The sequence below is a fragment of the Serratia sp. CY29653 genome, from assembly GCF_052169255.1.
GTDB classification, from domain to species: domain Bacteria; phylum Pseudomonadota; class Gammaproteobacteria; order Enterobacterales; family Enterobacteriaceae; genus Serratia; species Serratia sarumanii.
This window is the reverse complement of the sequence record NZ_JBJNLC010000001.1, coordinates 2358852-2414438: the sequence shown is the minus strand read 5'-3', so window position 1 is coordinate 2414438 and position 55587 is coordinate 2358852. Positions and strand designations below refer to the sequence as shown.

Annotated in this window: 53 protein-coding genes and 1 riboswitch (2 of these 54 running past the window's edge); of the genes, 29 read left to right on the top strand and 24 right to left on the bottom strand. The window is 62.9% G+C overall.

Going from position 1 to position 55587, the window contains the following annotated elements:
- The 3 genes in view from zitB to ACJ8HN_RS11625 are tightly spaced (each overlapping or abutting the next) and all read right to left on the bottom strand, a layout consistent with a single transcriptional unit that may run on beyond the window.
- A protein-coding gene (gene zitB / locus ACJ8HN_RS11635; protein WP_033637476.1) for a CDF family zinc transporter ZitB crosses the window boundary here: on the bottom strand, positions 1-854 show its 5' portion. It extends 109 nt beyond the left edge of the window; only the first 854 of its 963 coding nucleotides appear in the window; its start codon is at positions 852-854; the stop codon falls past the left edge of the window.
- Positions 854-4054 carry an ATP-binding protein gene (locus tag ACJ8HN_RS11630; protein ID WP_442523442.1) on the bottom strand — a complete coding sequence of 1067 codons (3201 nt, stop codon included), beginning with the start codon at positions 4052-4054 and terminating at the stop codon, positions 854-856. Before ACJ8HN_RS11630 ends, zitB begins: the two co-directional genes overlap by 1 nt.
- Positions 4051-4656, bottom strand: a complete 606-nt coding sequence (locus tag ACJ8HN_RS11625; protein WP_033638694.1) for a response regulator — start codon at positions 4654-4656, stop codon at positions 4051-4053. Before ACJ8HN_RS11625 ends, ACJ8HN_RS11630 begins: the two co-directional genes overlap by 4 nt.
- Positions 4657-4868: 212 nt before the next feature.
- Between ACJ8HN_RS11625 and aroG the strand changes: the two genes are divergently transcribed.
- The 3 genes from aroG (at position 4869) to ACJ8HN_RS11610 (ending at position 8418) form a co-directional block, all read left to right on the top strand.
- Entirely contained in the window at positions 4869-5921 is a 1053-nt protein-coding gene (gene aroG, locus ACJ8HN_RS11620; RefSeq protein WP_033647150.1) for a 3-deoxy-7-phosphoheptulonate synthase AroG, read from the top strand.
- Positions 5922-6185: 264 nt separating this feature from the next.
- A complete protein-coding gene (locus ACJ8HN_RS11615; RefSeq protein WP_033647495.1) occupies positions 6186-7376 on the top strand; it encodes a YjgN family protein in 1191 nt (396 codons plus the stop codon).
- A 7-nt stretch (positions 7377-7383) separates the two neighbouring features.
- On the top strand, positions 7384-8418 hold the full coding sequence (locus ACJ8HN_RS11610; protein WP_033647148.1) for a M48 family metallopeptidase: 1035 nt from the start codon (positions 7384-7386) through the stop codon (positions 8416-8418).
- A gap of 49 nt (positions 8419-8467) precedes the next feature.
- On the opposite strand, the gene gpmA is transcribed toward ACJ8HN_RS11610, so the two are convergent.
- The 9 genes from gpmA to modE all read right to left on the bottom strand — a co-directional run bounded on the left by gpmA (position 8468) and on the right by modE (position 17527).
- Positions 8468-9220 (bottom strand): 2,3-diphosphoglycerate-dependent phosphoglycerate mutase, encoded by a 753-nt coding sequence (gene gpmA, locus ACJ8HN_RS11605; RefSeq protein WP_004939834.1) that lies wholly within the window; start codon positions 9218-9220, stop codon positions 8468-8470.
- 216 nt (positions 9221-9436) lie between these two features.
- Complete coding sequence (locus ACJ8HN_RS11600) at positions 9437-9784, bottom strand: PsiF family protein (RefSeq protein ID WP_033637480.1); 348 nt, start codon at positions 9782-9784, stop codon at positions 9437-9439.
- Between the two features lie 197 nt (positions 9785-9981).
- Complete coding sequence (gene galM, locus ACJ8HN_RS11595; RefSeq protein WP_308414876.1) at positions 9982-11025, bottom strand: galactose-1-epimerase; 1044 nt, start codon at positions 11023-11025, stop codon at positions 9982-9984.
- Positions 11019-12170 carry a galactokinase gene (galK, locus tag ACJ8HN_RS11590; RefSeq protein WP_074026677.1) on the bottom strand — a complete coding sequence of 384 codons (1152 nt, stop codon included), beginning with the start codon at positions 12168-12170 and terminating at the stop codon, positions 11019-11021. Before galK ends, galM begins: the two co-directional genes overlap by 7 nt.
- Positions 12167-13219, bottom strand: coding sequence for a galactose-1-phosphate uridylyltransferase (gene galT, locus ACJ8HN_RS11585; RefSeq protein WP_033647144.1), 1053 nt, complete (start codon positions 13217-13219; stop codon positions 12167-12169). Before galT ends, galK begins: the two co-directional genes overlap by 4 nt.
- Before the next feature lie 285 nt (positions 13220-13504).
- Positions 13505-14323 (bottom strand): CPBP family intramembrane glutamic endopeptidase, encoded by an 819-nt coding sequence (locus tag ACJ8HN_RS11580; protein WP_049235012.1) that lies wholly within the window; start codon positions 14321-14323, stop codon positions 13505-13507.
- Positions 14324-14489: 166 nt separating this feature from the next.
- Positions 14490-15062 carry a cysteine hydrolase family protein gene (locus ACJ8HN_RS11575; protein ID WP_103798845.1) on the bottom strand — a complete coding sequence of 191 codons (573 nt, stop codon included), beginning with the start codon at positions 15060-15062 and terminating at the stop codon, positions 14490-14492.
- Positions 15063-15157: 95 nt separating this feature from the next.
- Positions 15158-16645 (bottom strand): molybdate ABC transporter ATP-binding protein ModF, encoded by a 1488-nt coding sequence (gene modF / locus ACJ8HN_RS11570; RefSeq protein WP_442523440.1) that lies wholly within the window; start codon positions 16643-16645, stop codon positions 15158-15160.
- Positions 16646-16735: 90 nt separating this feature from the next.
- On the bottom strand, positions 16736-17527 hold the full coding sequence (gene modE / locus ACJ8HN_RS11565) for a molybdenum-dependent transcriptional regulator (RefSeq protein ID WP_049195922.1): 792 nt from the start codon (positions 17525-17527) through the stop codon (positions 16736-16738).
- 188 nt (positions 17528-17715) lie between these two features.
- On the opposite strand from modE, the gene ACJ8HN_RS11560 reads away from it, so the two are divergent.
- From ACJ8HN_RS11560 to modC, 9 genes are all read left to right on the top strand, one after another.
- Complete coding sequence (locus ACJ8HN_RS11560; protein ID WP_308414874.1) at positions 17716-19875, top strand: TonB-dependent siderophore receptor; 2160 nt, start codon at positions 17716-17718, stop codon at positions 19873-19875.
- A 4-nt stretch (positions 19876-19879) separates the two neighbouring features.
- Positions 19880-20869 carry an ABC transporter substrate-binding protein gene (locus ACJ8HN_RS11555; protein ID WP_308414873.1) on the top strand — a complete coding sequence of 330 codons (990 nt, stop codon included), beginning with the start codon at positions 19880-19882 and terminating at the stop codon, positions 20867-20869.
- A gap of 1 nt (position 20870) precedes the next feature.
- Positions 20871-21626 carry a class I SAM-dependent methyltransferase gene (locus ACJ8HN_RS11550; protein WP_432503285.1) on the top strand — a complete coding sequence of 252 codons (756 nt, stop codon included), beginning with the start codon at positions 20871-20873 and terminating at the stop codon, positions 21624-21626.
- A gap of 1 nt (position 21627) precedes the next feature.
- Positions 21628-22653 (top strand): FecCD family ABC transporter permease, encoded by a 1026-nt coding sequence (locus tag ACJ8HN_RS11545; RefSeq protein ID WP_043146846.1) that lies wholly within the window; start codon positions 21628-21630, stop codon positions 22651-22653.
- The gene (locus ACJ8HN_RS11540) at positions 22650-23438 is read left to right on the top strand and encodes an ABC transporter ATP-binding protein (RefSeq protein ID WP_432503289.1); all 789 of its coding nucleotides are present in this window, start codon (positions 22650-22652) and stop codon (positions 23436-23438) included. The genes ACJ8HN_RS11545 and ACJ8HN_RS11540 overlap by 4 nt, the downstream gene beginning before the upstream one ends.
- A 144-nt stretch (positions 23439-23582) precedes the next feature.
- Positions 23583-23732, top strand: a complete 150-nt coding sequence (locus tag ACJ8HN_RS11535; protein WP_004939813.1) for an AcrZ family multidrug efflux pump-associated protein — start codon at positions 23583-23585, stop codon at positions 23730-23732.
- 158 nt (positions 23733-23890) lie between these two features.
- A complete protein-coding gene (gene modA / locus ACJ8HN_RS11530; RefSeq protein ID WP_041033943.1) occupies positions 23891-24664 on the top strand; it encodes a molybdate ABC transporter substrate-binding protein in 774 nt (257 codons plus the stop codon).
- Positions 24661-25350, top strand: coding sequence for a molybdate ABC transporter permease subunit (modB, locus tag ACJ8HN_RS11525; RefSeq protein WP_019454005.1), 690 nt, complete (start codon positions 24661-24663; stop codon positions 25348-25350). The genes modA and modB overlap by 4 nt, the downstream gene beginning before the upstream one ends.
- Positions 25351-26418 carry a molybdenum ABC transporter ATP-binding protein ModC gene (modC, locus tag ACJ8HN_RS11520; RefSeq protein ID WP_161726953.1) on the top strand — a complete coding sequence of 356 codons (1068 nt, stop codon included), beginning with the start codon at positions 25351-25353 and terminating at the stop codon, positions 26416-26418.
- Positions 26419-26449: 31 nt separating this feature from the next.
- Here the strand turns inward: modC and ACJ8HN_RS11515 are convergent, their stop codons facing one another.
- Positions 26450-27268 (bottom strand): pyridoxal phosphatase, encoded by an 819-nt coding sequence (locus ACJ8HN_RS11515; RefSeq protein WP_033647130.1) that lies wholly within the window; start codon positions 27266-27268, stop codon positions 26450-26452.
- Positions 27269-27446: 178 nt separating this feature from the next.
- Here ACJ8HN_RS11515 and pgl point away from each other — a divergent pair, with 178 nt between their 5' ends.
- A complete protein-coding gene (gene pgl / locus ACJ8HN_RS11510; protein WP_033637496.1) occupies positions 27447-28442 on the top strand; it encodes a 6-phosphogluconolactonase in 996 nt (331 codons plus the stop codon).
- Positions 28443-28509: 67 nt separating this feature from the next.
- Here pgl and ACJ8HN_RS11505 read toward each other — a convergent pair whose 3' ends face one another.
- A complete protein-coding gene (locus ACJ8HN_RS11505) occupies positions 28510-28992 on the bottom strand; it encodes a kinase inhibitor (protein WP_308414667.1) in 483 nt (160 codons plus the stop codon).
- A gap of 156 nt (positions 28993-29148) precedes the next feature.
- Here ACJ8HN_RS11505 and ACJ8HN_RS11500 point away from each other — a divergent pair, with 156 nt between their 5' ends.
- Entirely contained in the window at positions 29149-29550 is a 402-nt protein-coding gene (locus ACJ8HN_RS11500; protein WP_016928691.1) for a YkvA family protein, read from the top strand.
- A gap of 4 nt (positions 29551-29554) precedes the next feature.
- Here the strand turns inward: ACJ8HN_RS11500 and bioA are convergent, their stop codons facing one another.
- The gene (gene bioA, locus ACJ8HN_RS11495) at positions 29555-30829 is read right to left on the bottom strand and encodes an adenosylmethionine--8-amino-7-oxononanoate transaminase (protein ID WP_049212786.1); all 1275 of its coding nucleotides are present in this window, start codon (positions 30827-30829) and stop codon (positions 29555-29557) included.
- A gap of 88 nt (positions 30830-30917) precedes the next feature.
- Between bioA and bioB the strand changes: the two genes are divergently transcribed.
- The 4 genes from bioB to bioD are packed head-to-tail and all read left to right on the top strand — an operon-like array spanning position 30918 to position 34530.
- Positions 30918-31955 carry a biotin synthase BioB gene (bioB, locus tag ACJ8HN_RS11490; protein ID WP_033653544.1) on the top strand — a complete coding sequence of 346 codons (1038 nt, stop codon included), beginning with the start codon at positions 30918-30920 and terminating at the stop codon, positions 31953-31955.
- Complete coding sequence (gene bioF, locus ACJ8HN_RS11485; protein WP_047568829.1) at positions 31955-33106, top strand: 8-amino-7-oxononanoate synthase; 1152 nt, start codon at positions 31955-31957, stop codon at positions 33104-33106. The genes bioB and bioF overlap by 1 nt, the downstream gene beginning before the upstream one ends.
- Positions 33090-33857 carry a malonyl-ACP O-methyltransferase BioC gene (gene bioC, locus ACJ8HN_RS11480; RefSeq protein ID WP_033647122.1) on the top strand — a complete coding sequence of 256 codons (768 nt, stop codon included), beginning with the start codon at positions 33090-33092 and terminating at the stop codon, positions 33855-33857. Before bioF ends, bioC begins: the two co-directional genes overlap by 17 nt.
- Positions 33850-34530: a dethiobiotin synthase gene (bioD, locus tag ACJ8HN_RS11475; RefSeq protein WP_442523439.1), complete on the top strand. Its 681-nt coding sequence runs from the start codon at positions 33850-33852 to the stop codon at positions 34528-34530. Before bioC ends, bioD begins: the two co-directional genes overlap by 8 nt.
- A 65-nt stretch (positions 34531-34595) precedes the next feature.
- On the opposite strand, the gene ACJ8HN_RS11470 is transcribed toward bioD, so the two are convergent.
- The gene (locus tag ACJ8HN_RS11470) at positions 34596-36269 is read right to left on the bottom strand and encodes a hypothetical protein (RefSeq protein WP_442523438.1); all 1674 of its coding nucleotides are present in this window, start codon (positions 36267-36269) and stop codon (positions 34596-34598) included.
- 90 nt (positions 36270-36359) lie between these two features.
- Positions 36360-37070, bottom strand: a complete 711-nt coding sequence (locus tag ACJ8HN_RS11465) for an ATP-binding cassette domain-containing protein (RefSeq protein ID WP_041033958.1) — start codon at positions 37068-37070, stop codon at positions 36360-36362.
- Positions 37071-38178: 1108 nt separating this feature from the next.
- Here ACJ8HN_RS11465 and uvrB point away from each other — a divergent pair.
- Entirely contained in the window at positions 38179-40191 is a 2013-nt protein-coding gene (gene uvrB / locus ACJ8HN_RS11460; RefSeq protein WP_033647115.1) for an excinuclease ABC subunit UvrB, read from the top strand.
- A gap of 100 nt (positions 40192-40291) precedes the next feature.
- Complete coding sequence (locus ACJ8HN_RS11455) at positions 40292-40558, top strand: VF530 family DNA-binding protein (protein WP_004939783.1); 267 nt, start codon at positions 40292-40294, stop codon at positions 40556-40558.
- A 6-nt stretch (positions 40559-40564) separates the two neighbouring features.
- Here the strand turns inward: ACJ8HN_RS11455 and yvcK are convergent, their stop codons facing one another.
- The gene (yvcK, locus tag ACJ8HN_RS11450; protein WP_033637504.1) at positions 40565-41482 is read right to left on the bottom strand and encodes a uridine diphosphate-N-acetylglucosamine-binding protein YvcK; all 918 of its coding nucleotides are present in this window, start codon (positions 41480-41482) and stop codon (positions 40565-40567) included.
- A 534-nt stretch (positions 41483-42016) separates the two neighbouring features.
- Positions 42017-42161, top strand: a riboswitch (molybdenum cofactor riboswitch).
- Between yvcK and moaA the strand changes: the two genes are divergently transcribed.
- The 6 genes from moaA to ACJ8HN_RS11420 all read left to right on the top strand — a co-directional run bounded on the left by moaA (position 42148) and on the right by ACJ8HN_RS11420 (position 45833).
- A complete protein-coding gene (moaA, locus tag ACJ8HN_RS11445; RefSeq protein WP_442523437.1) occupies positions 42148-43134 on the top strand; it encodes a GTP 3',8-cyclase MoaA in 987 nt (328 codons plus the stop codon). (Overlaps the previous riboswitch by 14 nt.)
- Positions 43135-43281: 147 nt before the next feature.
- Positions 43282-43797 carry a molybdenum cofactor biosynthesis protein B gene (gene moaB / locus ACJ8HN_RS11440; protein WP_442523436.1) on the top strand — a complete coding sequence of 172 codons (516 nt, stop codon included), beginning with the start codon at positions 43282-43284 and terminating at the stop codon, positions 43795-43797.
- Between the two features lie 3 nt (positions 43798-43800).
- Positions 43801-44280, top strand: a complete 480-nt coding sequence (gene moaC / locus ACJ8HN_RS11435) for a cyclic pyranopterin monophosphate synthase MoaC (RefSeq protein WP_033637506.1) — start codon at positions 43801-43803, stop codon at positions 44278-44280.
- Complete coding sequence (gene moaD, locus ACJ8HN_RS11430; protein WP_019453985.1) at positions 44277-44522, top strand: molybdopterin synthase sulfur carrier subunit; 246 nt, start codon at positions 44277-44279, stop codon at positions 44520-44522. Before moaC ends, moaD begins: the two co-directional genes overlap by 4 nt.
- A 2-nt stretch (positions 44523-44524) precedes the next feature.
- Positions 44525-44992 carry a molybdopterin synthase catalytic subunit MoaE gene (gene moaE / locus ACJ8HN_RS11425; protein WP_442523435.1) on the top strand — a complete coding sequence of 156 codons (468 nt, stop codon included), beginning with the start codon at positions 44525-44527 and terminating at the stop codon, positions 44990-44992.
- Between the two features lie 130 nt (positions 44993-45122).
- Entirely contained in the window at positions 45123-45833 is a 711-nt protein-coding gene (locus tag ACJ8HN_RS11420) for a Bax inhibitor-1/YccA family protein (protein ID WP_033637508.1), read from the top strand.
- A 75-nt stretch (positions 45834-45908) separates the two neighbouring features.
- Here the strand turns inward: ACJ8HN_RS11420 and ACJ8HN_RS11415 are convergent, their stop codons facing one another.
- The 5 genes from ACJ8HN_RS11415 to cecR are packed head-to-tail and all read right to left on the bottom strand — an operon-like array spanning position 45909 to position 51627.
- Positions 45909-47015 (bottom strand): ABC transporter permease, encoded by a 1107-nt coding sequence (locus ACJ8HN_RS11415; protein ID WP_033637509.1) that lies wholly within the window; start codon positions 47013-47015, stop codon positions 45909-45911.
- Between the two features lie 12 nt (positions 47016-47027).
- Complete coding sequence (locus ACJ8HN_RS11410; RefSeq protein WP_033637510.1) at positions 47028-48182, bottom strand: ABC transporter permease; 1155 nt, start codon at positions 48180-48182, stop codon at positions 47028-47030.
- Positions 48179-49915, bottom strand: a complete 1737-nt coding sequence (locus ACJ8HN_RS11405) for an ATP-binding cassette domain-containing protein (RefSeq protein WP_033637511.1) — start codon at positions 49913-49915, stop codon at positions 48179-48181. Before ACJ8HN_RS11405 ends, ACJ8HN_RS11410 begins: the two co-directional genes overlap by 4 nt.
- An 8-nt stretch (positions 49916-49923) precedes the next feature.
- Positions 49924-50910 (bottom strand): secretion protein HlyD, encoded by a 987-nt coding sequence (gene hlyD / locus ACJ8HN_RS11400; RefSeq protein WP_033647110.1) that lies wholly within the window; start codon positions 50908-50910, stop codon positions 49924-49926.
- A gap of 18 nt (positions 50911-50928) precedes the next feature.
- A complete protein-coding gene (gene cecR, locus ACJ8HN_RS11395; protein WP_442523434.1) occupies positions 50929-51627 on the bottom strand; it encodes a transcriptional regulator CecR in 699 nt (232 codons plus the stop codon).
- A gap of 297 nt (positions 51628-51924) precedes the next feature.
- Here cecR and rhlE point away from each other — a divergent pair, with 297 nt between their 5' ends.
- From rhlE to dusC, 3 genes are all read left to right on the top strand, one after another.
- Positions 51925-53301: an ATP-dependent RNA helicase RhlE gene (gene rhlE, locus ACJ8HN_RS11390; protein ID WP_033637514.1), complete on the top strand. Its 1377-nt coding sequence runs from the start codon at positions 51925-51927 to the stop codon at positions 53299-53301.
- 113 nt (positions 53302-53414) lie between these two features.
- The gene (locus ACJ8HN_RS11385; protein ID WP_048321350.1) at positions 53415-54374 is read left to right on the top strand and encodes a D-2-hydroxyacid dehydrogenase family protein; all 960 of its coding nucleotides are present in this window, start codon (positions 53415-53417) and stop codon (positions 54372-54374) included.
- A gap of 84 nt (positions 54375-54458) precedes the next feature.
- Positions 54459-55391, top strand: coding sequence for a tRNA dihydrouridine(16) synthase DusC (gene dusC, locus ACJ8HN_RS11380; RefSeq protein WP_412088939.1), 933 nt, complete (start codon positions 54459-54461; stop codon positions 55389-55391).
- A gap of 41 nt (positions 55392-55432) precedes the next feature.
- Here dusC and ACJ8HN_RS11375 read toward each other — a convergent pair whose 3' ends face one another.
- A protein-coding gene (locus tag ACJ8HN_RS11375; RefSeq protein ID WP_033637517.1) for a hypothetical protein crosses the window boundary here: on the bottom strand, positions 55433-55587 show its 3' portion. It continues 112 nt past the right edge of the window; the window shows 155 of its 267 coding nt (coding positions 113-267); the start codon falls outside the window, past its right edge; it ends in the stop codon at positions 55433-55435.

Sequence of the window (55587 nt, the reverse complement as noted above, 5' to 3'; positions counted from 1 at the left end):
TGAATGGTCACGTGGCCAATCTTGTAGTGTTCCAACAGATAAGCCTGAATGCGTTGCAACAGCCCATCGTGGTCATGCGGCGGGATCACCTGCGCATGCAGCGTCATCAGCTTCTGTTCGCCGATCTGCCAGACGTGCACGTGATGGATGTTGCGCACTTCCGGGATATTCAGGCACAGGTCTTTTTGCAGCTTGGCGATATCGACCTCCTGCGGCGTGCCTTCCAGCAGCTCGTGGAAACTCTCCTTCAGCAGCCGCCAGGCGCTGCGCAGCACCAGACAGGAGACGAGCACCGACAGGATCGGGTCAATCGGCGTCCAGCCGGTGGCAAGAATGACGATGGCGGCGACGATGGCGCCCACCGAGCCGAGCAGATCGCCCAGCACATGCAGCGCGGCGGCGCGCACGTTGATATTTTTCTCTTCGCTGCCGCGATGCAGCAGCCAGAAGGCGAACAGGTTCGCCAGCAGCCCCGCTACGGCGATGATCAGCATCGGGGTACCCATCACCGGCTGCGGCTCGAAGAAACGCCGTATCGCCTCCCACAGGATGAATACCACGATCACCAGCAGCGCCGCGGCGTTGAGGAAGGCCGCCAGGGTGGTCAGGCGCAGGTAGCCGAAGGTGTGGCGCGCGTTGGGCTTGCGCTGAGAGAAATGCACCGCCATCAGCGCCACCAGCAGCGCGGCGGCATCGGTCAGCATGTGGCCGGCGTCGGCCAATAGCGCCAACGAGCCGGACAACAGGCCGCCGACCACCTCGGCCACCATAAAGACGGCGGTGACTAAAAAAGCGGTCAGTAGGCGTTTACTATTACTGTCTTTCGGCAGGTGTACGTGTGGAGTGTCCGACATTATTCATCCTTATGCATAGCCAAAGTGGGGGCGGCGGCGAGCAGAGCGTCCAGCTCCGGCACTATCTGCGCCACTAACGCCTTTAATTTAGTATAAGCTGCGGCGGCAAGCGCGCCCCGACGTGCGGTTTCCACCAGCTGCTGGCACAGCTGCGCGGCTTCCGGCAGCTGCAGCATCAGCAGGCTGCCCTTGATGCGGTGCGCCGCCTGCTCCAGGCGCGGCCAGTCGTTCGCGGCGACGGCGTCCGCGAGCCGCTGCCGGTCTTGCCGCAGCGTATCGCCGAGCGTCTGCGCCAGCCGCTGCAGCATGGAGCGATCGCCACCCGCCATTTCGACCAGCGTTTGCCGCAGGTCAGTAAGGACTGACTTTGCTTCCTGCACCTGCGGTTGCTGAGCCAACACCTGGCCGATCGCCGCCAGTGAAATCGGTTTGGTCAGGAAGTGGTCGATTGCCACCAGCCCCGGAGGAATGCGGGTAAACTCCTGCACGTCTGCCGAACAGAGCACGATGCGGCAAGGCGGGCGTTGCAGCCGCTGTTCGTCGCGGCGGATCAGCCTGGCCAGCGTCAGGCCGTCCGGGCGCGGCATGTTATAGTCGATAAACAGCAGATCGAACGGTTGCCGGCGTTGGGCCTTCAACAGCGCATAGCCTTGTTCGAAGCGGGCGGGTTGCAGCCCGAAGTGGCGCAGCTGGCGTTCCATCAGCAACAGATTGGTGGGGTGATCGTCGATCAGCGCGGTACGCAAGGCGGAAGATGGCAGAGCAAAGGGGCTTTCCTCCGGGGCGGCAACCGGCGCCGCGCCGCTCAGCTCGACCGGTATCGCGACCTCGACGCGGGTGCCGACGCCCGGCTGCGAGCGCAGCTCGATGCGGCCGCCCATCTGTTCGACGATCTCTTTGCAGATCGACAGCCCCAAACCGGTACCCTGCACCGAGATGCGTTGCGCGCCGCGCGCGCGGTAAAACGGTTGGAACAGTTTGTCTATTTCATCGGCGGCGATACCGCAGCCGCTGTCGTTCACCGTCAGATGCAATTCCCCCTGCCGCTCATCCTGCGCGCGCCAGCCGATCTCGACCTGAATGGCGCCGCGCGGCGTAAATTTTATCGCGTTGTTTATCAGGTTGTTAGCCACCTGAAGTAAACGCTCACCATCAATCACTACCGCCTCCGGCAATGCCGGATCCGCCACCACGCTCAGCGTCAACGGCCGCTCGCCGATCAGCGGCCGGTAGAGGGCGTCGATGCGCGCTACCCAAGGGCGCAGCACCACTGGTTTCGGTGCCAGCGTCAGCGAGCCGGTTTCCAACCGCGCGTGATCCTGCAGGTCGTTGAGCAGGTTGAGCAGCGATGAGGCCGAGCTGTATATCACCGGCAGGCCTTCCGGCGCGGGTTGGCGTTTGAGCTCCAGCTCCAGCAGGCCGAGGATGGCGTGCATCGGCGTGCGCAGCTCATGGCTGACGGTGGCGAGGAATTTGCTCTTCATGCGGTTTTCCGCTTCGGCGCGGCGGCGCGCGTGCTCGAGTTCTTCGCGTTCGCGTTTTTCACGGCGCTGCAGCATGAAACGGCGCAGCGTCAGCGCCAGCAGCAGCACGGTGGCGGCGGCCAGCAGCGCCAGCAGCCAGGTGGTCTGCGGCGGCATGCGGTTGTCGTTCACCGCGTCGATCAGGTTGCTGCGATCGACGATCCACTCGTCGCGCAGCGATTGCAGGGTGTCCGCCGGGATCTGCATCAGGTTCTTATCAAGGATCGCCAACAGAAGAGGTTGATCGCGGCGCACGCCGAAGGCCACCGGATAGGGAATGTTGTTGGCGGCGAAGGCCAGCTTGATGGCACCGGAATAGCGCGACAGCGCCAAAAAGTTGGCGGAGATGACGTTATCCACCAGCGCATCCAGTTGGCCGTTGGCCAGCGCGTCGTACATCGACTTGCTGTCGGCGAAGCTGATGGTTTGCTCCTGTTCCGGCACCAGCCCCTGCGCCAAATCGCCCTGCAGCACGCCGATGCGCTTGCCGGCCAAATCGCTCCAGGTGGAAATGCCGTCGGCGTGCTGGCCGACGTAAACCCCCCACAGCGAACGGTGGATCGGCATGCTGGCGCCGTAGCGCGCCTTGACGCCGCGCGCCAGCGGCAGGGCGGCGCGGAAGCTGGCCTGGCCGGACTGCACCAGCAGATCGGCCTGCTCGGCGTTGCGCGCCCACAGCGGCGCGAAACGCAGCCCGGTGTTTTGCGCGATGATGTTGAGAATGTCGATGGCGTAGCCGCGCGGCTGGCCGTCGGAGCCGCGGTAGGCGAACGGGAAGTTGTTCTCGATGGCGGCGTAGTAAACCACGCGGTGGCTCGCCACCCAATTCTTCTCCATCGTCGTCAGATCGGCATTGCCGGTGTCGAGGTAGCTGGGGATCTTCTTGCTCCAGCGGCCCTGCAGGGCGTTCATCAGCTCCATCGGCGCGTCGGCGATGGCGGTGTCCAGCGTGTCTATCAGCCGCGAGTCGTCGGCGGCGAACACGAAGGACAGGTTGCCCAGGTTCTCGTTGCTTTCAATCTGATAGAGCTGGCCGAGCTGCAGCTGATCGATGATAAAGCTGGCGCTGGCCTCGTCGGCGATAAAGTAGTCGCTGCTGCCGTTGAGCAGCGAGTAGACCGCCTGCAGATTGTTGTCGTAGCGCTGGATCTGCGACGCGACCGCCTGCAGAGCGCCGCCGGACTGCATGTCGGTCAGCGCGCCGATCGCGACGCGGGCGTTGGCGGAGTTGAGCATCACCGGCCGATCGTTGCTGCGATCGCGCAATACGCGCAGGTTGCTGACGTAATAGGGCTGAGAGATCGCCAGGCCGTGCAGCGCCTCACTCTGCGGGATGCCGTACAGCAGATCGATCTTGCCGTCGTGCAGCGCCTGCTCCAGCTGCGTCAGATCGGCAAAGCCGTAAATGGCGAAGCGAATGCCGGTCACCTGCTGGATATAGCCGAGGTAGTCGGCATTCAGCCCATACAGATCGTCATCCACGATGATGTTGTACGGGCTGGTGTTCTCACTGACGATGCCGACGCGCAGCGTACGGTCGCGCCAGGGGTTTTTCTCGCCGACGATCAGCATATTCTCGGGGGTATTCAGATTGCTGACCAGCTGATAGCGCACCGGCTCCGCCGCCTGCGCCAGACCGCACCACAGCAGCAGCAGCAGCAGGGCGCGGCGCATCATGGCGCCAGCTCTTTAAACACCGCCACCAGCTCCAGCAGGTTGCCGGCGCCGGTTTTGCGCTGGATGTTCTTCTTGTGGGTGCTGACGGTCTTGTTGCTGATGTGCAGCCGATCGGCGATCTGCAGGTTGGACAGCCCCTGGCTCAGCAAGCCCAGCACCTCGAGCTCTTTGGGGGTGAGCAGCCCGCCGTCCGCCGTCGGCGCTTCTTCGGCCAGCGCGGCGGCGGGGAAATGGGTTTCACCGTCCAGCACCTGCTCGATCGCCTGCAACAACTCTGCCAACGAGCTGCCTTTGTTGACGAAACCGTTGGCGCCGGCGGCATGCGCCATGCGCGCATAGACCTCGGCCTCCTGCGCGGTATAGATCAGGATCGGCTGCTGCGGGTAGCGGCGGCGGATTTTTTTCAACAGCTGCAGCCCGTCGACCTGCGGCAGGCCGATATCCAGGATCACCAGGCCGAAAGCGGCCTCGGCCAGCAGGGCCAGCGCCTGGACGTCGTCCTGCGCCGCCTGCAGGCGGTAGGGGCGGGATGATTTCATTAGCGCCGCTTCCAGTGCGACATGAACCACCGGGTGGTCATCAACTAATAACAGAGAGGGCATGTTCAACTCGGGTCGCTTTATATTCCGATCGCTAGCATAGCGAAAAAGGAGGCTCTGCGCTCCCCTGATGAAACAGCACAATCTGCTGTTAATTTGGCGGTTCCAGCGGCGGGGGGCAAAGGTGATTTACAGCGCCATTCCCACAGGCTAGATTGTTGGGATCTACACCGTTACGCACTGCGAAATACCCCTCGATACCGAATGGAAAAGCTATGAATTACCAAAACGACGATTTACGCATTAATGATATTAAGGAACTCCTGCCGCCGGTGGCTTTGCTGGAGAAATTCCCGGCCACTGAACGCGCAGCAAAGACGGTGTCCCAGGCCCGCAGCGCAATTCACAATATCCTCCGCGGCAGCGACGATCGCCTGCTGGTGGTGATTGGCCCTTGCTCTATCCACGATACGAAAGCCGCCAAAGAGTACGCGGGGCGCCTGCTGGCGCTGCGTGAAGAACTGAAGGGCGAGCTGGAAGTGGTCATGCGCGTATACTTCGAAAAACCGCGCACCACCGTGGGCTGGAAAGGCCTGATCAACGATCCGCAGATGGACAACAGCTTCAACATCAACGACGGTCTGCGCCTGGCGCGCAAGCTGCTGGTGGAGATCAACGACAGCGGCCTGCCGGCCGCCGGCGAATTCCTCGACATGATCACGCCGCAGTACCTGGCGGATTTGATGAGCTGGGGCGCCATCGGCGCGCGCACCACGGAATCGCAGGTGCACCGCGAGCTGGCCTCCGGCCTTTCCTGCCCGGTCGGCTTCAAGAACGGCACCGACGGCACCATCAAGGTGGCGATCGACGCCATCAACGCCGCTGGCGCGCCGCACTGCTTCCTGTCGGTGACCAAATGGGGCCACTCGGCGATCGTTAACACCAGCGGCAACGGCGACTGCCACATTATCCTGCGCGGCGGCAAAGAGCCGAACTACAGCGCGGCGCACGTGAAGGACGTCAAAGCCGGCCTGAGCAAAGCCGGGCTGCCGGCGCAGGTGATGATCGACTTCAGCCATGCCAACAGCAGCAAACAGTTCAAAAAGCAGATGGACGTGAGCGCTGACGTTTGCGGGCAAATTGGCGGCGGTGAAAAAGCGATCATCGGCGTGATGATCGAAAGCCACCTGGTGGAAGGCAACCAGAACCTTGAAAGCGGCGAACCGCTGGTTTACGGCAAGAGCGTGACCGACGGCTGCATCGGCTGGCAGGATACCGAAACCGTGCTGCGCGATCTGGCGGCGGCGGTGAAAGCGCGCCGCGGATAATAGCTAAAATGACAAGGGCCCGGCAGCGGGCCCTTGTTTTATCCTTGTCATTGCACCTCTATATATCCCACTCATTTAAGGCTTACACTTAATAGGCCAATGAAATCATTAAGCGGCCACCTTCGCATTATTCCTATTTAATAAAAGAATAATTGTCACTGCTCATGGCATTGTGCTTATATAAGACGCTTTTTTATTCCACAAACCCCGCATGACAAATAAGCGGGGAGTGGTATGACCTATTCCTTTCAGGACGAAAGAATTATGACAAGCAATACCTCGCAGCCGCTGGGGCTGCACCGGATTAAATTCCATGGGAAAGGTGGCGAGTACTTCGCGATTTGGTTGGTTAACGCATTATTGACCATCGTGACGCTGGGCATCTATTCCGCCTGGGCGACGGTGCGCCGCCGCCGCTATTTTTACGGCAACACGGAATTGGACGGCGATCGTTTCGATTACCATGCGCAACCGCTGCAAATTCTGAAAGGGCGGCTGTTGGTGATCGGCGGCCTCATCGTATTTTATATCCTGTTGGCGGTAACGCCACTGCTGGGGCTGCTGGCTTTGCTGGTGTTGCTTGCCCTGCTGCCGTGGATCGTTATCCGCAGCTGGCGCTACAATGCGATTATGTCGAGCTATCGCGGCGTGCGTTTTAATTATGTTTGCCGCACCGGGCGCGCTTATTGGGCGTTACTGTTCTGCCCGCTATTGCTGATTATCGGACTTTATGTCGCCTTAATCATTTTGCTCAGCATTGGCAGCGGTTTTGAAAGCATCAACGCCATCGGCCTGATGTTGGTGTTGACGCTGCTGTTGGCCGTGCCGGCATTCGCCGCCGTCAACGGTATTATTAGCGCGCTGCAGCACGATCTGTACGTTAATAACCTGTTTTTCGGGAATACGCCGTTTATTGCCGAGCTGAAAAAGTCGGCCTTTATCAAATTTGCCTTGATCGGCCTGCTCATTTTCCTGCCGTTTATGTTGGCGGCGCTGGTGTGTATGGGGTCGTTCATTCTGTCGCTGTACCAAATGGTATTGATGGGCATGCTGACGGATGAAACCGCCGATTTGCTGGTGTTGGAAAATATTGGCAGCCTGCTGCTGATGATGGTGGTGCTGCTGATTGGGGCCTTGATCGCCGGCAGCTACCAGGTCGTCGCCCAACGCAACTATCTGTTTAACCAGGCGACGCTGAACGGCAACGTTAAACTGCGCTCTTCCATGCAAACGCTGCCGTATATGGGGCTGTTGATCACCAATACCCTGATCACCCTGTTCTCGCTCGGTTTCGCCGTGCCGGTGGCGGAAGTGCGCCACGCCCGTTATCTGGCGGAGTGCACGGCGGTTGAAGGCGATCTGGCGTTGCTGGACATCGCGGCGCATCAGGAAACTGCCAACAGCGCGGTGGCCGAAGAGGCAGTGCAGGCGCTGGATCTGGGCGGCAGCTTCTGAGGCGCCGATGATCCTCGAGGGCGCCTATCAGTTGCCGGGGCGGGCTGCGCGTGAGGCGGCTCGCCTGCTGGTGAACGAAAGCGGCGAGGGCGTGACGCTGCAGCGGCAGGATGAGCAACGTTACATCCCCTTGGCGGACATCACCGTCTCTGCGGCGCTGGGCAATATCCCGCTGACGCTGACCTTCAAGGACGGCGCGCGCTTTGTGCCGGATGACGATGCGGCCTTCCGCCGCTGGTTCTATCAGCGCCGTTCGCCGGGGTGGGTGCATCGCCTGGAGCGCCACAAACGCGGCGTCGCCGTGGCGCTGCTGATGACGCTGCTGGCGGTCGTGGCCTACGTTAACGTCGTGCTGCCATGGGCGAGCAGCGAGATCGCCATGCGCATCCCCACCTCGGTGGAACAGACGCTGGGCGAACATACGCAGACGTTTTTGAGCCAAAGCGGCTTTGAACCCTCCGCATTGCCGGCCGAGCGGCAGCAGGCGTTGCAGCAGCTGTTCCGGCAGGTGATGCCGGCCGAGATGCGCCAGGAGCGTACGCCGCTGTCGTTAAAGCTGATGGCGGCGCCCGGTGCGCCGAACGCTTTTATGTTGCCGGACGGCACGCTGGTGCTCAGCGATGGGCTGGTCGCCCTGTCGAAAAACGACGATGCTCTGGCGGCGGTGATGCTGCATGAGATGGGGCATCACGCTTATCGCCATCCGATGCGCATGCTGGTGCGTTCGTCGCTGGTGGCGTTGACGCTGATGTGGATGACCGGCGACGTCAGCGGCATCGGCGACACGCTGCTGCAGTCTGCGTCCTTCGTGAATGAGATGCAGTTTTCCCGCGGCATGGAGCGTGAGGCGGATGCGTTTGCGATAGCGGAAATGCAGCGCCAGGGGCGTTCGCTGGCGCAAATGGCGGCTATCTATCGCGCGTTGGCGCAGGCGCCTGAACGCGAAACTGCTGACGGCTGGGCGCTGCCGGCCTGGCTCAGCACCCATCCGGCGATGCAGGAACGGCTGGACGCGGTGAATGAGGCGATGGCGCAGCAGTAATAAAAAAGCCCCCGGTTTTCACCGGGGGCTTTTACGTTAACGGGCGAAATTACTTCGCTTTACCCTGGTTTGCCACGGCGGCCGCTTTTGCAGCGATCTCGTCGGCGTTACCCAGGTAGTAACGTTTGGTTGGCTTGAAGTTCTCGTCGAACTCATACACCAACGGCACGCCGGTTGGGATGTTCAGCTCGAGGATTTCGTCTTCGCTCAGGTTATCCAGGTATTTCACCAGCGCGCGCAGCGAGTTGCCGTGCGCCGCAACGATCACGCGCTCGCCGCTCTTGATGCGTGGCAGGATCTCTTCGTCCCAGTAAGGAATAACGCGATCGATGGTCAGTGCCAGGCTTTCGGTCAGCGGCAGCTCTTGCTCGGTCAGAGAAGCGTAGCGCGGATCGTGGCCAGGGTAACGTTCGTCTTCTTTGGTCAGTTCAGGTGGGGTCACCGCGAAGCCGCGACGCCATTGTTTCACCTGCTCGTCGCCGTATTTTTCGGCGGTTTCCGCTTTGTTCAGACCCTGCAGCGCGCCGTAGTGACGTTCGTTCAGCTTCCAGGATTTTTCGGTCGGCAACCAGGCCTGATCCAGCTCGTCGAGGATGTTCCACAGGGTGTGGATCGCGCGCTTCAGTACGGAGGTGTAAGCGAAGTCGAAAGTGAAACCTTCCTCTTTCAACAGCTTGCCTGCTGCTTTCGCTTCGGTGCGGCCCTTGTCGGACAGATCAACATCGTACCAACCGGTGAAGCGGTTTTCTTGGTTCCACTGGCTTTCGCCGTGACGCACCAGAACCAGCTTAGTTACAGCCATAGCTTAACTCCTTAATAATCTGACATTTCAATGATAACGAAAATCATTATATTGCCGCGGGCCGGGGCTCGGCAATCGATAGTGTCTAACCATAGCCAATTTCTTGCCGCAAAGTAAGGGCTGGCGAAAGGAAAAAGCTGAATCGTTCAGGCTGGCGCTGCGAGGGGGGAAACGGCGCGCCAAAATCGCTTCGGGCGCGCCGTGGCGTGGGGAAAATCAGGCCGATTTTTTCAGGCAGTTGCTCATGAAGGTTTTACGCGCGTCGCCCTTCAGATCTTTGGTCTTGGCGTCGGCGTTGCAGTTCTTCATTTTCTGCTGCTGCGGCGTCAGGGTTTTGCCCGTCGCGGCGGAGCCTTCGGATTTCAGACAGGTGCTCATGAAGGTGGAACGATCGGCGCCTTTCAGCGATTTGGTAGATGCCTGCTGGTTGCAATCGGTCATGCGTTTCTGTTGAGCCGCCTGCGCCGGCGAAGGCGTTTTCGTCGCCGTCGTCGCGTCGGCCGCCATCAGATTGGTGCTCAGCATTAAGCCCGCCAGCAATGGAAGTGCAGTAATCAGACGCATAGGTGTTCCTTCAGCTATTGATTGGCCGCCATTGGCCGAAAAAGGTGACGTTGCACAAGGCGTTGTGCTTATCACGGTAGCCTGAGTGTAGTGCGCGCTTTGGAATAAGGGAAGGCGGGCGCCGGTGGGGGGATAGCGCTAAAAGGTAAGCATTTATAACAAATTGCCCCCGGCCGCACGGCGAGGGGCGTGGCGGGTCAGATAGGATAAAACTGATAATGCGTGGCGCTGCGATAGCGGCTCCCCGGCTGCAGCCAGCAGTCCGGCTGCGGCCACTCGGGATGGTGCGGGCTGTCCGGCAAGAACTCGCTCTCCAGCGCCACGCCGGCATGGTCGGCGTAGCTGCCGCCATCGCGCGCCGGCGTGCCGGCCAGGTAATTGCCGCTGTAGAGTTGCAGCGCCGGCGCGTCGGTGAACACGCTCATTTGCACTTGCCCGTCTGCGGACCACAAATGGGCCGCCGGGCTCTCCAGCGCCCCGCAGGTACGATGCAGCAGGAATGCGTGATCGTAGCCTTTTACCCGCTGCTGGTCGCTGTCGCGCAGGAAATCCTGCAGCAGCGTTTTCGGCTGGCGAAAATCCATGCCACTGCCGTCCACCGGCGTCAGATCGGCGCAGGGAATGCCCTCGGCGTCGACGGGCAGATAGCGATCGGCGAACAGCTGCAGCCGCTGGGCGCGGGCGTCGGTGCCGGCGCCGTCCAGATTGAAATAGGCGTGGTTGGTCAGGTTGACCGGGCAGGGGCGATCGACCTGCGCCAGATAGCTGATTTCCAGTCGATTGTCATGAGTCAGGCGGTAACAAACCTGCACGTCGAGATTGCCGGGAAAGCCCTGATCGCCCTCCGCCGAGTGCAGCACATAGCAGACCTGCTGCGCATCATGCTGTACCCGGCGCCAGCGGCGGGCATGGAAACCGTCGGGGCCGCCGTGCAGCTGGTGGGCGCCCTGATTGGCGGCCAGCGCATGGGGTTTTCCATCGATGGGCAGGCTGGCGTTGGCGATACGGTTGGCGTAGCGGCCGACGGTGGCGCCCAGATAGGCGCCCTGACGCGGGTAGTCCGCCGGGCTGCGGCAGCCGAGCAGCAACTCGCGCCTTTCGCCGGATTTGAGCGGCAAAACGGCGGACAGCCAGGTGGCGCCCCAGTCCATCAGCGTCACCGTCATGCCGCTGGCGTTTTGCAGCTGCGTCAGCTGATAAGGTTGCCCATCGGGGGCAACTGCCGTGGTTGCGGTCAGCATAGGCCGGCGCCTTGCGAAGCCTGGCAGACATAGAAGGTTTCCTGTAATCCGCCGGTTTGCCGCGGATACTCGTGCGCTACGGCGGCACGCACCGTCTCCACGAGATCCTGCGGCATCAGCGCGACGACACAGCCGCCAAAGCCGCCGCCGGTCATGCGCACGCCGCCGCGCGGGCCGATCGCCGCTTTGACGATCTCGACCAGCTTATCGATCGGCGGCACGGTGATTTCAAAGTCGTCGCGCATCGAGGCATGCGACTCCGCCATTAGCTGACCCATGCGCTGCAGATCGCCGGCCGCCAGCGCGTCGGCCGCTGCCAGCGTGCGGGCGTTCTCGCTGATCACATGGCGTGCGCGTTTGGCCACTAATGGATCGAGCTGGTGTTGACGCGCTTCAAACTGTTCGGGGCTGACGTCGCGCAGCGCCTTGACGCCGAAGAAGCGCGCCGCTTCCTCGCACTGTTTGCGGCGGGTGTTGTATTCGCTGTCCACCAGCCCGCGTTGCACATTGGAGTTGACGATCACCACCGCGACGTTGTCCGGCATCGGCACCGCACGGGTCTCCAGCGAGCGGCAGTCGATCAGCAGCGCGCTGTCGCGCCGGCCGAGCGCGGAGATCAGCTGGTCCATGATGCCGCAGTTGCAGCCGACGAACTGGTTCTCCGCTTCCTGGCCGTTCAGCGCCAGTGCTACGCCGTCCAGCGGCAGCTGATAGAGCGCCTGCAGCGCCTGGCCTACCGCCACTTCCAGCGCGGCGGAGGAGCTGAGCCCCGCGCCCTGCGGCACATTGCCGGCGATCACCAGATCCGCGCCGCCGAAGTCGGCATTGCGGCGCTGAAGGTGCTTCACCACGCCGCGCACATAGTCCGACCAGCGCTGATCGGGGTGGCTGACGATCGGATCGTCGAGCGAGAATTGATCCTGCTGATGCTGATAATCGGCGGCCAGCACGCGGATCTGGCGGTCGTCGCGCTTGGCGCAGGCGATGACGGTTTGGTAATCGATGGCGCAGGGCAGCACGAAGCCGTCGTTGTAATCGGTATGCTCGCCGATCAGGTTCACCCGCCCCGGCGCCTGGATGGTCAACGCCGGCGCGTAGCCAAAGTGTTCGGTAAACAGAGAATGGGTAAGCGGTTTCAGGCTCATGCTTGGGCTCCGGCTTCACGGTAATGAATATCGCTGACGGCGCGCAGACGCTCTGCGGCCTGTTCGGCGGTCAGATCGCGCTGGGCTTCCGCCAGCATCTCGTAACCGACCATAAATTTGCGTACGCTGGCTGAACGCAGCAGCGGCGGATAGAAATGGGCGTGCAGCTGCCAGTGTCGGTTGTCGGCGCCGTTGAACGGCGCGCCGTGCCATCCCATCGAATAGGGGAAGGAGCACTGGAACAGGTTGTCGTAGCGGCTGGTCAGCTTCTTCAGCGCCAGCGCCAGATCTTGGCTTTGCGCCGCGCTGAGATCGGTAATGCGCTGCACCGCCGCTTTCGGCAGCAGCAGCGTTTCAAACGGCCAGGCGGCCCAGTAGGGCACCACCGCCAGCCAGTGTTCGGTGTTTACCACGATGCGTTCGCCGGCGGCCAGCTCGCGCTGCGCATAGTCCAGCAGCAGCGGGGAGGCGTGTTCCCGAAAATACGCGTGCTGCAGGCGATCTTCGCGTTCGGCCTCGTTCGGCAGAAAACTGTTGGCCCAGACCTGCCCGTGCGGGTGCGGGTTGGAGCAGCCCATCGCCGCGCCTTTGTTTTCGAACAGCTGTACCCAGGGGTAGTGCTTGCCCAGCTCATCGGTTTGCGCCTGCCAGGCGGCGATCACCTGCTCCAGCGCCGGCAGCGTCAGTTCTGGCAGGGTCTTGCTGTGATCGGGAGAGAAGCAGATCACCCGGCTGACGCCGCGCGCGCTCTGGCTGCGCATCAGCGGATCCTGGCTGTCGGGCGCCGGCGGTGTATCGCTCAGCAGCGCGGCGAAATCATTGGCGAAGACGTAGGTGCCGCGATAATCCGGATTGCGATCGCCGGTGATGCGCGCGTTGCCCGGGCACAGGAAACAGTCGGGATCGTGCGCCGGCAGCGTTTCCGTCGGGACGGCCTCCTGCTGGCCCTGCCAGGGGCGCTTGGCGCGGTGCGGTGAGACCAGCACCCACTGGCCGCTCAGCGGGTTATAGCGGCGGTGCGGATGATCGATAGGGTTAAATTCTGTCATACGGTTCCTTTCTTGGCGTCGACGAGGGTGTAATCGCTTCCAATTACCGTCTTAATACGCCCGTTGCTGAACAGGGAGAGGTCATTGCGCAAAAAGATAGCACGCCCGCGGCACTAAAAAGGTGATCTAACGCGAAAAATGGAATCGTTTACACTGTGATAAAAAGCGCCTGATGGGCGGAGAAAAGCCGGTGGCAACGTGATTGAGGGCATTGCGGTGCGCTACCAGTGATAGCGTTTTCACCCGACCTGCCGGCAGAGAAAGGCTCTCTGCCGGCGTCAGCCGTTAAGGATGCTGATACAGCGGGTAGGTAAAGAACAGCAGATGGGTCAGATTAAGCCCGAAATGGAACAGAATCGGCACCCACAGGCGGCCGCTCCACATCCACGCCAGGCCGTAGATCGCCCCGGCCAGCGTCGCGAAGATCACCATCAGCATGCCGCCGGCCAAATGCGCGGCGCCGAACACCAGAGAAGCGACGATCAGCGCCGGCCAGGCGCCCAGCCACTGGCTGAGGCGCTGCTGCAGGTAGCCGCGAAACAGCGCTTCTTCGGCCATACAGACGAAGAACAGGTTCGCCATCACGAAAGGCAGGATCCAGGCGGGCGCATGCAGCTCGATTTTTAAGCCGCCCAGCGCCACGGCCAGCAGCAACAGCGCCGGCACGGCTAGCAGCAGCGCAATCCAGCCCGCTTTGCCGACGTTGCCGCCGCGTTCAGCGGAAAACAGCGTGGGCAAGCAGGCGAACAGCAGGAAGGGCACCATCGCCTTGTCGAAGTTGTAATACATGGTGAACGGCGCGCTGAGCGGGCCGGCTTTTTCACCGTCGATCATCAGCTGATTGTGGATGCCCGGCACCAGGTGCAAGAACAGCGCCACGCAGCCGGCGACCACCAACCCTTCGAACGCGATCGCCAGACTACGCCGCTCGCGAAAATGGTGACGTAGCCCCGCCAGCGCCACGATGGCCAACAGGCAACCCAGGCTGAGCGGCGTCAATACCCCATGATAAAGCCCCATGCCCGCCGAGGCGGCCAGGATAACCCAGGCTATCAGCCGGTTAAACGGTAAGAAAAATAACGAAGCAGCCAGTACGCCCCACATGATATGTCCCTTTAAAATATGTACACGGCGCTCAGCGCCTTTGCGGCGTGCGATGATGGCGAAATTGAGCGCTAGAGCGGATAGTAGCACACCAAGATGACGCTAAAGGTCGGGGCAGTGACGCATCCGTGCAGGGTGCCGGCCCACACGACCGGCGGTATTGAGGTCAGCCTTGCATCCAGGCCTGCGAACGGGCGATTTCCGCCAGGTTTTGCAGGGTGTCCAGGCTCTGCTGGTGGAGCCCCTGCGTGGGGGCTGCGCACAGATCGTGCAGCACGGTCACCTGGAAGCCGGCGTCGTGCGCCTGACGCGCGGTGCTCTCGATGGCGAGCGGCGTGCTGACGCCCGCCAGCAGCAGATGATGGCACCGATGTTGCCGCAGCCAGGCTAACAAATTGTTACCGGAGAAGGCGCTCACCGCCGTTTTATCAAACTGCAGATCGGTCTCCTCCTGATGCAGATCGGGCGTCCAGCGGCAGCCCGGGCCGTTTAGCCGCAGCGCGCCTATCTGTTTCAAATGGTTGAACAGCGGTGAGTGGAGCGGGATGTCATGATAATCGTCGGCAAATCCCGTCCGCACCCAAATCACCGGGATTTTTCGCACCCGGGCGTAGGCCGCGGCGGCATTGACGTTGGCGAGCAGGTGGCTTGCCGTCACCTGTTCGCGGCAGTGGTTGGCGCGCCCTTTGGGCCCGATCAGATCCTCGATCAGGTCGATGATAATCAACGCAGCGGACATGGCGTCTCCAGAAAATGGCCTTCTTTCTTTCTATGATAAAAGGCCAAATGTGATGTGCTGCGGTGAAGTGTTGCCGGATATGTTTACGCCGCGCTTCAGGCGGAGGTCGGCTCCAGCCGTTGCTGTTGGTAGCCGTAGCCGCCCTCGCCGTCGGGCACGAAGCTGAGGCGGTGTGTGATGCACTGCGGCGCATCTTCGGCATGGTGCGAGACGAACAGCAGCTGGGTGGCGCCCTGGCCGATCAGCACGTCGATGAAGCGGCGCACCAGCTGGCGATTGAGCGGATCCAACCCTTGCAGCGGCTCGTCGAGGATCAGCAGCGCCGGGTGTTTCACCAGCGCGCGGGCGATCAGTGCCAGCCGCTGTTGGCCCCAGGAAAGGCTGTGGAACGGGGCGTCGCCGCGCGCGCCGTCGAGCCCGAGCAGCGCCAGCCATTGCTCGGTCAGCTGCCGCTGACGATCCGAAACCGCCTGATAAATGCCGATCGAATCGAAGAACCCCGACAGCACCACGTTGCGCACGCTGGTGTTGACGCGATAATCCAGATGCAGGCTGCTGCTGACGTAGCCGATATGGCGCTTGATCTCCCAAATGGTTTCCCCGCTGCCGCGGCGGCGGCCGAACAGCGTCAGATCGTTGCTGTAGCCCTGCGGGTGATCGCCGGTGATCAAGCTGAGCAGCGTGGATTTGCCGGCGCCGTTCGGGCCGACGATCTGCCAATGTTCACCGGGGTTAACCTGCCAGTCGAGATGATTGAGGATCGGCCGATCGTTATAGCTGACCACGCCGTCGCGCAGGACGATCAGCGGCCGATCCGCCGGCAGCGCGACCTTTTGCGTTGGATCCTCCTCCTCCGGCAGCGCCAGCCCGCTGAGGTTTTCGCTGTGCGCCAGCTGCGCCACCAGCGCGTCCGCCATCACCTGGCGGCGCGGCCCGCGGTTGGTCAGGGTACAGTCCGCCAGCACGCCCACCTGCCGGACAAAATCCGGGATGTCGTCGAACCGGTTGAGCGCCAGCACCACGGTCTGGCCCTGGGCGGAAAGCTCGCTCAGCAGCGTGGCGAGCTGCGCGCGCGAGTGAACGTCCAGCCCGTCGAAGGGTTCGTCGAGGATCAGCAGGTCAGGCTCGGGCATCAGCGCCCGGCACAGCAGGGTTTTGCGCGTTTCGCCGGTGGAGAGGTATTTGAAGCGGCGCGTCAGCAGGGCGGTGATGCCGAACTGCGCGGCCAGCCGCTCACAGCGCGCGGCGTCTTGCACCTCTTCCTGAATGATTTCCGCCGCGGTGCGGCCGGTGTCGTCCTCGTCCGCGCTGAGCAGATCGGTGTTGTTGCGTTGCCACTCGTCGCTGACCATTTTTTGCAGCTGTTCGAAGGAGATGCGCACCGCGTGCTGAAAGTCGCTGCGGCGCTCACCGCTCAGCAGAACCAGTTCGTCGGCCAGCGCGCGCGCCAGGGCGGATTTGCCGCTGCCGTTGGCGCCGACGAAGGCCCAGCTGTCGCCGGCCTGGATTTCCAGCGCGTCCAGCGTCAGGGTGCGGGTATCGCTTAAGCGGAATGAACCTTGCGAAATGTGCAACGACGACATCACCTGTTCCTTTTTTTGCAATTATTTGCCTTAGGAATAGGCGCATTGCAGGGTGATGTCAATCAACAAAAACGCAACGTTACGTTGCGCTTAACACAACGTGGCGACAATCACGCGATCGGCGTTGAACAGGGCGTGTACGGCGGTGCCGACGCTCAGCTGCAGGCGCTGCAGCTCCGCCGTCGTCAGGGTGGCGCACAGGGTTTCGCCGCCCGCCAGCGTCACCAGCACCTCGCTGTGTTCGGCACCCGGCTGAATGCCGGCCACCACGCCCGCCAGCGCGTTATCCACGCCGGCATGCTCCGCGGTATCGACGCTTAACCGCACCCAGGGCGCCTTGATCAGCGCTAGCACCTCTTTGCCCGGCGTCAGCTGCAGCCGGTCGGCGCTTTGCTGGGTGACGGCCGCCGTCAGGCGTGTGGTGCCGTCATTCAACAAAATCGCCAGGTGCTGCTGCACCTGCTGATGATCGCGTTCGATGACGGTACCGAAGAACTGATTGCGCGCGCTGGTTTGCAGCGAGAAGCGCGAGATGGCCGCCAGCAGGCTGTCGAGCGGCAGATCGTCCTGCTGCAACACGTCGAAAGCTTTTTGCTGCACCTGGCCCAGCAGGTCATACAGCTGGATCAACCGCTGGCCATAGTGCGTCAGCTGTGCGCCGCCGCCGCCTTTACCGCCGGTGGCGCGTTCCACCACCGTTTGTTCCGCCAACTGGTTCATCTCATTGATGGCGTCCCAGGCGCTTTTGTAGCTGATGCCCGCCAGTTTGGCGCCCTGGCTGATGGAGCCGGTGTGCTGCACCTGTTTCAGCAGCGCGATGCGGCGCGGATCGGCGAACAGCTTTTGCTGGAGTTTGAGAGTCAGAAGAATTTCGGCCTGCATAGCGCATCCTGTCGGCGGCAAAAATCTTATTGTCGCCGATTTGGCGGCAAAGCGCCAAGCGCAGTGCGCTGGAGGGCGGGACAATAAAGACTGGCATTGCTTTATTGTTATAATATAACATAACAGAAAAACGATAAGGCTTTACGCTGGCTGCGGCCGGTTTTTATTTCACCACAGGGATGCTTCACATGAGTACGACACGCCGGCGTCTTGGCACGCCCAGAAAATCGTTATGCCTTGCCGCCTGGGTCGGCGGCGCACTGACGGCGCCGTTGGCTTTCGCCGCCGACTGCGATAAAGCCCGCAATGCCACGGGATGCGAAGAACAGCTCACCGTGGAGGCGGCGGCCCCCGCCGGGCGCTACGATGCGTTGAGCGCCGTGAGCCGCAGCGCTTCGCAGCTTGGGCTGACCGCTCGGGAGACGCCGCGCAGCGTCGATATCATCAGCGCAAGAGCGATTCAACAGCGGGGCGATCGCTCGCTGGCCGCCGCCGTCGAGCACGCCACTGGCCTGTCCGGCGTCGCTTCGCCGACGCTGTCCAACAACTTTTCCGCGCGCGGTTTCCGGCCGATCGCCTGGCTGTATAACGGCGTGGAGATGCCCGGCAGCACGCTGCAGCTGGGCGATCCGGCGCATTACGACAGCATCGAGATACTGCGCGGGCCGGGATCGGCCCTGAACGGCCTGAGCGCCGCGGGCGGCAGCGTCAACCTGATCTCGCGGCGGCCGACCTTCAGCCGCCAGCCGTTCGAGCTCGATTATGGCTTCGGCAGCTACCGCAGCCAGCGTCTGCATCTGGGGGCCGGCGGCGCGCTGGTGGACGATGCGGTGGCGTACCGGTTGGATGTCAGCGGCAACGACAGCGGCAGCAACGTGCAGTACGAACGCGATCGGCAGAAGCGGGTTTCCGGCTCGCTGCTGTTTAAGCTGACGGACGATGCGCTGTTGACGCTGAGCCTGGACCGCATGCTCAACCGCACCAACAACCCTTACTACGGCACGCCGCTGCTGGACGGGCGCATTGCCGGCGAGCTGCGCGACATCAATTACAACAACCTGACCGACAGCCGCATCCAGAGCAACGCCACCGCATTTCAGGCTAGTCTGGACTGGTTTATGACGCCCGAAGTGGAGTGGCATAACCAATTCTATTACTACAGCGGCTTTCGCGAGTGGCGCAACGTCGAACGCTTTCGCGTCGCGGCGGCGGCCCGGCCCGGCGACGTCAACCGCGACTCCTTCGGCGCCCTGGCGCACGACGACGATCTGATCGGCAACCGCAGTTCGCTGGTGTTCGATCGCGCCATCGCCGGTTTCGATAACCGGTTGCTGGTCGGCCTCGATCTGAGCAAGCGGCATTTTCAGTACTACTCCAACGGCTTCCCCGGATCCGAAGACGTGCCGCTTGGCGCGCCGCCCCGAGAGCCGTTCGCCCAGGGAACCGACCGCCAACGCGCGCCGGTGCGCCACGTTACCCAGAACCAGTATGCCGCCTTTCTTGAAGATCGCTTCAGCCTGACCGAGCGTTTAGCGCTGCTGGGCCAGCTGCGCTACAACCATATGAACATGGACTGGCGCTTCCAGGGGCCGCAGGAAGAGAGCCGCGCGCATACCTACGTTTTCAGCACCTGGAGCCTGGGCCCCAGCTATGCATTGACCGATAACCTCACGCTCTACGCCAACTACACCACCGGCCAGGAGCCGGGCAACGATCTGTTCTTCCTCAGCCCAACGCAGACCGATCTGCCGCTGACGCGAGCGCGCCAGTGGGAGGCCGGCGCCAAAGGGCAGTTCTGGGGTAACAAAGGCGAGGCGACGCTGGCGCTGTACGAACTGCGCAAGGACAACCTGTTTGTGCCTGACGCGCAGCGGCCGGATGCGTTGAACGCGGTAGGCAGGCAGACGTCGCGCGGCATCGAGCTTGGCGTGGTGCTGCGTCCCGACGAACGCTGGGAGCTGGCCGGCAACGCCGCCTACACCCACGCCCGCTACGACGACTATCGCGGCGGCAGCCCGCTGCGCAGCTACAACGGCAATCGCCCGGCCTATATTCCGGACTGGACCGCCAACCTCAGCGTGCATTATCAGGCGACGGAGCGCCTGGGGCTGGCTTCTTCGCTGCGCTACGTCGGCAGCAGTTACAACGACGACGCCAACCGGCGCAAGATGCGCGCGTACACCACGCTCGATCTGGCGGCAGACTATCAGCTGACGCCGATCGTCGATGTCGGTTTTCGCATTCGCAACGCCACCAACCAGCTGTACGCCTACCAGCGCACTTACCCGGATCAGGCGCTGATCGCGCCGCCGCGCAGTTATGAAACCTTCGTGTCGGTCAGGTTCTGACGGCGTGAAACGCCGGCTTGCTCTGCTGTTGTGCGCCCTGGGATTGGGCGGCGGCGCGCCGCTGCGCGCCGATGCCGTCAGCCTGCAAAATTGCGGGGTAACGCACGATTACCCGCAGCCGCCGCAGCGGGTGCTGGTTTACGCCAACCCGGCGTTGGAAAACCTGCTGGCGCTGGGGCTGGCTGGCCGCGCGATCGGCGTGGTTGGGTATGACCGCGCGCGCGATCCCGCGCCGACGGCCGATGCGCTGCAGGCGCCCACCAGCCCGGCGCCGCCCACGGCGGAAGCGTTGCTGCTGATGCGGCCGGATTTTGTCTATTCGGCCAGCTATTACTGGCTGCACAGCCCGGAAACGCCCGATCGGGCGCGGCTGGCAGAATGGGGCATCGGCACTTATCTCTCACCCGGCGTCTGCAGCGGCCAGCAAAGCGCGATCGCCGCCGCGCTGACGTTTGAAGACATTTTCACCGAGCTGCGGGAGCTGGCGCGCATTTTCAACGTCAGCCGCGCCGGTGAAGCGCTGGTCGAACGGCTGCGCGGGCAGCTGAGGGCGCTCGAACCACAGCGTGCTCAGCTGCCGCATTTGCGTCTGCTGTGGTGGTATGCCGGCGCGCAAACGCCCTATGTGGCCGGCTGCTGCGGCGCGCCAGGTTTGCTGAGCCGCAGCGTCGGCAGCGAGAACCTGTTCGGCGACCGGCCCGAGCTGTGGCCGACGGTGTCCTGGGAAATCATCGCCGCCCGCGATCCGGATGCGATCGTGCTTGGCGATCTGCCGCGTGGCGGCCTCGGCGACAGCGCGGCGGACAAGATCGCCTTTCTGGAGCATCACCCGCTGACCGCGACGCTGCGCGCCGTGCGTCAGCGGCGCTACGTGATCCTCCCCGGTTACGACATGGACCCTTCCGCCCGCACCGTGGCGGCGTTGGGCCGTTTGATTCGGGGCCTGGCGGCCTTGCCGCCGCAGGCGCCGACTTTTTCCAACAAGGAACCTTGATATGACTGCCGTTTCATTCTCTTCGCTGCTGGACTCCTGGGATCGCCAGCAGGCGGCCTACATCGCCGAGCGGGAAGCGCGTTTTAACGCCCAGCTGGACGTGCTGGCGCTGGCCGCCGGTCAGGATTTTCACGTGGTGGATCTGGCCTGCGGCCCGGGCTCGCTGAGCCTGCGCATTTTGCAGCGCTTTCCGCAGGCCAGGGTGACCGCCATCGATCTCGATCCGCTGCTGCTGGCGGTGGCGCGCGGCGCGCTGGCGGCCTACGGCGATCGGATCCGCATTCTGCAGGCCGATCTGGCGGATCCGGCCTGTTTTTCCGCGCTGTCCCGCCCCGCGCCGCAGGCGGCGGTGTCCAGCACGGCGCTGCACTGGCTGATGCCCGAGCAGCAGCTGGCGCTGTACCGCAACGTCGCCGGGCTGCTGGCCGACGGCGGCGTGTTCCTGAACGCCGATCATCAGCGCTATGACCAGCGCCAGCCGCGGCTGAAAGCGCTGGCGGAGCGGCACGACGAGCAGACCCAACAGCGCGCCTGGGACAGCGGCGTTGAGGATTGGGATCGCTGGTTCGCCGGCGCGATGCAATCGCCGGCGCTGGCCGCTTATCAAGCCGAGCGTGAAGCGCTGTTCGCCGGCCGCCCGGTGCCGCCGCCGACGCCGGTGGATTTCCAGCTCGCGGCCCTCAGGCAGGCCGGTTTCAGCGAGGCGGGAACGGTGTGGCAGTTGTTGGACGACTATGTGATCGCAGGCTGGAAATAGCATGATCCGGCGGTTACTGCCCGGCCGTGAGGCCGGCTGGCTGCTGTTGCTGGCGGCGGTGCTGCCGCTGGCCCTGCTGGGCGCCACCCTGTCGGGGCCCGCGCCGATCGCGTGGCACGACGCCTGGCGCATCGTGCTTGGCGTCAGCGGCAGCGCGGCGACCGATGCCGATGTGTATCAGCGCATCATCTGGTCGCTGCGGATGCCGCGCGCGCTGTTGGCGGCGCTGGCCGGCGCCGGATTGGCGTTGGCGGGCACCGTGCTGCAGTCGCTGACCCGCAACCCGCTGGCCGATCCCTGGGTGCTGGGCATCTCCTCCGGCGCCGGCGTGGGGGCGGTAACGGTGCTGGTATTGGGGCTGGGCGGCGGCCTGTTGTCGGTGTCCGGCGGCGCGTTTATCGGCGCGCTGGGGGCGTTTGCGTTGGTGATGCTGCTGGCCGGGCGTTCGCTGCAGGGGGAGTCCACGCTGTTTATCCTGGCCGGGGTGGCGGTGACGCAGCTGCTCTCCGCGCTGACTTCGCTGATCACGCTCTGGCAGGCGGACGCCAACGCCACGCGCGGCGTGATGTTCTGGCTGCTGGGCTCGTTCAGCGACGCGCGCTGGCCGCAGGTCGGGCTGTGCGGGTTGGCGCTGGCGGCGGCGCTGCTGCTGTGTTGGCTGCGGGCGGGTGAGCTGGACGCGCTGGCGTTCGGCGGCGTGACCGCCGCTTCGCTGGGGGTGGCGGTGGCTCCGCTGAAGCTGCTGCTGTATGTGGTGACCACCGCGCTGACGGCGGCGATCGTCGCGTTCAGCGGCGCGGTGGGATTTATCGGGCTGACGGTGCCGCACGTCGCCCGGCGGCTGGTCGGCTCGCGGCATCGGCTGCTGTTGCCGGCCAGCGCGCTGTGCGGCGCGCTGTTCGCCGTGGCGGCGGACACCCTGGCCAGAACACTGTTTGCTCCGCGCGAGCTGCCGGTCGGCGTGCTGACGGCGCTGCTGGGGGTGCCGGTATTCCTGCTGTTGCTGTATCGGAAGGTCAATGCATGACGATTGAAAAAGCGCGATCCGGCCTGTGCGCCGAAGCGGTGAGCTGGCGAGCGGGCGAGCGCACGGTGCTGGAAAATCTGGATTTCTGCGCCTTGCCCGGTGAGATCACCGGCGTGCTCGGCGTCAACGGCAGCGGTAAATCCACGTTGCTCAAGCTGCTGGCCGGGTTGCAGCCCGCCGCCGGGGGCCGCGTTTGGCTGGCAGGGCGCCAAATTACCGCGTTTTCCGGGCGGGAGCGCGCCAGGCGCATCGCCTTTCTCGAGCAATCCGCCCCCGGCGCCTTCGCGCTGCCGGTGAAGGAGGCGGTGCTGCTGGGGCGCCTGGCCCATATCGGCCGCTGGCGCGGTTTTGGTACCGAGGATCGCCGCCTCGCCGGGCAGGCGATGGAGCAAGTGGGCATCAGCCACCTGGCCGATCGCGATTGGCAGCGGCTGTCCGGCGGCGAACGGCAGCGGGTGCACCTGGCGCGCGCGCTGGCGCAGCAGACGCCGTGGCTGCTGCTGGATGAGCCCGCCAACCATCTGGATATCGCCCATCAGCAGCAGTTTATGGCCTTGCTGCGGCGGCTGAAACTCAGCGTGGTGGTGACGCTGCACGATCTGAATCTGGCGGCCTGTTATTGCGATCGGGTGGCGCTGCTGCAGCAGGGCGGGATCTGTGCGGCGGGCACGCCGCGGCAGGCGCTGACGCCGGAGCACATTCGCGCGGTGTACGGGGTGGAAGCCCGGCTGACGGCGCCCGCCGGCTATGCGCCACCGCTGATCTACTATCCTGCGGCGGGATGAGCCGGTGGAAAGGGCACGTTTGGCCGATCACAATTTCGCCCCGCTGGCTAAAATAACTCCGGTTTTAGCGATTTTTTGGGTTAGAATAACCCGATATGCGGTGAAAGGCATTTGCCGCTCAATGGGCAGTTAAGCGAGGCTATCATGTTGGAATTATTGAAAAGTCTGTTGTTTGCCGTGGTCATGGTGCCGGTGGTCATGGCGCTGATCCTCGGCCTGATCTACGGTTTTGGCGAAGTGTTCAACGTCTTCTCCAAAGTGGGCCGTTCGAAAGAAAACCGCACCCAGCACTGACCGTTCCCCATCCAGATACCCGCCGGCATCGCCCGGCGGGCATTCCTCAAGTTATCTCACGCTTTGCCGATAAACCGCATGACAAGCTTTCGCGCAACGTTATATTATTTTTTATATAACGAAGAGTGATAATGCACGTTAACTTGCGGAGAAAAACAATGAAACAGCAATGGACCAAATGGGTTGGCGGGATCGTGTTGGCATCGGGCCTGGTGGCACAGGCTTCGGCGGCGGAAAAGATCACCGTGTTCGCCGCCGCGTCGTTGACCAACGCGCTGCAGGACATCGCCACCCAGTATCAAAAAGGCAAGGACGTGCAGGTGGTTTCCTCCTTCGCGTCGTCCTCGACGCTGGCGCGCCAAATTGAGCAGGGCGCCCCGGCCGATCTGTTCATCTCCGCCGATCAACAGTGGATGGATTACGCCATCGACAAACAGCAGATGGTGAAAGACACCCGCTACACGCTGCTGGGCAACGAACTGGTGCTGATCGCCGCCAAGAGCGATAAGCAAGACAAGATCGCCATCGACAAGCAGACCGACTGGGCCAAGCTGCTCAACGGCGGCCGCCTGGCTGTGGGCGATCCGGATCACGTGCCGGCCGGCATCTACGCCAAAGAGGCGCTGGAATATCTGGGCGCCTGGAGCGCGCTGGAGCCGAAACTGGCGCGTGCCAACAACGTGCGCAGCGCGATGGCGCTGGTGGAGCGCGGTGAAGCACCGCTCGGCATCGTCTACGGCTCCGACGCGGTCGCCAGCGACAAGGTGAAAGTGGTGGGCGTGTTCCCGGAAGACAGCCACAAACCGGTTGAATATCCGATGGCGATGGTGAAAGATCGTCAAAATCCGACGGTCAGCGCTTTCTATACCTATCTGAAGGGCCCGGAAGCGGCCGCTATTTTCGAACATTATGGATTCACCCCGCGTAAATGATTCTGAGTGAGTACGAGTGGCAGGCGGTTGAGCTGAGCCTGAAAGTCTCCGGTTTGGCGGTGGTCTGCAGCCTGCCGTTCGGCATTCTGATGGCCTGGGTGTTGGTGCGTTGCCGCTTTCCCGGCAAGGCGCTGCTGGACGGCGTCATTCATCTGCCGTTGGTGCTGCCGCCGGTGGTGGTCGGCTATTTGCTGCTGATCGCCATGGGGCGGCGCGGCGTCATCGGCGAGTGGCTGTACGACTGGTTCGGCTTCAGCTTCAGCTTTAGCTGGCGGGGCGCCGCGCTGGCATCGGCGGTGGTGGCGTTTCCGCTGATGGTGCGCGCCATCCGGCTGGCGCTGGAGGCGGTGGATACCCGGCTGGAGCAGGCGGCGCGCACGCTGGGCGCCAACCCGTGGCGGGTGTTTTTCACCATCACGCTGCCGCTGTCGCTGCCCGGCGTCATTGTCGGCGTGGTGCTGGCCTTCGCCCGCTCGCTGGGGGAGTTCGGCGCCACCATCACCTTTGTCTCCAACATTCCCGGTGAAACCCGCACCATTCCGCTGGCGATGTATACGCTGATCGAAACGCCGGGAGCGGAAGCCGCCGCCGCGCGGCTGTGCGCGATCGCCATTGTGCTGTCGCTGGCTTCGCTGATGGTGTCCGAATGGCTGGCCCGCTGGGGCCGCAAACGGATGGGGGTGTAAATGCTGGAGCTGGATTTCTCGCAGCAACTGGGCGACCTTAATCTCAACGTCCGCGCCGATTTGCCGGCGCAGGGCATCACCGCGATTTTCGGCCTGTCCGGCGCGGGCAAAACCTCCCTGATCAACGCCATCGGCGGCCTGACCCGTCTGCAGCAGGGGCGCATCGCACTCAATGGCCGCACGCTGGTGGATACCGCCGCGGGCCTTTGCCTGCCGCCGGAAAAGCGCCGTATCGGCTACGTGTTTCAGGATGCGCGGCTGTTCCCGCACTATCGGGTGCGCGGCAACCTGCAATACGGCATGGCGGCCGGCATGCGCGCGCAGTTCAACACCATCGTCGAACTGCTGGGCATCGGGCCGCTGCTCAATCGGCTGCCGCTGACGCTCTCCGGCGGTGAAAAACAGCGGGTGGCGATCGGCCGCGCGCTGCTGACCGCGCCGGAACTGCTGCTGATGGACGAGCCGCTGGCCTCGCTCGATCTGCCGCGCAAACGCGAGCTACTGCCGTATCTGGAGCGGTTGGCGCAGGACGTCAACATCCCCATCCTCTACGTCAGTCATAGCCTGGACGAGATCCTGCGCCTGGCCGAGCAGGTGATGGTGCTGGATCGCGGCGAGGTGCGCGCGTTCGGCGGGCTGGAAGCCGTTTGGGCCAGCAGCGCGCTGCGGCCGTGGCTGCAGCGTGAAGATCAGAGCAGCGTGCTGCGCGTCAGCGTGATTGAGCATCATCAACGTTATGCCATGACCGCGCTGGCGCTCGGCGATCAAAGGCTGTGGGTCAGCGGCATCGACGCCGAATTGGGCACCCAGCTGCGCATTCGCATCAACGCCGCCGATGTCTCGCTGGTGCTGCAACCGCCGGTCAACAGCAGCATTCGCAACGTGTTGCCGGTCAAGGTAAGCGAGTGTCTGGAGGTGGACGGGCAGGTGGAAGTGAAGCTGGCGGTCGGGGAACACGTGCTGTGGGCGCGGATCACGCCCTGGGCGCGCGATGAACTGGCGATCCGCCCTGGGCAGTGGCTGTACGCGCAGGTGAAGAGCGTGTCTATCAGCCGCGAGAGCCGCTAAGACAGGCCCTCCCGGCGGGAGGGCGAAAAAACTAGAGTACGCGGGTGCGGATCACCTCGGCGATGCCCGGCTGCAGGTTATCGGCGATCACCAGATCGGCGCGTTCCTTGATCGCATCATCGGCGTTGCCCATCGCCACGCCCAATCCGACCGCTTCCAGCATGCTGATGTCGTTGTAGTTGTCGCCGAACGCCACCACCTGATCCATGCTCAGCCCCTGCGACTCCACCCATTGGCGCAGGCGCTTGCCTTTGCTGTTGCCGCCTTTGGCGATATCCACCTGATCGTGCCAGGACCATTCGCACGCCAGCCCCAGCTCTTTCTCCACCGTGTCGGCAAACTCGCGCAGCGCCAGGGTATCGGCGTGCGAGGTGGCGAATTTCCAGATCGCCTGCGCGTCGTCGGCCGCCTGCGCCAGGCTGCCGACCTGCAGCAGCGTCGGGCGCTGCGCCGCCGGCAGGGTTTCGGCCCAGGCCAGCGAGCGGATCACGTGGCCGCTCGGCTCCTGATACAGCATGGCGTCGTCGACGTACATCAGCCCGTGAATGTCGGTCTGTTTGAGCATTTGCAGCACCTGCCTGGCCTGATCTTTCGCCAGCGGATCGGCCGCCAACACCTTCTTCTGCTGAAAATCATACAGATAGGTGCCGTTGCAGCAGATGGCCGGGGTATCTATCTGCAGCGCCTGGTAGAACGGATGGATAGCGACGTGGTGGCGGCCGGTGACCACCACCACCTGGATGCCGGCGGCGCGCGCCTGCGCCAGCGCTTCCAGCGATTGCGGTAAGATGCGTTTTTGGTTGTCCAGCAGGGTGCCGTCAAGATCGAGGGCGATGACGCGGTAGCTCATAGGGTTCTCGTTATCGTTAGCCATAAAATTAATCCGATGGTACACCGGATAGCCAACGGAGAAAACCGCGTGAGCTTCCGGTGCTAAGCGGGGTTGCCATGCGACGGATGTGCGGTAAGCTAGGGGCAATCGAACGGCCTGAAACCGGTTCCTCTTTTACCCTTTGCAAGGAGAACACATGAAGCAAATCGTTTATGTCGCCAGCCCGGAGAGCCAGCAGATCCACGTTTGGCAGTTGGACGACGCCGGCGCGCTGGCGCTGCTGCAAACCGTTGACGTGCCGGGCCAGGTGCAGCCGATGACCCTTCATCCGGACAAGACCCACCTGTACGTCGGCGTGCGTCCGGCGTTCGGCATCGTCAGCTACCGCATCGAGGCGGACGGCACGCTGCAGCAGGCCGGCATGGCGCCGCTGCCGGGCAGCCCGACCCATATCTCCACCGATTTGCAGGGGCGTTACCTGTTCTCCGCCTCCTACAGCGGCAACTGCGCCAGCATCAGCCCGATCGGCCACGACGGCGTGGTGACGGCGCCCATTCAGCAGATCGACGGCCTGACCGCGCCGCACTCGGCGAACATCGATCCGACCAACCAGCTGGTGCTGGTGCCTTGCCTGAAAGAAGACCGCATCCGCCTGTTCAACCTGAGCCTGGCGGGCCAGCTGACGCCACATGCGCAGGAAGCGGTGGCGACCGCCGCCGGCGCCGGCCCGCGTCATATGGCGTTCCACCACAACGACAAGTTCGCCTACTGCGTCAATGAGCTGGACGGCACGGTGGACGTGCTGGCCATCTCGGAAAACGGCGGCAAATACACCGTGACGCAGACGCTGGACATCATGCCGGCCGACTTCGACGGCACCCGCTGGGCGGCGGACATCCATATCACGCCGAACGGCCGCTTCCTGTACACCAGCGACCGCACCGCCAGCATTCTGACCATCTTCAGCGTTTCCGCAGACGGCGGCACGCTGAGCGTGGTCGGCTATCATCCGACCGAAGCGCAGCCGCGCGGTTTCAACATCGATCACAGCGGCCGCTTCGTGATTTCGTCCGGCCAGAAATCCGATCACATCGCGGTGCATGAAATTGACCAGGCCAGCGGTAAGCTGACCACGCTGGCGCGTTATCCGGTGGGCAAAGGCCCGATGTGGGTGAGCGTGCTGGCGAAGTAATTCGGCGGTCAGACGAGTATGGAAAAAGCGCGATTCGGTGGAATCGCGCTTTTTTATTGGCGGGGGATCAGTTGAACGTCACCGTCAGCGTGGCGCTGCCGAGGCTGTGGAAATGGACGTTAAAGCCCACCAGCGCGCCGCTGGAACTCTCATCCACCTCGATGCGCTCCACGTCCAGCGCATGCACGGTGAACTGGTAGCGGTGGCTTTCGCCACTCGGCGGCGCCGCGCCGCCGTAGCCGGCTGAGCCGAAGTCGGTGCGGGTCTGCAGCGCGCCGGCGGGTAGCGGGGCTTTGCCGGAGCCCGCGCCCTGCGGCAGCTCGCGCACGTCGGCGGGAATGTTGGCCACGATCCAGTGCCACCAGCCGGAGCCGGTCGGGGCATCGGGATCGTAAACGGCGATCACGAAGCTTTTGGTGCCGGCCGGCACGCCGTCCCAGGCCAGGTGGGGCGACAGGTTATCGCCGTGATAGCCCATGCCGTTGAAAACCTGCTGCTGCGGCAGTTTGCCGCCGTCCTGCAGATCGTTGCTGTACAAACGAAAAGCCATAGTGACTCCCAGTTGTCGGTAAACGTGAACCCTTAAGCTAGATCGTTTCGTCGTGACAATACAAGCGGGATTGCCATTCGCCAACGGCGGCGCGGATCGGTTACCATGGCCGCATCTTCCTTCCTACAGACCGCCGGATAGCCAAACAACGCCACCATGATCTCACTGAAAAAACGCACGCCGTGGTTCGGCTGGCTGCGCCGTTGGGCCAAAGGCATCAAGCGCGATATTTACGCGCTGTGGTTGGCCGCCCGTGATAAGCGCACCCCGTGGTACGCCAAACTGATCGCGCTGCTGGTGGCCGGCTATGCGATCTCGCCGATCGATCTGATCCCGGACTTCATTCCGGTGCTGGGCTATCTGGACGACGTGATTATCGTACCGTTGGGCATCATGCTGGCGGTGCGCCTGATCCCCAAGCCGCTGATGGCCGAGCTGCGCGAGAAGGCGCAAAAGCGCGTCGATAACCCCACCGGCCGCATGGCGGCGGTGATGATCATTTTACTCTGGCTGCTGTGTCTGGGATTGCTGGCCCGCTATCTGGACCAGCATTGGTAAGCCATTAACGCGCGGCGGCGGCCACGGCGGCGGTCAGGCGGCTGAGCTGTTCCGCTTCGATGATGTAAGGCGGCATCAGGTAAATCAGCTTGCCGAACGGCCGGATCCACACCCCGCGTTCGACGAACCCGCGCTGCAGTTCGGCGACGTTCACCGGTTCGCGCATCTCCACCACCCCAATCGCGCCCAGCACCCGCACGTCCGCCACCTTCGGCAGCGCCGCGAGCGGCAGCAGCTCCTGCTTCAGCTGGGCTTCGATGGCGCTCACCTGCGCCTGCCAGCGATTTTCCGCCAGCAGCGCCAGGCTGGCGTCCGCCACCGCGCAGGCCAGCGGGTTGCCCATAAAGGTAGGGCCGTGCATAAAGCAGCCGGCCGCGCCGTTGCTGATGGTCTCCGCCACGTGGCGGGTGGTCAGGGTGGCGGACAGCGTCATGTAGCCGCCGGTCAGCGCCTTGCCCAGGCAGAGAATGTCCGGCACCACCTGCGCGTGCTCGCAGGCGAACAGCTTGCCGGTGCGGCCGAAGCCGGTGGCGATCTCGTCGGCGATCAGCAGCACCTGATGGCGATCGCACAGCTCGCGCACCCGCTTGAGGTAGCTTGGGTGGTAGATACGCATGCCGCCGGCGCCTTGCACCACCGGTTCCAGGATCACCGCCGCCACTTCACCGGCGTGCTGCTCCAGCAGCGCGGCGAACGGCGCGATGTCCTCTTCGCGCCATTCCTCGTCGAAGCGGCACTGCGGCGCGGTGGCGAACAGGTGCGGCGCCAGATAGCCCTGATAGAGGCTGTGCATCGAGTTGTCCGGATCGCAGACCGACATCGCGCCGAAGGTATCGCCGTGATAGCCGTGGCGTAGCGTCAGGATGCGCTGCCGCCGCTCGCCGCGCGCCTGCCAATACTGCAGCGCCATCTTCAGCGACACTTCCACCGCCACCGAACCGGAATCCGCCAGGAACACGCACTGCAGCGCTTCCGGCGTCATCTCCACCAGCCGACGGCACAGCGAGATGGCGGACGGATGGGTAATACCGCCGAACATCACGTGCGACATCTTCTCCAGCTGCTGGCTGGCGGCCTGATTCAGGCGAGGATGGTTGTAACCGTGGATCGCCGCCCACCAGGAGGACATGCCATCCACCAGACGCCGGCCGTCCGCCAGCTGCAGCTCGACGCCGCTGGCCGACTCGATCGGGTAACAGGGTAACGGGCGGCTCATGGAGGTGTAGGGGTGCCAGATATGACGTTGGTCAAACGCCAGGTCGGAAGCGGTGACAGACATACTTGTAAACCAAATTGAATTAAGATTGGTTGACAGTATATCCACAATATTTAAACTGGCGACACTTTTTCGTTTTGGAGACGCCATGATGGCCGATCGCATTCACTGGACAGTAGGGCAAGCCCAGGCCCTGTTTGATAAACCGCTGCTTGAACTGCTGTTCGAAGCGCAAACCGTACACCGCCAACACTTTGACCCGCGTCAGGTGCAGGTCAGCACGCTGCTGTCGATCAAAACCGGCGCTTGCCCGGAAGACTGCAAATACTGCCCGCAGAGTTCGCGCTACAAGACCGGCCTGGAGGCGGAGCGGCTGATGCAGGTCGAGCAGGTGCTGGAATCGGCGCGCAAGGCCAAGGCGAACGGATCGACCCGTTTTTGCATGGGCGCGGCGTGGAAGAACCCGCACGAGCGCGATATGCCTTATCTGCAGCAGATGGTGCAGGGCGTGAAAGCGATGGGCATGGAAACCTGCATGACCCTGGGCACGCTGGATGGCACTCAGGCCGAACGGCTGGCGGAGGCCGGGCTGGATTACTACAACCATAACCTCGACACCTCGCCGGAGTTCTACGGCAGCATCATCACCACCCGCAGCTACCAGGAACGCCTGGATACGCTCGACAAAGTGCGCGACGCCGGCATCAAAGTGTGCTCCGGCGGCATCGTCGGGCTGGGTGAAACGGTGCGTGACCGCGCCGGGCTGCTGGTGCAGCTGGCCAATCTGCCGAAGCCGCCGGAGAGCGTGCCGATCAACATGTTGGTGAAGGTGAAAGGCACGCCGCTGGCGGATAACGACGACGTCGATCCGTTCGATTTCATCCGCACCATCGCGGTGGCGCGCATCATGATGCCGTCTTCTTATGTCCGCCTTTCCGCCGGCCGTGAACAGATGAACGAACAGACGCAGGCGATGTGCTTCATGGCCGGCGCCAACTCGATCTTCTACGGCTGCAAGCTGCTGACCACGCCGAACCCGGAAGAAGACAAAGACCTGCAGCTGTTCCGCAAGCTGGGACTGAACCCGCAGCAGACCGCCACCGAACACGGCGACAACCAGCAACAGCAGGCGCTGGCTAAGCAACTGCTGACCGCCGATACCGCCGAGTTTTACAACGCGGCGCTGTGATGAGCTGGCAACAACGCATTGAGCAGGCGCTGGCAGAGCGGCGCCTCAACGCCGCCTACCGTCGGCGACAGACTACCGAGGGCGGCAATGGCCGCCAGATTCGGCTCGGCGATCGTTTCTACCTGAATTTCTCCGGCAACGACTACCTGGGGCTGAGCCAGGATGCGCGGGTGATCGCCGCCTGGCAGCAGGGCGCGCAGCGCTACGGCGTCGGCAGCGGCGGTTCCGGCCACGTCACCGGCTTTAGCGCGGCGCATCAGGCGCTGGAGGAGCAACTGGCGGCGTGGCTCGGCTATCCGCGCGCGCTGCTGTTCATCTCCGGTTACGCCGCCAACCAGGCGGTGCTGGCGGCGTTGATGCAAAAGGGCGATCGCATTTTGGCCGATCGCCTCAGCCACGCCTCGCTGCTGGAGGCGGCGGCGCAGTCGCCGGCCGAGCTGCGCCGCTTCCAGCACAATCAGCCGCAGGCGCTGGCAGATCTGCTGGCCAAACCCTGCGACGGGCAGCGGCTGGCGGTGACCGAAGGGGTGTTCAGCATGGACGGCGACGGTGCGCCGTTGGCGGAACTACATCGCCTAACCCGCGCGGCGGGCGCCTGGCTGATGGTGGACGATGCCCACGGCGTCGGCGTGCGCGGCGAGCAAGGCCGCGGCAGCTGCTGGCAGCAGGGCGTGCGCCCTGAACTGCTGGTGGCCACCTTCGGCAAGGCGTTCGGCGTCAGCGGCGCGGCGGTGCTGTGTGATGAGCCGACCGCCGAGTATCTGCTGCAGTTCGCCCGTCATCTGATTTACAGCACCGCGATGCCGCCGGCGCAGGCCTGCGCGCTGCAGGCGGCGCTGGCCTGCATTCGAGAGGGCGATGAACTGCGCGCCCGGCTGCGGGACAACATCCGCCGTTTCCGCCAGGGCGCTGCGCCGCTGGCGCTGACCCTGACGGACTCCGACACCGCCATCCAGCCGCTGCTGGTGGGTGACAATCAACGCGCGCTCGATCTGGCGACCCGCCTGCGCGAGCGCGGGCTGTGGGTGAGCGCCATCCGCCCGCCGACGGTGCCGCCGGGCGGCGCGCGGCTGCGCATCACCCTGACGGCGGCGCATCAGCCGCAGGATATCGATCGCCTGCTGGAGGTATTGCATGACGTCAGCCAATGACTGGGTGAACAAACAGGCGGTCGCTTCGGCCTTCAGCCGCGCCGCCGGCAGCTACGACGCCGCCGCCGCGCTGCAGCGTGACGTTGGCGAGCGCTTACTGGGGATGGGGAGTGCCCATCCGGGCGAACGGCTGCTGGATGCCGGCTGCGGCACCGGCTATTTCAGCCGCCTGTGGCGCGAGCGCGGCAAGCAGGTGACCGCGCTCGATCTGGCGCCGGGCATGCTGGATGTCGCCCGTCAACGGCAGGCGGCGCACCATTATTTGCTGGGCGATATCGAACAGGTGCCGCTGCCCGACGCGGCGATGGACATCTGTTTCAGCAGCCTGGTGGTGCAGTGGTGCAGCGATCTGCCCGCCGCGTTGGCGGAGCTGTACCGCGTGACCCGCCCCGGCGGCGCGATCCTGTTTTCCACGCTGGCGGCGGGATCGCTGCAGGAACTGGGGGATGCCTGGCAACAGGTGGACGGCGAGCGCCACGTGAACGCCTTTCTGCCGCTGGCGCAGATCCGCGCCGCCTGTGCTGGCTATCGACACGAGCTGGTCACGGAGTTGCGCACTCTGAACTACCCGGACGTGATGACGCTGATGCGTTCGCTCAAGGGCATCGGGGCCACGCATCTGCATCAGGGGCGCGAGGGCGGCCTGATGTCGCGCGGCCGTCTCGCCGCGCTGCAGGCGGCTTACCCGTGCCGGCGGGGGCAGTTCCCGCTCAGCTATCATCTGGCTTATGGAGTGATTTATCGTGATTAAACGTTGGTTCGTAACCGGCACCGACACCGAAGTGGGGAAAACCGTCGCCAGCAGCGCCTTGCTGCAGGCCGCCAACCGGGCGGGCTACCGCAGCGCCGGGTATAAGCCGGTGGCTTCCGGCAGCGAGATGACCGCCGAGGGGCTGCGCAACGGCGACGCGCTGGCGCTGCAGGCCAACAGCGGCGTGGCGCTCAGCTACGATGAAGTGAACCCTTACGTTTTTGCCGAACCCACCTCGCCGCATATCGTCAGTGCCGATGAAGGCCGGCCGATCGACGCGGCGCGGCTGTCCGACGGCCTGCGCCGGCTGGAGCAGAGTGCCGACTGGTTGCTGGTCGAGGGCGCGGGCGGGTGGTTTACCCCGCTGTCGGCGGAGTACACCTTCGCCGACTGGGTGCAGCAGGAGCAACTGCCGGTGATCCTGGTGGTGGGCATCAAACTGGGTTGCATCAACCACGCGGTGCTGACGGCGCAGGCGGTGCAGCAGGCCGGGCTGACGCTGGCCGGTTGGATCGCCAACGACGTGGCGCCGCCGGGACGAAGGCATCAGGAATACCTGGCCACGCTGCGCCGCATGCTGCCGGCGCCGCTGCTGGGAGAAATCCCGCACCTGCCGCAGGCCGAACGGGCGCCGCTGGGGCAGTATCTGGATATCAGCCTGTTGGCACCGTAAGAAATCTTTGCCGTCTCTCTGGCTGATGATATCGCACGCCGGATCTTATGACCCGGCGTTGGCTTTTACATGGCGGTAATGCAGGCGTTATCGAGATAAAGCACGCCATTTTTCGCCAGGGCAAACAGGTTGAACGTCAGGATGACATGGGTCGCCCAGACCGGGACCTTCCGCCGATTGGCGTTGAAACGATATTCGGTGTATTCGGTGTAAGCATCGGCTTTCATGACGGCATCCCAGGCTGCCGGCGCGGCTTTGGCGACGATCGAGATGCCGTTGTCCGCATGCTCTTGAATACAGGCAAACTGTAGCGTTGCAAACAGATTTCCGGTACCGCCGTTGACCGTTTTCAGGGTAAAGCAGGCGCCCAACTGTTCATATTGCGCGACGGGCACGCTTACTCTCACCCCGGCGTTGGTATTGGCGTTGCCCAACTTGGTTACTTTCAGGGCGTTACCGCCGTCGATGCCCGCGCCGGTTTCGATGCCGATAGTCACCGCATCTGAGGTAAAGGGATCGTCGATCGTGCCGCCGGTCACCTCCCAGCCGAACGGCTTGGTGGAAAAGGTGAAATCGCCGTCTTTGAGCTTGTTATTCACGGTGCCGACCAGCGTCTGGATCCCGGCGCCGCCACCGCCGCCATCCAGGCGGCTATGGGCGATGACAAAGTCGCCGGTGCCGCTGAAATAGCGGCCGCTCGCGGTTCTTACGCCATAGAATTTCACGCTGTCGACGATAATCCCGCTACTGCCGGCCTCGGCGTAAAACAGCGACTCCTGCGCCAGTCGGCTGCCAGCGACGATGATTTCGCCGCCGTGAATTAACAGCGATGCATTTTGATTGGCGCTGCAGCGAAAGGGGATATCCGTGAGCGGGCTATTACCGTTGTTGAATTCCATATGGCAGCCATGCAGTTCAACGCTACCGGCCTGAACGTAAGCTATCGAACCGGCGTAGTCGAGCGACGTGCCGAATAGACGGAAGGCGCCGTTGGGGTTAGCGTTGCGTACGGCCAGCCCCTGGGAATTGCCGAGGGTGCCGCCGAAAAAGTTGATGCCTTCGCCGAAGTTTTGCGCTCCGCTGCTCGTTGAGGGCATATGTAGGCTTTCAAAACAGCGGATGACTTCACAGGCGTAATGGTGGGCGATATAGGCATTGGTGCCGTAGTACAGGCCGTAGTAGAAACCCGAAATATAGACGTTATTGACCGAGAAGTTGCCCAGCGGCCCTTCAGGCGAATGGAAACGGATACCATCGATATAGTTGTATTCGATCGGGGTTTCATCCTTGCCTTTGTTAATCTTGGCACCAATGCCTTTGACGGTGAAATCTTTCATGATAGGCGCTGGGCGAATAGGAACGTTGTTATCCAACGCGCCGCTGCTGGTATAGCAGCGCAGGAAATAGTTATGGTCGCTTTCCGTGCCGTTAGGGATCTCGGTAGTGATGCTGACGCCGTTGCCGTCGAGATAAACGAAGCCGACATTGATGTCGGTTTTAGGTGCGGTCCAGGTGGCAAAAGGCGTAGCGAATCTGACGATCGTCGGGCGTTTTAACGTGTTGATGATGAAATCCTGCGCGCTGACCAGTTCATCACGTGAGCTGACATAAATCCCTTCGACATTGAGCCGTTCCTGCAGGCTCCAGTTTCTATTGCGCAAATCCGCGTATTGAATAAATGCCGCGTTGTTGTCTGCCATGCCTAAATCCCTCGATATTGTGGTGTTGGTATAATGCATATCGAGTATGGGAAGACGGCAGGCCGTTGCCTATTGGGCGCAGACCTGCCGTGGCTGATACAACATCGGCATAGGCGGCAAACCGGGCTTTCACTCCGCCAACCCGGCGCCGATCAGCGCCTCATCCAGCTGCGCCAGCGCGCCGTGCGCCACCGTGCGCCCGCTGTCCAACAGGCAGAAGCGGTCCGCCACCCGGCGCACGAACGGCAGCTGATGCTCCACCAGTAAAATGGTCATGCCCAATTCGCGGTTGAGCCGGCGGATCACGTTGCCGATGTCGGCGGCGATCGAGGGGGGGACGCCCGCCGTCGGTTCGTCGAGGATCAGCAGAGCCGGCTCCTGGGCCAGCGCCCGACCGATCGCCAGCTGGCGCTGAGCGCCCACGCACAGATCGCCGGCGCGGCGCGCGCGCATCTGGCGCAAATGGGGAAACAGGCTGTAGATCAGCGGCGGAATACGGCGAGGGGCGCCGCGCCCGGCCATTTGCGCTACCTGCAGATTCTCCTCCACGCTCAACTGCGAGAAGAGCTGCCGCCCCTGGGGCACGTGGCTGATGCCCAGCGCGGCGCGGCGCTCCATCGGCTGCAGCAGCAGATTTTGCGGCGGCTGATCCGCCGGCTGCCAGGTCATGCTGCCGCTCACCACCGGCACATGCCCCATGATGCAGTTAACCAGCGTGGTCTTGCCCACGCCGTTGCGGCCGAGCAGGACGGTGCACTGGCCGCGTGGTAGCTCCAGGTTGATGTCCCACAGGGTGTGGTTCTGCCCGTAAAATTGATTGACCGATCTCAGGCTCAGCATTTGGCATTCTCCTCATAGACGCTCGTTTCACTCGTTGGCGGGGGCTGCAAAGGCCGCATGAGCGGCGAATTTCCCGAGTGTGGCAATGTCTGGAACAAAATGCCGTCCGTCCGAGGAGCCAGAGGCAGGTCTGCGGTGGACGGAATGACAGTCAATATGTCGTTAAAAACGACGCTTGTGACGACTTGGTGTCGTTCTTGCGTTTTTACGGGCGATAACGCCGCGGCGGTGAAACTCCGCGGCCGGCAGCGCATCATGCTGCCGCACCGCATTTATACGCAGGAAGATAAAGCAACTCCCAGGCCAATTTTTGCCGCCGGGTGAAAACGGGGGATTGTTATCGCCTTGTTAACCACACGTCAGGCCTGACGCGCGCTGCCGTGACGGCCTGAAAATACGCCGGGAAGTTAACCCGGACGTTTTTTGCACTCTTGTGGTGCTGTTCGGTGTGGGCATGGTGCAAGGCATTGCGCCGCCGTCAAGAGCGATCCGCGTGAAAGGAGCCAATGCGATTTTGGCAATGGGGATTTTTAGTATTAATCGGCATAAACAAAGCGATATTTTTATGAAAAAATAACTAAAAAAGGCATTTTGGCCAGTGTAAAGGGCGAAAAGCTTTCTTTCTGTAACTCCCGCCCCGGGCGGGGCGGTGAGAGTTATCCACTATTCCTGTGGATAACCTTGTGTATTAGATTTAGAAAAACGCTGTAAAGCGAGAGCGGACGCGGGTTCTGTTCGCTTTGCCCGCATTCTCGTCTTTTTATTAAAGTAATTAATTATCAATAATTTAATTAAAATCAAGACGCGAGGGTATTGATCAGGTCTCTATGTATGATTTTTCGACGCGGTGCTATCAATAAGTTAATTCGCGGCAAGTTCTGGGGATAAATCTGTTATTGACAATAAAAATGTCACCGGACTGTAACGCCACGGTGCAACGGCGTTGCCGCGGCAACGGGCGCAGCGACGAATCCGCTTGAAGCTGGTTTTATATCCAGTATCATGGGCACTGGCGCAAATCGCCGACACTTTCCATAATTAGGGGCCATGCCCGGCGCAGAGTCGGCTGGCCGCCTGAGCGCGCGCATCTCCACAGGGTAGCCGAGCAATGAGTAAACTTTTCAAACTGCATTCAGAGTTCAAACCGGCCGGCGATCAGCCGGAAGCCATCCGCAAGCTGGAAGAGGGGCTGGAAGACGGCCTGGCGCACCAGACGTTGCTGGGGGTCACCGGTTCGGGCAAGACATTCACCATCGCCAACGTGATAGCCGATCTGAATCGGCCGACCATGGTGCTGGCGCCGAACAAGACGCTGGCGGCGCAGCTGTACGGCGAAATGAAAGAGTTTTTCCCGGAGAATGCGGTGGAATACTTCGTCTCCTACTACGACTACTACCAGCCGGAAGCCTACGTGCCCAGCTCCGATACCTTCATTGAAAAAGACGCTTCGGTGAACGAGCACATCGAGCAGATGCGCCTTTCCGCCACCAAGGCGCTGCTGGAGCGGCGCGACGTGGTGGTGGTGGCGTCGGTGTCGGCGATCTACGGCCTGGGCGATCCGGATCTTTACCTGAAGATGATGCTGCACCTGACCCAGGGGATGATCATCGATCAGCGATCCATTTTGCGCCGCCTGGCGGAGCTGCAATATTCCCGCAACGATCAGGCCTTCCAGCGCGCTACCTTCCGCGTGCGCGGCGAGGTGATCGACATTTACCCGGCGGAGTCGGACGAGCTGGCGCTGCGCGTCGAGCTGTTCGACGAAGAAGTGGAGCGGCTGTCGCTGTTCGATCCGCTGACCGGGCAGATCGAGCAGGTGGTGCCGCGCTTTACCATCTACCCGAAATCGCACTACGTGACGCCGCGCGAGCGGATCATGCAGGCGATGGAAGAGATCAAGGTCGATCTGGCGGACCGCCGCAAGGTGCTGCTGGCCAACAACAAGCTGCTGGAAGAGCAGCGCCTGACGCAGCGCACCCAGTTCGATCTGGAGATGATGAACGAGCTGGGCTACTGCTCGGGCATCGAAAACTACTCGCGCTACCTGTCCGGGCGCGCCGAGGGCGAGCCGCCGCCGACGCTGTTCGACTACCTGCCGGCGGACGGCCTGCTGGTGGTCGACGAATCCCACGTCACCATTCCGCAGATCGGCGCGATGTTCAAGGGCGACCGCGCGCGCAAGGAAACGCTGGTGGAGTACGGCTTCCGCCTGCCGTCGGCGCTGGACAACCGCCCGCTGCGCTTCGAGGAGTTCGAGGCGCTGGCGCCGCAGACCATCTATGTCTCCGCGACGCCGGGCAAATACGAGCTGGAGAAATCCGGCGGCGATCTGATCGATCAGGTGGTGCGGCCGACCGGGCTGCTGGATCCGATCGTGGAGGTGCGGCCGGTCGCCACCCAGGTGGACGATCTGCTCTCCGAGATCCGCAAGCGAGCGGCGATCAACGAGCGCGTGCTGGTGACCACCCTGACCAAACGCATGGCGGAAGACCTGACCGAGTACCTGGAAGAGCATGGCGAGCGCGTGCGGTACCTGCACTCGGACATCGATACCGTGGAACGGGTCGAAATCATCCGTGACCTGCGTCTGGGCGAGTTCGACGTGCTGGTGGGCATCAACCTGCTGCGTGAGGGGCTCGACATGCCTGAGGTGTCGCTGGTGGCGATTCTGGACGCCGACAAGGAAGGTTTCCTGCGTTCCGAGCGTTCGCTGATCCAGACCATCGGACGCGCGGCGCGTAACCTGAACGGCAAGGCGATCCTGTATGGCGATCGCATCACCGATTCGATGGCCAAGGCGATCGGTGAAACCGAGCGGCGCCGCGCCAAGCAGCAGGCCTACAACGAAGCCAACGGCATCGTGCCGCAGGGGCTGAACAAGAAGATCGGCGACATTCTGCAGATCGGCCAGCCGGTCAACCGCGCCAAGAGCAAAGGCAAGGGCAAGGCGGCGGACGGCGGCGCTTCGCTGCAGAACCTTACGCCGAAAGCGCTGGATCAGAAAATCCGCGATCTGGAAGCGCAGATGTACACCCACGCGCAAAACCTGGAGTTCGAGCAGGCGGCTGCGCTGCGCGACCAGATCCACCAGCTGCGCGAGCAGTTTATTGCGATTTCCTGACCGTTGGATGGCGCCCGTGCCGTGGGCGTCGAAATTCCTTGTCGGCCGCGTCAAAGCTGTTAAGGTGTGCGGCCCGATTTGACCACGAAGAGTACCGAACATGAGCCAACACCAGTCCAAAGATCCGCTGCACGGCGTGACGCTGGAGCAACTGCTGAATAAGCTGGTGGATCACTACGGTTGGTCCGAGCTGGGCGCACGCATTCGCATCAACTGCTTCCGCAGCGATCCGAGCATCAAGTCCAGCCTGAAGTTTTTGCGTCGCACGCCCTGGGCGCGCAAAGAGGTGGAAGATCTGTATATCGATATGGTCAGCCATCCCGCCCCAGCCAGCGATAATCCCTGGCTGCGCGGGCGAGACGGTTAAATTCGGTCAGCGGCGGGCGGCCAGCGCCACCAGCGCCCGATCCAGCGCCTGGCGCAGCAGCTGGCGATCGTGTCTGTAGGGGATGTCGCTCGCTTCCAGCGGCTGTTGAATCACCACCCGATCCTGCACTTCACTGGCGTCTACCGCCGGGCCGACGATCAGCGCATCGATCATCCGGCGGCCAATCTTCTCTTCCATCAGCGTCAGCTTATCCTGTAGCGACAGCGCCGCGGCGGCCACGCTCAGCTCGCGGCCGAGATTGCCGATATAGATCATGCTGGCGCTGCTGCGGCGCAGCGCCTGGGTGAGATCGTCCAGCAGCAGCAGCGGCATCAGGCTGGTGAGGAAACTGCCCGGCCCGATCAGGATCACGTCGGCCTGCGCGATGGCGTCCAGCGCTTCGCGCGTGGCGCTGACCGGCGGCGACAGCATCAGCTCCTGCGGCATATGGGCCAGCTGATCGACATTCACTTCACCGTAAACGTGATTGCCTTCGTGATCGTGCGCCATCAAATCCACCGGCTGCTCCGACATCGGGATCAGCGCCGCGTCTACCTTCAGCAGGCTGCGCACCAGGTTGATCGCTTCCAGCGGGCGCACGCTCAGGTGATCCAGCGCTTTCAGCATCAGGTTGCCGAGGTTGTGGCCGGCCAGTTCGCCGTTGCCGCTGAAGCGGTATTCGAACATCGCCGAGGCGACGCTCGGTTCGGTGATCAGCTGGTTAAGACAGTTACGGGTATCGCCCCAGGCAATGCCGCCTTCCGAACGGCGGATGCGGCCGGTGGAACCGCCGTTGTCGGTGGTGGTGACGATGCCGGTCAGGCGGGAGCCTAAGGACGACAGGGCCGACATCACACGGCCCAGGCCGTGTCCGCCGCCTAACGCCACTACGCGGTCGAGATCGGCCAGGGTACGATTACGCATAAATTTCCTTACAAAGGGGCTGAATTGCCCGCATAAGGTAACGGATCCGGCATAAAAACGCGATATACCCGTCATCCTTGAAGTTGCCTCTGTGTTGGCTGCATTTAGTTACGTGGCCCGTCCATGGGCCACGCCCCTTCAGGGCCGCTGCAAGCAGCGTTCAAATCTGCTCCCGGCAGATTTGTCACCCCAGTCACTTACCTAAGTAAGCTCCTGGGGACTGATGGGCCTCGTCCTGAGGCCCCCCCTTCGGGCCAGCGCAAGCGCTGTTCAAATCGGTTCCCGACCAATTTGTCCCGCTCTTGCCGTCGGGAGGCAACTCCAATTATTTAGGGCATAAAGAGTGTCATTTGCGTGATTCCGGTCAATTCGTCCGCGCAAGTGATGTTTATCATGGTTTACCAGAATACGCGGCGTCTAAAAACGCTGTATAGACAATTATATATCGAATTTACGCGTTGGCTATCGTTGCCGATTAGCGCTAGAATTCTGCTGAAAACCACGGTTTCGTTCCGGCTACTCAAGGTAGCGGGAAGAGAAATCAAACTCCTAGCCCCTGCGCCTACGTTGTTCATCCGGAACGATATGGCGCCTGGGCCGTGGCGAAGTCAGCCACCAGGGTGCAGAGGGGAAACGCTCGCATCTCCCGACTTTGGAAAGGTGTTATGGTGCCGCAACTCATTGATGCTTATGAGCGCAAGTTCTATTACCTGCGCTTGTCGATCACCGACGTGTGCAACTTTCGTTGCACCTATTGTCTACCCGACGGCTACAAGCCGAGCGGCAGCCCGAAAAGCTTCCTGTCGCTGGATGAAATCCGCCGCGTCAGCCGCGCGTTCGCCGAACTGGGCACCGAAAAGGTGCGCCTGACCGGCGGCGAGCCTTCGCTGCGCCGCGATTTTACCGAGATCATCGCCGCCGTGCGGGAAAACCCGGCCATCCGTACCCTGGCGGTCACCACCAACGGCTACCGTCTGGCGCGCGACGTCGTTGCCTGGCGTGACGCCGGTCTGACGGCGATTAACGTCAGCGTCGACAGCCTGGATCCCCGCCAGTTTCACGCCATCACCGGTCAGGACAAGTTCCGCCAGGTGATGGACGGCATCGACGCCGCCTTCGGCGCCGGTTTCAGCAAGGTCAAGGTCAACGCGGTGCTGATGCGCGACGTTAACCACCAGCAGCTCGGCGCCTTTCTCGCCTGGATCAAAGACCGGCCGATCCAGCTGCGTTTTATCGAACTGATGGAAACCGGCGAGGGCGGCGAGCTGTTTCGCAAACACCACGTTTCCGGCGAAGTGATTCGCCGGCAGCTGGATCAGCAGGGCTGGCGGCGCCAGGCGCGCGGCCGCAGCGACGGCCCGGCGCAGGTGTTCAGCCACCCGGACTACCAGGGTGAGGTGGGTCTTATCATGCCGTATGAAAAAGACTTCTGCGCCAGCTGCAACCGGCTGCGCGTTTCTTCCATCGGCAATCTGCACCTGTGCCTGTTCGGCGAGCAGGGGGTGCCCCTGCGCGATCTGCTGGCGGACGACGGCCAGCTCGACGCGCTGAAGGCGCGCATCCAGAGCGGGCTGCTGAGCAAGAAGCAGACCCATTTCCTGCATCAGGGCAACAGCGGGATCACCCAGAACCTGTCGTTTATCGGCGGCTGATACCCGCCTATTTCAAGCCGCAGCGTTGTTGGCTGCGTGCGCTCACCCCAGTCACTTACCGGAGTAAGCTCCTGGGGATTTACGCACTGGCCGCCTGGCTGCAACTTGAAATCTGTTGGGTATCTCAGAATAGGAGCCTATTGAACCATGAGCCATGCGAGCAGCGAGTTTATTCCGGCGCGTATCGCCATCCTGACCGTGTCCGACAGCCGCAGCGCGGCGGAAGATACCTCCGGCCAATATCTGCAGGAAGCGGCGCAGGAAGCCGGCCATCAGGTGGTGGATCGCGCCATCGTCAAAGATGACATTTACCAGATCCGCGCGCGGGTTTCCGCGTGGATCGCCGATGACAACGTGCAGGCGGTGCTGATCACCGGCGGCACCGGTTTTACCGCGCGTGACAACACGCCGGAAGCGCTGCTGCCGCTGTTCGACAGAGAGGTGGAAGGGTTCGGCGAACTGTTCCGCATGGTGTCGTACGAAGAGATCGGCACCGCGACGATCCAGTCGCGCGCGCTGGCCGGCCTGGCCAACCGCACGGTGATCTTCGCCATGCCGGGCTCCACCCGCGCCTGCCGCACCGCCTGGGAGCGGATTATCGAAGAGCAGTTGGACGCGCGCCATCGCCCGTGCAACTTCCAACCCCATTTGAAGAAGCCCTGAGTCATGACACAGCTAACCCACATTAACGCCGCCGGCGAAGCCCATATGGTTGACGTGTCCGCCAAGGCCGAAACGGTGCGCGAGGCGCGCGCCGAAGCCTTCGTCGAGATGCTGCCCGCCACGCTGGCGATGATCGTCGACGGCAGCCATCACAAGGGCGACGTGTTCGCCACGGCGCGCATCGCCGGCATTCAGGCGGCCAAACGCACCTGGGAGCTGATCCCGCTGTGCCACCCGCTGATGCTGAGCAAGGTCGAAGTGCAGTTGGAGGCGCAAACGCAGCACAGTCGGGTGCGCATCGAAACCTGCTGCCGGCTGACCGGCAAAACCGGCGTCGAGATGGAGGCGCTGACCGCCGCCTCGGTGGCGGCATTGACCATCTATGACATGTGCAAAGCGGTACAGAAAGACATGGTGATCGGCCCGGTGCGCCTGCTGGCGAAAAGCGGCGGCAAATCCGGCGATTTTAAGGTGAACGTATGATCGATATTCTTTTCTTCGCGCAGGTGCGCGAACTGGTGGGCACCGGCGGCCTGTCGATGCCGGCGGATTACCCGACCGTCGAGGCGTTGCGCCAGGCGCTGTGCGCGCGCGGCGATCGCTGGGCGCTGGCGCTGGAGTCCGGCAAGCTGTTGGCGGCGGTCAATCAGTCGCTGGTGGCGGCGGACCATCCGCTGCGCGCCGGCGATGAAGTGGCCTTCTTCCCGCCAGTCACCGGGGGGTAAGCATGGAAAATACCCGCATTCGCGTGGGCGAAGCGCCGTTCAACGTCGGCGACGAGTACCAGTGGCTGGCGCAGTGCGACGCCGATGGCGCGGTGGTGACCTTCACCGGCAAGGTGCGCAACCATAATCTGGGTGACGACGTCAGCGCCCTGACGCTGGAACACTATCCCGGCATGACCGAGAAGGCGCTGGCGGAGATCGTGGCCGAGGCGCGCAGCCGTTGGCCGCTGCAGCGGGTGACGGTGATCCACCGCGTCGGCGCGCTGTATCCCGGCGACGAGATCGTGTTCGTCGGCGTGACCGGCGCGCACCGCAGCATGGCGTTCGCCGCCAGCGAGTTCATCATGGACTACCTGAAGACCCGCGCGCCGTTCTGGAAGCGCGAAGCGACCGGCCAGGGCGATCGTTGGGTGGACGCTCGCGAAAGCGATCGCGAGGCCGCGCAGCGCTGGCACGACGCGGCTAAATAACGCGTCAACAGCGGAAACAAATCAAGACCTTTGCCGCTTTCGCCCGGCCTATTCTGTGGTACGCTTATAGCAGGCGAAGCCCCGTTCGCGGGGCTTTGGAATCTTGTTTACAACGCAAAAGGTAACCGTCATGGACCGATATCCACGCTCTAATGGTTCAATCGTCGAACGTGCCAACAGCGGCATTCAGGCCTACATGGCGCAGGTTTACGGCTGGATGACCTGCGGTCTGCTGCTGACGGCGTTCGTTTCTTGGTATGCGGCCAACACGCCCGCGATCCTCAACTTCATCTTCTCCAGCCAGATCACCTTCTTCGGCCTGATCATCGCCCAGCTGGCGCTGGTGTTCGTGATCTCCGGCATGGTCAACCGCCTGAGCGGCGCGGTGGCCACTTCGCTGTTCATGCTGTACTCGGCGCTGACCGGGCTGACGCTGTCGAGCATCTTCATCGCCTACACCTACAGCTCGATCGCCAGCACCTTCGTGGTCACCGCCGGCATGTTCGGCGCGATGAGCCTGTATGGCTACACCACCAAGCGCGATCTGAGCGGCTTCGGCAGCATGCTGTTCATGGCGCTGATCGGCATCGTGCTGGCCTCGCTGGTGAACATCTGGCTGAAAAGCACCGCGCTGATGTGGGCGATCACCTACATCGGGGTGGTGGTGTTCGTCGGCCTGACCGCGTACGACACGCAAAAACTCAAGGCGATGGGCGAGCAGTTGAACGCCGATGATAAAGACAGCTTCCGCAAGTACGCCATCGTCGGCGCGCTGACGCTGTATCTCGACTTCATCAACCTGTTCCTGATGTTGCTGCGTATCTTCGGCAACCGTCGCTAAATCCGTGGCCTTTCAAGCAGTAGCTTGAAATCCCTAGGACTTACCAGGCTCTGCATGTGACATGCAGAGCCTTTTTTATGCGATTTTGCGGCGGAACAGCGCGTAGGCGGCGCTGCCGGTGGTGGCGGTGATCACTAGCAGCGGCCACAGGCTGTGCCAGATGATGTCGAAGCTGGCGTCCTTCAGGTAGATCTGCTTGGTGATGTCGGTGAAGTGGCGTATTGGGTTGACCCAGGTCAGATCCTGCAGCCACACCGGCATATTCTCCACCGGCGAGACGTAACCCGAGAGCAGGATCGCCGGCATCATGAACACGAACACGCCGATGAACGCCTGCTGCTGAGTGGCGCACAGCGACGAGATCAGCAGGCCGAAACCGACCAGCGACAGCCCGTAGATCAGCATGGTGGCATAGAAGAGCAGCAGCGATCCGGCGAACGGGATCTGGTACAGGAAGATGCCGATCAGCAGCACGATGCTGGCCTGGAAGCTGGCGACGATCAGCGCCGGCACCGCCTTGCCGATAAAGATCTGCCAGGTGGTGAGCGGCGAGACCAGCAGCTGTTCCAGCGTGCCCTGTTCGCGTTCGCGCGCCACCGACAGCGAGGTGACGATCAGCACGCCGATGGTGGTGATCATGGCGATCAGCGACGGCACCACGAACCATTTGTAGTCCAGATTCGGGTTATACCAGTTGCGCACCACCAGCTCGCTGTTGTTGGGTTTGGCGCGGTTGCCGAGCAGCTCGTTCTGATATTCCTGCACGATCTGCTGCACATAGTTGGCGGCGATCTGCGCGCTGTTGGAGTTGCGCCCGTCGAGCAGTAGCTGCAGCGGCGCGGTGTTGCCGGTGGCGATATCGCGCGAGAACTGCGCCGGGAAGCGGATCAGCAGCAGCGCCCGCTGGTTATCGATGGTGGTCTTTATCTCCTGCGGGCTGCGCAGCAGCAGCACGTGTTGAAAGGCCTTGGCCTTGGCGAAGCGCTGGGTCAGCTCTACCGAGGCCTGGCCGCTGTCCTCGCTGTAGACCGCGATGGTGGCGTTGGTGACTTCCAGCGTCGCGGCGAACGGGAACAGCAGCACCTGCAGGATCACCGGCATGATTAAAATGGCGCGGGTTTGCGGATCGCGCAGCAGCGCCTGCATTTCCTTGATGATAAGCGTCAACAGACGATGAAACATCGCTCTTTCTCCTCAATCCAGCCGGCGCTGGGTTTTCCAGGCCGTCAGGCCGATGAACACCACCGCGGAAGCGATCAGGAACAGCAGATTGATCAGCAGCACGGTGCCGACGTTGCCCGCCAGGAACAGCGTTTGCAGCGTGCTGACGAAGTAGCGCGCCGGAATGATGTAGGTCACCGCGCGCACGATGGCCGGCATGCTGTCGATCTGGAAGATGAAGCCGGACAGCATGATCGACGGCAGGAAGGCGGCGTTCAGCGCCACCATCGCCGCATTGAACTGATTGCGGGTGAGGGTGGAGATCAGCAGGCCCATGCCGAGGGTGCTGGCGAGGAACAGGCTGCTGATCAGCAGCAGGATCAGCAGCGAGCCGCGATAGGGCACGCCGAGCACCCAGACCGCCACCGCCATGCACAGCGCCATGGCGGCCATGCCGAGGAAGTAATAAGGGATCAGCTTGGAGAGCAGCAGCTCGCTGCGCGTCACCTGGGTGGACAGCAGGGCCTCCATGGTGCCGCGCTCCCATTCGCGGGCGATCACCAGCGAGGTGAGGATGGCGCCGATCACCGTCATGATGATGGTGATGGCGCCGGGAATGATGTAGTGCCGGCTGATGGCCGCCGGGTTGAACCAGTAGCGCATCTGCACGTCAATCAGCGGCTTGTCGCTGTTACCCCGATCGGCGGCGCGCTGCTGCTGCCAAACTTGCCATACGCCCTGGGCGTAACCCTGCACGAAGTTGGCGGTGTTCGGCTCGCTGCCGTCGGTGATCACCTGGATCGGGGCGCTGTCGTGCGGGCGCGCCATGCGCTGGTCGAAATCCACCGGGATCACCACCAGGCCGCGGATCGTGCCGGCCTGCATCTGCTGGATCAGCCGTTGACGGTTGTCGCTGATGGTCGGTTCGATATAGGGCGAACCGGCGAAGGCGTGGGCCAGATCGCGCGCGTCTTCGCTCTGCTGCTCCATCAGAATGCCCAGATGCAGCTTGCTGGAGTCCAGGTTGATACCGTAGCCGAAGATAAACAGCAGCATCAGCGGGATGACGAAGGCGATCAGGCCGCTGCTGGGATCGCGCAGTATCTGCCGCGTTTCCTTCAGGCACAGCGCGCGCAGCCGGCGCCAGGAGAAGCCGCCGTCGTCGATTGGGGTGCGGTTATCGCTCACCGTGATTCCTCCTCGTCGTAGCCCTGCACCAGCTCGATAAACGCCTGCTCCATCGAGGGGTTGGGATTGTCGTCGCGCGCCACCTGCTGTTTGAGATCGTCCGGCGTGCCGGCGGCGATGATCTTGCCGCGGTACACCAGGCCGATGCGGTCGCAGTACTCCGCCTCGTCCATAAAGTGGGTGGTCACCATCACCGTGACGCCCTTGTCGACCATGCCGTTGATGTGCAACCAGAACTCGCGCCGCGTCAGCGGATCGACGCCGGAAGTCGGTTCGTCGAGGAACAGGATATCCGGTTCGTGCATCAGCGCGCAGGCCAGCGCCAGGCGCTGTTTGAAGCCGAGCGGCAGCGCGTCCGGCGTCTGATCGAGGATCGGCGCGAAGTTGAAGGCGCGGGACATCTCGTCGATTTTGTCGCGCTGCGCCTTGCCGCCCAGGCCGTAGACGCCGGAGAAGAACTTCAGGTTTTGCGCCACCGTCAGGTTGCCGTACAGCGAGAATTTTTGCGCCATGTAGCCGAGGCGCTGGCGCGCCTTGCCGGAGCTGGTCTTCAAATCCATCCCCAGCACCAGCGCTTTACCGCTGGAGGGGATCAGCAGGCCGCACATCATTTTGAAGGTGGTGGACTTGCCGGCGCCGTTCGGCCCGAGCAGGCCGAAAATTTCGCCGCGCCGCACCTGGAAATCAACGTGATCGGTAGCGGCGAAGTCGCCGAATTTTTTGGTCAGTTGCACCGCTTCGATCACCGTTTCACCGCTTGCGCCGTTGACGGTCGGCATGATCTCCGCCAGCGCCGAGCGGTGGTTGGGGCCGCCGCCGAGCAGATCGATAAACGCATCCTCGAAGCGCGGATCCGCTTCGTCCAGTTCGGCGTCCGGCAGATCCAGCGCTTGCAACAGCTGCCGGTGATCTTCGCCTTCCTTCAGGATCAGGCGCAGATACTTGCCCTGGATCACCCCGTCGGTAACCGCCGGCAGGCAGATCGCCCGCTGCAGCAGCGATCGATGGCTGCCGGGGGGCGCGGCGATCAACACCGTGCGCCCGGCCATACGGCGGGTCAGCTCCTGCGGCGCGCCGCTGAACAGCAGCTCGCCCTCGTTGAGCAGCAGCACTTCGCGGCACTGTTCGGCCTCATCGAGATAAGAGGTGCTCCACAGGATCAGCATGCCGTCGTTGGCCAATTCGTGCACCATGCGCCACAGCTCGCGGCGCGAGATCGGATCAACGCCGACGCCCGGCTCATCCAGCAACAGCACCTGAGGTTCGCCCACCAGCGTGCAGGCCAGGCCGAGTTTCTGCTTCATACCGCCGGACAGCTTGCCCGCCAGGCGCTCGGTAAAGCGGGTCAGATCGGTGAATTTCAACAGCCGCTCGAAGGTCTGGCGGCGAAGATCGCCGGTGACGCCGCGCAGATCGGCGTACAGCGTCAGGTTCTCCATCACCGTCAGATCCTCATACAGCCCGAACTTCTGCGGCATGTAACCGAGGATCGCGTGCAGTTGACGATCCTGCGCGATCGGATCCAGCCCGGCGACCCGCAGTTTGCCGCTGCTGGGCTGCAGCAGCCCGGCCAGCATGCGCAGCAGGGTGGTTTTGCCGGCGCCGTCCGGGCCGACCAGCCCGATCACCGCGCCGCTGCGCAGGGTGGTGGTCAGGCTGGCGACCGCCGGTTTCTCAAGCGACGGGAAGCGCTTCTCCAGCCCTTCCAGCTCAATGGTGTGCGCCTGTTCCATGGCCGGCCTCAGGGTTTGGCGAAGCGCAGGGTGACCGGCATGCCCTGGCGCAGCGCGTCATCGGCGTCGGTGACGATCACCCGCAGGCGGTACACCAGATCGGTGCGCAGATCCGGCGTTTCAACGCTTTTCGGCGTGAATTCCGCGGTCGGCGAGACGAAGCCGATCTTGCCGTGATAAGGCTTGCCGGGGCGGCCGTCGGTGTAGATCTCCAGTTCGGTGCCGGGCACCGCCTGGCTCAGGCTGGTTTCGTTGACGTAGGCGCGCACCCACACCGGCCGGGTCAGCGACAGGGTGAAGACCGTGCCGCCGGCGCCGAGCATGGTGCCCGGCTCCACCGCGCGGGTCAGCACCGTGCCGGCGGAAGGGGAAACCAGCGTGGCGTCTTGCAGGTTCAACTGTGCCTGCGCCAGCGCCGCCTCGCTCTGCGCCACGTCGGCCTTGGCCTGTTCGATTTCTTGCGGGCGGTTGCCGCTGCGGTATTGCGACAGCTTGTCTTTCGCCGCCTGCAGGTTGGCCTGCGCCTGATTGCGGGCGGTGCGCGCATCCTCCAGCGCGTCGGCGGAGGTGGCGTTTTTCGCCCAAAGCCCCTGCTGGCGTTTCAGGAAGCTGTCGGCGTAGGCGAAGGCGGACTGGCGCTGCGCCATTTCCGACCGCACCTGGGCGATCTCTTCGGCGCGGTAACCGGCCTGCAGCAACGACAGCTTGGCGCGCGCGCTGCCGACGTTGGCTTCGGCCTGCTGCAGCGCGTTGCGGTAGGGGGCGTCGTCCAGCTTACCGAGCAGCTGGCCCGGCTGAACGGCATCGCCTTCATCCACCGTCAGCGACGCCAGGCGGCCGTCGACGCGAAAGCCGAGGTTCACCGTGCGGATGTCGACGTTGCCATACAGCGTCAGCGGCTTATCCTGCTGCTGTTGGTAATGCCATACCCCGTAAGCGGCGGCCGCGATCAGCAGAATTAACAACACGATCAAGGCACTGCGTTTTTTGTTCATAACACTCCCTGCCTGAATTTACGCGCCGTGACGTTGGCGCAGCCCAACAACCAGAATCTCGATATGCTCGCTCAGCACCGCCGCGATTTGCGCCGCTTCGCCCTCACCAATCTCTTGCCAGCCGGCCTGACGGCGGATGGTTTCGCGCGCCACGCGGAACGACAGCACCTCGCCGATCAGCGCATGGGTATGCAGCACGAGGCGGGGGGCGCGTTCGTCGATGCCGGTGGCGGCCGCCAGCAGGCGGCACAGCCGCTCGTGCATCGGCGCGATCACCTGGCTGTGGATCAGCGGGTAGGCGTCGGTCGGGGCGAGCTGTTCGCGCGACATGATTTTGCTCAGGTTCAGCGTGTGCGGCTGGGTCATCAGTTCGCTGAAGGCCAGCAGGCCACGCTGCAGCAAACGCAGCGCCGCGTCGGGTGAGCGCTGCGCGACGGGCTGTTGCCAGAAGCGATCGACCTCTTCGGCCAGCGGGGCGAACGCCTGCTGGATGAAATCGGCGAGCGACTGCGCCACGGCCAGGTACAGCCCCTCTTTAGAGCTGAAGTAATAGGTGATGGCGGCGATGTTCTGGCCGGCGCGCTGGGCGATATCGCGGGTGGTGGCGCCCTGCGGGCCATATTCGCCGAACAGGTCGGTCGCCGCGGCGAGCAGCTGCCGGCGCGCTTGCTCGCCGCGCGCCCGGCCGGCGGCCTGATGAGGTACGGAAGCTGGCATGGGTCACGCTCGAAGTTAATCAATCATATGATTAACTTTATGCCAGATTGTTTAAAATGCAACCGCTAATCACAATGCGTTATGTGATCGGCTTCAGACAATGCTGAATTTACGGCAGATTGTGCTCTCCACGCGTAAAAGTGCTTTTTATTGCGCGACTTCTGTTACAATCGCCGCCTGGTGCACTGCAGTTTGTGCCAATCCCTCGTGGTCATGCTTAATGCCCCGTCTGATCATCCTCCCAGGAAACTGCACCGAACACCGTTAGGTTAGGGGGGATCTGGAGTTTTTCTCTTTATGTCATTTGAAACCCTCGGCTTAAGTGCTGAAATTGTGCGCGCTGTTGAAGAACAGGGCTATCGCGAACCGACGCCAATTCAGCGTCAGGCTATTCCTGTCGTGCTGGAAGGTCGTGACCTGATGGCCAGCGCCCAGACCGGCACCGGTAAAACCGCCGGTTTTACCCTGCCGCTGTTGCAGCTGCTGAGCAAGCATGACCATCCGGTCAAGGGCCGTCGCCCGGTGCGCGCGCTGATCCTGACGCCAACCCGTGAGCTGGCGGCGCAGATCGGCGAAAACGTCGATGCCTACAGCAAACACCTGCGCCTGCGTTCGCTGGTGGTGTTTGGCGGCGTGAGCATCAACCCGCAGATGATGAAGCTGCGCGGCGGCGTCGATATCCTGGTGGCGACGCCGGGCCGTCTGCTGGATCTGGAACATCAGAACGCGGTTGATCTGTCCAAAATCGAAATTCTGGTGCTGGACGAAGCGGACCGCATGCTGGACATGGGCTTTATCCACGACATCCGCCGCGTGCTGGCCAAGCTGCCGGCCAAGCGTCAGAACCTGCTGTTCTCCGCCACCTTCTCCGACGACATCAAGGCGTTGGCCAACAAGCTGCTGCACAACCCGGCTTCGGTAGAAGTGGCGCGCCGCAACACCGCGTCCGAGCAGATCGAACAGAGCGTGCACTTCGTCGACAAGAAGCGTAAGCGGGAACTGCTGTCGCAGATGATCGGCGAAGGCGACTGGAAACAGGTGCTGGTGTTTACCCGCACCAAGCACGGCGCCAACCACCTGGCGGAGCAGCTGAACAAAGACGGCATCACCGCCGCGGCTATCCACGGCAACAAGAGCCAGGGCGCCCGTACCCGTGCGCTGGCGGACTTTAAAGACGGCCGCATCCGCGTGCTGGTGGCCACCGACATCGCGGCGCGCGGTCTGGATATCGACCAGCTGCCGCACGTGGTGAACTACGAGCTGCCTAACGTGCCGGAAGACTACGTGCACCGTATCGGCCGTACCGGCCGCGCGGAGCGCACCGGCGAAGCTATCTCGCTGGTGTGCGTGGACGAGCACAAGCTGCTGCGCGACATCGAGCGTCTGCTGAAGCGTGAAATTCCGCGCATCGCGCTGCCGGGCTACGAGCCGGATCCGACCATCAAGGCCGAGCCGATCATCAACGGCCGCCAGGGTGGCGGGCGCGGTGCGCCGCGCGGCAACGGCGGTGGCCAGCGTTCCGGTAACGGCGGCGGTCAGCGCAGCGGTAACGCGAACGGCGGCCAGCGTGAAAACCGCGGCAACGGCAACGGTAACGCCCGCCCGCAGGGTGACGGCCAGCGCCGTTCCGGCGCGCCTTCGCGCCGCCCGCGCAATCGCAAACCGGCCGAATAAGCCTGATTGCTCTAAGAGTAAGCCGCCGATACGGGCGGCTTTTTTTTGCCTGGCGGAAAGGCATTTTCGTACTAGGCTGGACGGTGGCTACCCCTAGATTCCAGGAGACGGAGATGAAATTGAAGTGCGCAATTCTCGATGATTACCAGCAGGTGGCGCTCAAGATGGCGGACTGGTCGGCGCTGGCCGAGCGGGTGGAGGTGTCCGCCATCAGCGCGCACTTTACCGATGAGGCGGAGCTGGCGGTGCATCTGCAGGAGTGCGACATTCTGGTCATCATGCGCGAGCGCACGCCGATGACCGCCTCGCTGCTGGCGCGGCTGCCGAAGCTGAAGCTGCTGATCACCTCCGGCATGCGCAACGCCGCTATCGATTTGGCCGCCGCCGCCGAGCGCGGCGTGGTGGTGTGCGGCACCAGCAGCGGATCGGCGGCGCCGATGGAGCTGACCTGGGCGCTGCTGCTCGGGCTGGCGAAGCATATCGTGCCGGAAAGCGTCGGGCTGCAAAACAACGGCCCGTGGCAGCGGGATCTCGGCGTCACCCTGCAGGGGAAAACGCTGGGGCTACTGGGGCTGGGCAAGATCGGCGGCCAGATGGCCCGGGTGGCGCAGGCGTTCGGCATGCGGGTGCTGGCCTGGAGCCAGAACCTGACGGCGGAACGGGCGGCGCAGGAGGGGGCTGAACTGGCGCCGTCCAAACGGGCGTTGTTCGAGCAGAGCGATTTTGTCTCTATCCACCTGGTGCTGAGCGATCGCAGCCGCGGGCTGGTGGGGCGTGACGAATTGACGGCGATGAAGCCCACCGCTTACCTGATCAACACCTCGCGTGCGGCGATCGTCGATCGGGCGGCGTTGGTGGACGTGCTGCAACAGCGGAAGATCGCCGGCGCCGGGCTGGACGTGTTCGAGACGGAGCCGCTGCCGGCCGACGATGCGTTTCGTCAGCTGCCCAACGTGCTGGCCACGCCGCATGTGGGCTACGTGGCGGACGACAACTACCGCGCCTACTTCACCGAGGCGGTCGAGGACATTGCGGCGTTCCTCGCCGGCCAACCGATCCGCCGGCTGGGCTGACGGCGCTTTTAATGCCCGCAGAGGCTTGTCTGGCGCGGGCATTCACCCGTATCATTGCGGGTCTTTTTTTAGCTGGGATTGGTCATGCGCGTATTATTGGCTCCGATGGAGGGCGTTCTCGATTCTTTGGTGCGTGAGTTGCTCACCGAGGTGAACGACTACGATCTGTGCATCACCGAATTTTTGCGCGTGGTCGATCAGCTGCTGCCGGCCAAATCGTTCTACCGGCTGTGTCCGGAGCTGCGCCACGCCAGCCGCACGCCGTCGGGCACGCTGGTGCGCGTACAGCTGCTGGGGCAGTACCCGCAGTGGCTGGCGGAGAACGCCGCGCGTGCGGTGGAATTGGGCTCTTACGGCGTCGATCTCAACTGCGGCTGCCCGTCCAAGCTGGTAAATGGCAGCGGCGGCGGGGCGACGCTGCTCAAAGATCCGGAATTGATCTACCAGGGCGCCAAAGCGATGCGCGCGGCGGTGCCGGCCCATCTGCCGGTCACGGTGAAGGTGCGCCTGGGCTGGGACTCCTCCAGCCGCAGTTTTGAAATCGCCGATGCGGTGCAGCAGGCGGGCGCCAGCGAGCTGACGGTGCATGGCCGCACCAAAGAGGACGGCTACAAGGCGGATCGCATCAACTGGGCGGCGATCGGCGAGATCCGCCAGCGGCTGAGCATTCCGGTGATCGCCAACGGCGAGATCTGGGATTACCAGAGCGCGCAGGATTGCCTGCAGGCGACCGGCTGCGACGCCATCATGCTGGGGCGCGGCGCGCTCAACGTGCCGAACCTGAGCCGGGTGGTGAAGTACAACGAACCGCGCATGCCCTGGCCGCAGGTGGTTGAGCTGCTGCAAAAATACGTCCATCTGGAAAAGCAGGGCGATACCGGCCTGTATCACGTGGCACGCATCAAACAGTGGCTGGGCTATTTGCGTAAAGAATATGACGAAGCCACCGAACTGTTCAGCGAAATACGCGCGCTGACGACGTCAGGGGATATTGCGCGCGTCATCTGCCGTAGCTAAAAATAAACCCGCACGCGGCGGGTTTATTTAAATCGGTATTATCAGGCGGCGTTGTCGAGACGGTTCAATTCTATCTCGATATCCTGAATGGTTTTTTCCAGCCCTTCCAGGCAGGCGCCCTGTTTATTCAACAGGTCGTTAATGGCTTCGGCGAATGCCTTATTTTTGCATTCCCCCTGATCGAAGGCCAGCCAGT

What these genes read in the sequence shown, in the direction of transcription:
- ACJ8HN_RS11630 (WP_442523442.1), bottom strand. Translation starts at nt 4,054, where the DNA reads ATGATGCGCCGCGCCCTGCTGCTGCTGCTGCTGTGGTGCGGTCTGGCG.
- ACJ8HN_RS11625 (WP_033638694.1), bottom strand. Translation starts at nt 4,656, where the DNA reads ATGCCCTCTCTGTTATTAGTTGATGACCACCCGGTGGTTCATGTCGCA.
- aroG (WP_033647150.1), top strand. Translation starts at nt 4,869, where the DNA reads ATGAATTACCAAAACGACGATTTACGCATTAATGATATTAAGGAACTC.
- ACJ8HN_RS11615 (WP_033647495.1), top strand. Translation starts at nt 6,186, where the DNA reads ATGACAAGCAATACCTCGCAGCCGCTGGGGCTGCACCGGATTAAATTC.
- ACJ8HN_RS11610 (WP_033647148.1), top strand. Translation starts at nt 7,384, where the DNA reads ATGATCCTCGAGGGCGCCTATCAGTTGCCGGGGCGGGCTGCGCGTGAG.
- gpmA (WP_004939834.1), bottom strand. Translation starts at nt 9,220, where the DNA reads ATGGCTGTAACTAAGCTGGTTCTGGTGCGTCACGGCGAAAGCCAGTGG.
- ACJ8HN_RS11600 (WP_033637480.1), bottom strand. Translation starts at nt 9,784, where the DNA reads ATGCGTCTGATTACTGCACTTCCATTGCTGGCGGGCTTAATGCTGAGC.
- galM (WP_308414876.1), bottom strand. Translation starts at nt 11,025, where the DNA reads ATGCTGACCGCAACCACGGCAGTTGCCCCCGATGGGCAACCTTATCAG.
- galK (WP_074026677.1), bottom strand. Translation starts at nt 12,170, where the DNA reads ATGAGCCTGAAACCGCTTACCCATTCTCTGTTTACCGAACACTTTGGC.
- galT (WP_033647144.1), bottom strand. Translation starts at nt 13,219, where the DNA reads ATGACAGAATTTAACCCTATCGATCATCCGCACCGCCGCTATAACCCG.
- ACJ8HN_RS11580 (WP_049235012.1), bottom strand. Translation starts at nt 14,323, where the DNA reads ATGTGGGGCGTACTGGCTGCTTCGTTATTTTTCTTACCGTTTAACCGG.
- ACJ8HN_RS11575 (WP_103798845.1), bottom strand. Translation starts at nt 15,062, where the DNA reads ATGTCCGCTGCGTTGATTATCATCGACCTGATCGAGGATCTGATCGGG.
- modF (WP_442523440.1), bottom strand. Translation starts at nt 16,645, where the DNA reads ATGTCGTCGTTGCACATTTCGCAAGGTTCATTCCGCTTAAGCGATACC.
- modE (WP_049195922.1), bottom strand. Translation starts at nt 17,527, where the DNA reads ATGCAGGCCGAAATTCTTCTGACTCTCAAACTCCAGCAAAAGCTGTTC.
- ACJ8HN_RS11560 (WP_308414874.1), top strand. Translation starts at nt 17,716, where the DNA reads ATGAGTACGACACGCCGGCGTCTTGGCACGCCCAGAAAATCGTTATGC.
- ACJ8HN_RS11550 (WP_432503285.1), top strand. Translation starts at nt 20,871, where the DNA reads ATGACTGCCGTTTCATTCTCTTCGCTGCTGGACTCCTGGGATCGCCAG.
- ACJ8HN_RS11545 (WP_043146846.1), top strand. Translation starts at nt 21,628, where the DNA reads ATGATCCGGCGGTTACTGCCCGGCCGTGAGGCCGGCTGGCTGCTGTTG.
- ACJ8HN_RS11540 (WP_432503289.1), top strand. Translation starts at nt 22,650, where the DNA reads ATGACGATTGAAAAAGCGCGATCCGGCCTGTGCGCCGAAGCGGTGAGC.
- ACJ8HN_RS11535 (WP_004939813.1), top strand. Translation starts at nt 23,583, where the DNA reads ATGTTGGAATTATTGAAAAGTCTGTTGTTTGCCGTGGTCATGGTGCCG.
- modA (WP_041033943.1), top strand. Translation starts at nt 23,891, where the DNA reads ATGAAACAGCAATGGACCAAATGGGTTGGCGGGATCGTGTTGGCATCG.
- modB (WP_019454005.1), top strand. Translation starts at nt 24,661, where the DNA reads ATGATTCTGAGTGAGTACGAGTGGCAGGCGGTTGAGCTGAGCCTGAAA.
- modC (WP_161726953.1), top strand. Translation starts at nt 25,351, where the DNA reads ATGCTGGAGCTGGATTTCTCGCAGCAACTGGGCGACCTTAATCTCAAC.
- ACJ8HN_RS11515 (WP_033647130.1), bottom strand. Translation starts at nt 27,268, where the DNA reads ATGAGCTACCGCGTCATCGCCCTCGATCTTGACGGCACCCTGCTGGAC.
- pgl (WP_033637496.1), top strand. Translation starts at nt 27,447, where the DNA reads ATGAAGCAAATCGTTTATGTCGCCAGCCCGGAGAGCCAGCAGATCCAC.
- ACJ8HN_RS11505 (WP_308414667.1), bottom strand. Translation starts at nt 28,992, where the DNA reads ATGGCTTTTCGTTTGTACAGCAACGATCTGCAGGACGGCGGCAAACTG.
- ACJ8HN_RS11500 (WP_016928691.1), top strand. Translation starts at nt 29,149, where the DNA reads ATGATCTCACTGAAAAAACGCACGCCGTGGTTCGGCTGGCTGCGCCGT.
- bioA (WP_049212786.1), bottom strand. Translation starts at nt 30,829, where the DNA reads ATGTCTGTCACCGCTTCCGACCTGGCGTTTGACCAACGTCATATCTGG.
- bioB (WP_033653544.1), top strand. Translation starts at nt 30,918, where the DNA reads ATGGCCGATCGCATTCACTGGACAGTAGGGCAAGCCCAGGCCCTGTTT.
- bioF (WP_047568829.1), top strand. Translation starts at nt 31,955, where the DNA reads ATGAGCTGGCAACAACGCATTGAGCAGGCGCTGGCAGAGCGGCGCCTC.
- bioC (WP_033647122.1), top strand. Translation starts at nt 33,090, where the DNA reads ATGACGTCAGCCAATGACTGGGTGAACAAACAGGCGGTCGCTTCGGCC.
- ACJ8HN_RS11470 (WP_442523438.1), bottom strand. Translation starts at nt 36,269, where the DNA reads ATGCATTATACCAACACCACAATATCGAGGGATTTAGGCATGGCAGAC.
- ACJ8HN_RS11465 (WP_041033958.1), bottom strand. Translation starts at nt 37,070, where the DNA reads ATGCTGAGCCTGAGATCGGTCAATCAATTTTACGGGCAGAACCACACC.
- uvrB (WP_033647115.1), top strand. Translation starts at nt 38,179, where the DNA reads ATGAGTAAACTTTTCAAACTGCATTCAGAGTTCAAACCGGCCGGCGAT.
- ACJ8HN_RS11455 (WP_004939783.1), top strand. Translation starts at nt 40,292, where the DNA reads ATGAGCCAACACCAGTCCAAAGATCCGCTGCACGGCGTGACGCTGGAG.
- yvcK (WP_033637504.1), bottom strand. Translation starts at nt 41,482, where the DNA reads ATGCGTAATCGTACCCTGGCCGATCTCGACCGCGTAGTGGCGTTAGGC.
- moaA (WP_442523437.1), top strand. Translation starts at nt 42,148, where the DNA reads ATGGTGCCGCAACTCATTGATGCTTATGAGCGCAAGTTCTATTACCTG.
- moaB (WP_442523436.1), top strand. Translation starts at nt 43,282, where the DNA reads ATGAGCCATGCGAGCAGCGAGTTTATTCCGGCGCGTATCGCCATCCTG.
- moaC (WP_033637506.1), top strand. Translation starts at nt 43,801, where the DNA reads ATGACACAGCTAACCCACATTAACGCCGCCGGCGAAGCCCATATGGTT.
- moaD (WP_019453985.1), top strand. Translation starts at nt 44,277, where the DNA reads ATGATCGATATTCTTTTCTTCGCGCAGGTGCGCGAACTGGTGGGCACC.
- moaE (WP_442523435.1), top strand. Translation starts at nt 44,525, where the DNA reads ATGGAAAATACCCGCATTCGCGTGGGCGAAGCGCCGTTCAACGTCGGC.
- ACJ8HN_RS11420 (WP_033637508.1), top strand. Translation starts at nt 45,123, where the DNA reads ATGGACCGATATCCACGCTCTAATGGTTCAATCGTCGAACGTGCCAAC.
- ACJ8HN_RS11415 (WP_033637509.1), bottom strand. Translation starts at nt 47,015, where the DNA reads ATGTTTCATCGTCTGTTGACGCTTATCATCAAGGAAATGCAGGCGCTG.
- ACJ8HN_RS11405 (WP_033637511.1), bottom strand. Translation starts at nt 49,915, where the DNA reads ATGGAACAGGCGCACACCATTGAGCTGGAAGGGCTGGAGAAGCGCTTC.
- hlyD (WP_033647110.1), bottom strand. Translation starts at nt 50,910, where the DNA reads ATGAACAAAAAACGCAGTGCCTTGATCGTGTTGTTAATTCTGCTGATC.
- cecR (WP_442523434.1), bottom strand. Translation starts at nt 51,627, where the DNA reads ATGCCAGCTTCCGTACCTCATCAGGCCGCCGGCCGGGCGCGCGGCGAG.
- rhlE (WP_033637514.1), top strand. Translation starts at nt 51,925, where the DNA reads ATGTCATTTGAAACCCTCGGCTTAAGTGCTGAAATTGTGCGCGCTGTT.
- ACJ8HN_RS11385 (WP_048321350.1), top strand. Translation starts at nt 53,415, where the DNA reads ATGAAATTGAAGTGCGCAATTCTCGATGATTACCAGCAGGTGGCGCTC.
- dusC (WP_412088939.1), top strand. Translation starts at nt 54,459, where the DNA reads ATGCGCGTATTATTGGCTCCGATGGAGGGCGTTCTCGATTCTTTGGTG.